Origin of the sequence: Streptomyces sp. NPDC088725 (genome assembly GCF_044751305.1) — a bacterium.
Lineage (GTDB): Bacteria > Actinomycetota > Actinomycetes > Streptomycetales > Streptomycetaceae > Streptomyces.
Genome location: NZ_JBIVLO010000008.1, coordinates 112,621 through 170,291, shown reverse-complemented (window position 1 = coordinate 170,291; position 57,671 = coordinate 112,621). Strand labels below are relative to the sequence as shown.

The 57,671-nt window shown below is 70.9% G+C and carries 45 protein-coding genes (2 of these 45 only partly in view); 18 read left to right on the top strand and 27 right to left on the bottom strand.

Translation table 11 applies throughout. The features are described 5' to 3' along the window. From ACIP6N_RS21435 to ACIP6N_RS21410, 6 genes are all read right to left on the bottom strand, one after another. Positions 1-967, bottom strand: partial view of an SCO6880 family protein gene (locus ACIP6N_RS21435; RefSeq protein ID WP_401817620.1) — the 5' portion only. It extends 527 nt beyond the left edge of the window; only the first 967 of its 1,494 coding nucleotides appear in the window; the start codon lies at positions 965-967; the stop codon falls past the left edge of the window. 236 nt (positions 968-1,203) lie between these two features. Further along, complete coding sequence (locus ACIP6N_RS21430; protein WP_401817618.1) at positions 1,204-2,478, bottom strand: hypothetical protein; 1,275 nt, start codon at positions 2,476-2,478, stop codon at positions 1,204-1,206. A gap of 1 nt (position 2,479) precedes the next feature. Then, positions 2,480-3,229, bottom strand: a complete 750-nt coding sequence (locus ACIP6N_RS21425) for a hypothetical protein (RefSeq protein WP_401817616.1) — start codon at positions 3,227-3,229, stop codon at positions 2,480-2,482. Between the two features lie 18 nt (positions 3,230-3,247). Then, entirely contained in the window at positions 3,248-3,535 is a 288-nt protein-coding gene (locus ACIP6N_RS21420; RefSeq protein ID WP_401817615.1) for a hypothetical protein, read from the bottom strand. Between the two features lie 127 nt (positions 3,536-3,662). Continuing rightward, positions 3,663-3,998 carry a hypothetical protein gene (locus ACIP6N_RS21415; RefSeq protein WP_401817613.1) on the bottom strand — a complete coding sequence of 112 codons (336 nt, stop codon included), beginning with the start codon at positions 3,996-3,998 and terminating at the stop codon, positions 3,663-3,665. Continuing rightward, the gene (locus ACIP6N_RS21410) at positions 3,995-4,411 is read right to left on the bottom strand and encodes a hypothetical protein (protein WP_401817612.1); all 417 of its coding nucleotides are present in this window, start codon (positions 4,409-4,411) and stop codon (positions 3,995-3,997) included. The genes ACIP6N_RS21415 and ACIP6N_RS21410 overlap by 4 nt, the downstream gene beginning before the upstream one ends. A 598-nt stretch (positions 4,412-5,009) precedes the next feature. Between ACIP6N_RS21410 and ACIP6N_RS21405 the strand changes: the two genes are divergently transcribed. The 3 genes from ACIP6N_RS21405 to ACIP6N_RS21395 all read left to right on the top strand — a co-directional run bounded on the left by ACIP6N_RS21405 (position 5,010) and on the right by ACIP6N_RS21395 (position 7,630). Continuing rightward, entirely contained in the window at positions 5,010-5,828 is an 819-nt protein-coding gene (locus tag ACIP6N_RS21405) for a lytic transglycosylase domain-containing protein (RefSeq protein ID WP_401817611.1), read from the top strand. Positions 5,829-5,889: 61 nt separating this feature from the next. Beyond that, positions 5,890-6,885 carry a hypothetical protein gene (locus ACIP6N_RS21400; protein WP_401817610.1) on the top strand — a complete coding sequence of 332 codons (996 nt, stop codon included), beginning with the start codon at positions 5,890-5,892 and terminating at the stop codon, positions 6,883-6,885. 178 nt (positions 6,886-7,063) lie between these two features. After that, a complete protein-coding gene (locus ACIP6N_RS21395) occupies positions 7,064-7,630 on the top strand; it encodes a sigma-70 family RNA polymerase sigma factor (protein WP_401817609.1) in 567 nt (188 codons plus the stop codon). A gap of 503 nt (positions 7,631-8,133) precedes the next feature. Here ACIP6N_RS21395 and ACIP6N_RS21390 read toward each other — a convergent pair. The 8 genes from ACIP6N_RS21390 to ACIP6N_RS21355 all read right to left on the bottom strand — a co-directional run bounded on the left by ACIP6N_RS21390 (position 8,134) and on the right by ACIP6N_RS21355 (position 21,178). Continuing rightward, complete coding sequence (locus tag ACIP6N_RS21390; protein WP_401817607.1) at positions 8,134-8,964, bottom strand: alpha/beta fold hydrolase; 831 nt, start codon at positions 8,962-8,964, stop codon at positions 8,134-8,136. 124 nt (positions 8,965-9,088) lie between these two features. Then, positions 9,089-10,522: an MFS transporter gene (locus ACIP6N_RS21385; protein ID WP_401817606.1), complete on the bottom strand. Its 1,434-nt coding sequence runs from the start codon at positions 10,520-10,522 to the stop codon at positions 9,089-9,091. 276 nt (positions 10,523-10,798) lie between these two features. Further along, a complete protein-coding gene (locus tag ACIP6N_RS21380; RefSeq protein WP_401817604.1) occupies positions 10,799-12,007 on the bottom strand; it encodes a cytochrome P450 in 1,209 nt (402 codons plus the stop codon). Between the two features lie 211 nt (positions 12,008-12,218). Then, the gene (locus ACIP6N_RS21375; protein ID WP_401817603.1) at positions 12,219-12,899 is read right to left on the bottom strand and encodes a TetR-like C-terminal domain-containing protein; all 681 of its coding nucleotides are present in this window, start codon (positions 12,897-12,899) and stop codon (positions 12,219-12,221) included. 70 nt (positions 12,900-12,969) lie between these two features. Then, complete coding sequence (locus tag ACIP6N_RS21370; protein ID WP_401817602.1) at positions 12,970-13,758, bottom strand: thioesterase II family protein; 789 nt, start codon at positions 13,756-13,758, stop codon at positions 12,970-12,972. Between the two features lie 71 nt (positions 13,759-13,829). After that, the gene (locus tag ACIP6N_RS21365; protein WP_401817601.1) at positions 13,830-19,598 is read right to left on the bottom strand and encodes an SDR family NAD(P)-dependent oxidoreductase; all 5,769 of its coding nucleotides are present in this window, start codon (positions 19,596-19,598) and stop codon (positions 13,830-13,832) included. 97 nt (positions 19,599-19,695) lie between these two features. Next, complete coding sequence (locus tag ACIP6N_RS21360) at positions 19,696-19,932, bottom strand: hypothetical protein (RefSeq protein WP_401817599.1); 237 nt, start codon at positions 19,930-19,932, stop codon at positions 19,696-19,698. 394 nt (positions 19,933-20,326) lie between these two features. Beyond that, entirely contained in the window at positions 20,327-21,178 is an 852-nt protein-coding gene (locus ACIP6N_RS21355) for a LysR family transcriptional regulator (protein ID WP_401817598.1), read from the bottom strand. A 94-nt stretch (positions 21,179-21,272) separates the two neighbouring features. On the opposite strand from ACIP6N_RS21355, the gene ACIP6N_RS21350 reads away from it, so the two are divergent. Both ACIP6N_RS21350 and ACIP6N_RS21345 read left to right on the top strand, forming a co-directional pair. Then, positions 21,273-22,004 (top strand): SDR family oxidoreductase, encoded by a 732-nt coding sequence (locus ACIP6N_RS21350; RefSeq protein ID WP_401817597.1) that lies wholly within the window; start codon positions 21,273-21,275, stop codon positions 22,002-22,004. Between the two features lie 228 nt (positions 22,005-22,232). Beyond that, positions 22,233-23,048, top strand: coding sequence for a helix-turn-helix domain-containing protein (locus ACIP6N_RS21345; RefSeq protein WP_401817883.1), 816 nt, complete (start codon positions 22,233-22,235; stop codon positions 23,046-23,048). A 10-nt stretch (positions 23,049-23,058) separates the two neighbouring features. Here the strand turns inward: ACIP6N_RS21345 and ACIP6N_RS21340 are convergent, their stop codons facing one another. Together ACIP6N_RS21340 and ACIP6N_RS21335 are read right to left on the bottom strand one after the other, a co-directional pair. Beyond that, positions 23,059-23,427 (bottom strand): nuclear transport factor 2 family protein, encoded by a 369-nt coding sequence (locus ACIP6N_RS21340; protein WP_401817596.1) that lies wholly within the window; start codon positions 23,425-23,427, stop codon positions 23,059-23,061. Between the two features lie 305 nt (positions 23,428-23,732). Further along, positions 23,733-24,590, bottom strand: a complete 858-nt coding sequence (locus ACIP6N_RS21335; protein WP_401817594.1) for a hypothetical protein — start codon at positions 24,588-24,590, stop codon at positions 23,733-23,735. A 200-nt stretch (positions 24,591-24,790) separates the two neighbouring features. On the opposite strand from ACIP6N_RS21335, the gene ACIP6N_RS21330 reads away from it, so the two are divergent. The 8 genes from ACIP6N_RS21330 (at position 24,791) to ACIP6N_RS21295 (ending at position 35,832) form a co-directional block, all read left to right on the top strand. Continuing rightward, a complete protein-coding gene (locus ACIP6N_RS21330) occupies positions 24,791-25,993 on the top strand; it encodes a CapA family protein (RefSeq protein WP_401817593.1) in 1,203 nt (400 codons plus the stop codon). Positions 25,994-26,169: 176 nt separating this feature from the next. Continuing rightward, positions 26,170-28,404: a HAMP domain-containing protein gene (locus ACIP6N_RS21325; protein WP_401817592.1), complete on the top strand. Its 2,235-nt coding sequence runs from the start codon at positions 26,170-26,172 to the stop codon at positions 28,402-28,404. A 6-nt stretch (positions 28,405-28,410) separates the two neighbouring features. Next, positions 28,411-29,928 (top strand): poly-gamma-glutamate synthase PgsB, encoded by a 1,518-nt coding sequence (gene pgsB / locus ACIP6N_RS21320; protein ID WP_401817590.1) that lies wholly within the window; start codon positions 28,411-28,413, stop codon positions 29,926-29,928. Beyond that, positions 29,925-30,407: a poly-gamma-glutamate biosynthesis protein PgsC/CapC gene (locus ACIP6N_RS21315; RefSeq protein ID WP_401817588.1), complete on the top strand. Its 483-nt coding sequence runs from the start codon at positions 29,925-29,927 to the stop codon at positions 30,405-30,407. Before pgsB ends, ACIP6N_RS21315 begins: the two co-directional genes overlap by 4 nt. 22 nt (positions 30,408-30,429) lie before the next feature. Beyond that, positions 30,430-31,503 carry a C40 family peptidase gene (locus ACIP6N_RS21310; RefSeq protein WP_401817586.1) on the top strand — a complete coding sequence of 358 codons (1,074 nt, stop codon included), beginning with the start codon at positions 30,430-30,432 and terminating at the stop codon, positions 31,501-31,503. 756 nt (positions 31,504-32,259) lie between these two features. Then, positions 32,260-34,701, top strand: coding sequence for a glycoside hydrolase domain-containing protein (locus tag ACIP6N_RS21305; RefSeq protein ID WP_401817584.1), 2,442 nt, complete (start codon positions 32,260-32,262; stop codon positions 34,699-34,701). A 16-nt stretch (positions 34,702-34,717) separates the two neighbouring features. Further along, a complete protein-coding gene (locus ACIP6N_RS21300) occupies positions 34,718-35,167 on the top strand; it encodes a hypothetical protein (protein ID WP_401817582.1) in 450 nt (149 codons plus the stop codon). Then, entirely contained in the window at positions 35,164-35,832 is a 669-nt protein-coding gene (locus tag ACIP6N_RS21295) for a twin-arginine translocation signal domain-containing protein (RefSeq protein ID WP_401817581.1), read from the top strand. The genes ACIP6N_RS21300 and ACIP6N_RS21295 overlap by 4 nt, the downstream gene beginning before the upstream one ends. 110 nt (positions 35,833-35,942) lie before the next feature. Here the strand turns inward: ACIP6N_RS21295 and ACIP6N_RS21290 are convergent, their stop codons facing one another. The 3 genes from ACIP6N_RS21290 to ACIP6N_RS21280 form a co-directional block, all read right to left on the bottom strand. Next, positions 35,943-39,077 carry a glycoside hydrolase family 2 TIM barrel-domain containing protein gene (locus ACIP6N_RS21290; RefSeq protein WP_401817579.1) on the bottom strand — a complete coding sequence of 1,045 codons (3,135 nt, stop codon included), beginning with the start codon at positions 39,075-39,077 and terminating at the stop codon, positions 35,943-35,945. Positions 39,078-39,343: 266 nt separating this feature from the next. Then, complete coding sequence (locus ACIP6N_RS21285) at positions 39,344-40,927, bottom strand: ABC transporter substrate-binding protein (protein ID WP_401817578.1); 1,584 nt, start codon at positions 40,925-40,927, stop codon at positions 39,344-39,346. Positions 40,928-41,481: 554 nt separating this feature from the next. Then, positions 41,482-42,420 carry a catalase family peroxidase gene (locus ACIP6N_RS21280; RefSeq protein ID WP_401817577.1) on the bottom strand — a complete coding sequence of 313 codons (939 nt, stop codon included), beginning with the start codon at positions 42,418-42,420 and terminating at the stop codon, positions 41,482-41,484. Between the two features lie 565 nt (positions 42,421-42,985). Between ACIP6N_RS21280 and ACIP6N_RS21275 the strand changes: the two genes are divergently transcribed. Together ACIP6N_RS21275 and ACIP6N_RS21270 are read left to right on the top strand one after the other, a co-directional pair. Further along, complete coding sequence (locus tag ACIP6N_RS21275; protein WP_401817575.1) at positions 42,986-43,681, top strand: thioesterase II family protein; 696 nt, start codon at positions 42,986-42,988, stop codon at positions 43,679-43,681. A 26-nt stretch (positions 43,682-43,707) separates the two neighbouring features. Next, positions 43,708-46,530: an AAA family ATPase gene (locus ACIP6N_RS21270; protein WP_401817574.1), complete on the top strand. Its 2,823-nt coding sequence runs from the start codon at positions 43,708-43,710 to the stop codon at positions 46,528-46,530. 69 nt (positions 46,531-46,599) lie between these two features. On the opposite strand, the gene ACIP6N_RS21265 is transcribed toward ACIP6N_RS21270, so the two are convergent. Together ACIP6N_RS21265 and ACIP6N_RS21260 are read right to left on the bottom strand one after the other, a co-directional pair. Beyond that, the gene (locus ACIP6N_RS21265) at positions 46,600-47,232 is read right to left on the bottom strand and encodes a response regulator (RefSeq protein WP_401817572.1); all 633 of its coding nucleotides are present in this window, start codon (positions 47,230-47,232) and stop codon (positions 46,600-46,602) included. Then, positions 47,225-48,445, bottom strand: a complete 1,221-nt coding sequence (locus tag ACIP6N_RS21260) for a sensor histidine kinase (RefSeq protein ID WP_401817570.1) — start codon at positions 48,443-48,445, stop codon at positions 47,225-47,227. The genes ACIP6N_RS21265 and ACIP6N_RS21260 overlap by 8 nt, the downstream gene beginning before the upstream one ends. 334 nt (positions 48,446-48,779) lie before the next feature. Between ACIP6N_RS21260 and ACIP6N_RS21255 the strand changes: the two genes are divergently transcribed. Genes ACIP6N_RS21255 through ACIP6N_RS21245 form a run of 3 tightly spaced genes read left to right on the top strand, consistent with a single transcriptional unit; the run spans position 48,780 to position 51,470 of the window. Further along, complete coding sequence (locus tag ACIP6N_RS21255) at positions 48,780-49,346, top strand: hypothetical protein (RefSeq protein WP_401817569.1); 567 nt, start codon at positions 48,780-48,782, stop codon at positions 49,344-49,346. 31 nt (positions 49,347-49,377) lie between these two features. Beyond that, positions 49,378-49,878: a PH domain-containing protein gene (locus tag ACIP6N_RS21250; RefSeq protein ID WP_401817567.1), complete on the top strand. Its 501-nt coding sequence runs from the start codon at positions 49,378-49,380 to the stop codon at positions 49,876-49,878. Continuing rightward, entirely contained in the window at positions 49,875-51,470 is a 1,596-nt protein-coding gene (locus ACIP6N_RS21245) for a PH domain-containing protein (protein ID WP_401817566.1), read from the top strand. Before ACIP6N_RS21250 ends, ACIP6N_RS21245 begins: the two co-directional genes overlap by 4 nt. A gap of 115 nt (positions 51,471-51,585) precedes the next feature. On the opposite strand, the gene ACIP6N_RS21240 is transcribed toward ACIP6N_RS21245, so the two are convergent. From ACIP6N_RS21240 to ACIP6N_RS21215, 6 genes are all read right to left on the bottom strand, one after another. After that, positions 51,586-52,359: a 4'-phosphopantetheinyl transferase gene (locus ACIP6N_RS21240; protein ID WP_401817564.1), complete on the bottom strand. Its 774-nt coding sequence runs from the start codon at positions 52,357-52,359 to the stop codon at positions 51,586-51,588. Beyond that, positions 52,356-53,306, bottom strand: a complete 951-nt coding sequence (locus ACIP6N_RS21235; RefSeq protein WP_401817562.1) for a metallophosphoesterase family protein — start codon at positions 53,304-53,306, stop codon at positions 52,356-52,358. The genes ACIP6N_RS21240 and ACIP6N_RS21235 overlap by 4 nt, the downstream gene beginning before the upstream one ends. Then, positions 53,287-56,163 (bottom strand): AAA family ATPase, encoded by a 2,877-nt coding sequence (locus tag ACIP6N_RS21230; protein WP_401817561.1) that lies wholly within the window; start codon positions 56,161-56,163, stop codon positions 53,287-53,289. The genes ACIP6N_RS21235 and ACIP6N_RS21230 overlap by 20 nt, the downstream gene beginning before the upstream one ends. A 494-nt stretch (positions 56,164-56,657) precedes the next feature. Beyond that, entirely contained in the window at positions 56,658-57,068 is a 411-nt protein-coding gene (locus tag ACIP6N_RS21225; protein WP_401817560.1) for a hypothetical protein, read from the bottom strand. 46 nt (positions 57,069-57,114) lie between these two features. Next, positions 57,115-57,639 carry a protease inhibitor I42 family protein gene (locus ACIP6N_RS21220; protein ID WP_401817558.1) on the bottom strand — a complete coding sequence of 175 codons (525 nt, stop codon included), beginning with the start codon at positions 57,637-57,639 and terminating at the stop codon, positions 57,115-57,117. After that, positions 57,599-57,671, bottom strand: the final stretch of a protein-coding gene (locus ACIP6N_RS21215; protein WP_401817557.1) for a peptidoglycan-binding protein. It continues 1,511 nt past the right edge of the window; the window shows 73 of its 1,584 coding nt (coding positions 1,512-1,584); the start codon falls outside the window, past its right edge — the gene reads right to left on this strand; its stop codon occupies positions 57,599-57,601. Before ACIP6N_RS21215 ends, ACIP6N_RS21220 begins: the two co-directional genes overlap by 41 nt.

The following is a 57,671-nucleotide window of genomic DNA, read 5'->3' as shown; positions in this document are numbered from 1 at the left end:
CGGCGGCGGCCGGTCCGGCGTCCTCCCACTCCAGTCCCGTACCACCGTGCATGGCCCGGGCGTTGAGTACGTCGGCGGCGACGGCCGGATCGTAGGCGACCCGGACCACCTCGGCGATGCGCTCGGCCGACAGCGGGTACGCGGCTCCGCCGCCCGCCGCGACGAGTCCGCTGAGCAGGCCGGGGATCCGGATCGCGAGATCCGTGATCACGTCGTCCTTCTTCCGGCTCTGGCCGCCCGGGACGCCGTAGGTGAGGGTGATGTAGGTGTGCATCTCGGAGGAGGCGCTCGGATAGCGTTCGACGACCTCCTCCATCACGGCGCGGGCGGCCGGCGGGGCGTCGTGGCGGATCCGGGGCAGTACCTCATGGGCGAGCCGGGTGCCCGGGTCGGGGGCGGTCTCCACGATCACGGAGGCACCGCGCAGACCGGGTTCGTGGGACAGCCGGGCCAGCCACTCGCCCCACAGCGCCACCCAGACGTCGACCTGGTCCGGGTCGATGAGCGAACCGCCGTCGGGGTCGCAGCCGAGGACGATCGTGTACAGGTTGCGGACCGGGTGGTGCAGGACCCCGAAGGGACGGTCGTAGGCGTCCCGGCCCTCGGTCGCCGTGACCTTGTTGAGCAGACCCGGCGGCCGGAACCGGCCGCCGGGCCGGGCGGACAGCGGCCCTGACACGTACAGGTGCGCGCCCTTCGCCTTCCGGCGCGACCAGCCGATGCGCAGCGTGATCAGCTGGTAGACGTTGCGTCCGTCCTGGGTGCGCAGGGTGAGCGGGATCAGGAACAGCAGGACGGGTACGAACACGACGAGCGCGGCGTACAGCGAGATCAGCGAGGCCAGCAAGGTGGCGATGAGCCCGCCGAACGCCCCGAAGGTGCCGACGAGACCCAGTGGTCCGAGCCCCGGCCGCCTCGGCCTGCGCCAGTTTCCGTAGGTCGGATGGGTGACAGCTTCCGTGGACATCAGGTTCCGGTTTCCCTTCGTGAAGTGGCCGGGCCGGCCGGCGCTGTGTATGGCGGTCCGTACGGCGGTTGCAGCGGCGGCCGGTGTACTCCCCGCCGGGATACGGCGGTGGCTGCGGCGCTGCGGGGAAGTCGCCGAGTGCCTGCCGGGAGAGGGGAGTCCGGCGGCCGTGCGTCAGGGGAGGCGACGGCCGGACGTACGCGTGGACCGGCCGGCCGTCGTCGCTCCCCCGGGGATCACTTGTTGTTGCCCAGCTCGCCGTCGGCGCCCTCGACGGCGCCCGACACGGTCGAACCGGCAGCCTGCGCCGCGGCCATCGCGGCGAGGACGGCGACACCCGCCGGTCCGGCCGCGGCCGCTCCCGCACCGGCGCCCGCTGCTCCCGCACCGGCGCCTCCCGCGCCCGCGCCCGCCGCACCGGCCCGGCCCGCACCCGCGGCCCCACCGGCGCCGTTCGCGCCGCCTGCTCCGGCCGCTCCGGCCGAACCGGACTCCCCGCCCGCACCGGACGAGCCGCCGGAGCCGGATGAACCACCCGATCCGGTCGCGCCCGACGCACCGCTCGGACCCGCCGCCGGCGACGTACCGCCGCCCGAACCGCCGCCCCGGCCACCGACCATGACAGCGCCGCTCGCCAGATTGCCGCCCGCCTGTCCCATGCTGGACATGGGGTTTCCCGTGCCCATGGCGGCCGTCGCGGGCACGATGAGCTTCAGCAGCGCGGGGAGGGCGATGGCGGACAGCAGCATCACGCCGATACCGGCGATACGTGTGTTGATGGTGCTGGTGTTGCCCGAGCCGCTGCCCTTGCCCGCATTGATCATCGCCATCCCCGCGTTGAGTACGAGTGCGACCGCCGGTTTGTAGAGCAGCCAGGCGATCATCCAGCCGATGTGCTTGCGCCACCAGCCCGCGCCCCAGTCCGTCATGGAGGCGGCGGCCGCCATCGGGAGGGTGCCGAGCAGCAGCATCATGACGCCGAGCCGGATGTACATCAGGACCGTGTGGATGATCCCGGAGATCAACAGCAGGAAGGCGAGGACCAGCAGCAGGAAGGACTGGATCCCGCCGCCGTCCGAGCAGGCGCCGACGTTCTGCAGCGACTCCTGCACGGCGTTGTTGAAAAGGTAGTTGGAGTAGTCGTCGGCGACGGCCGCGCCGGCCACGACGACCGTGGTGGCGGCCCCCGAGACGAGCACCACCCGCATGATGCCCTTCAGCGCGGTCTTGCCCGCGTCGCCCCTGCGCTCGATGGCCATACGGGCGGCGGCGAAGAGCAGTGAGCCGACCGCGAGGTAGACCACGATCCACTGGGTGTCGCCGCTGATGTCCTTCGACGTCTGCGTCTGCTCCAGGGTCGGCACACTGGTGGTCAGCGCCCCGAACACCGCGACAGCGCCGGCGAGGATGGTCTTCGCGACCAGGTCGATGATGGTTCCGATGGGGTCGCCGAGGAAGCTGAAGAACCCCTTCACCAGGTCGATGACCGGATTGCCGGACGTACAGTTCACGTCAAACCCCCCAGAGCGTATAGCCGTTGGTGCTCTGAACGACCGAAACCGGCGAGTGCAGGGCACCGTTGTCGTCGGGCACGACCTTCCAGTCACCGCCGCTCCAGCGCAGGACGATGGTGGTCGCCGCATAGCCCTGGTCGCTCTTGAGGAGCAGCTTCACCGTCGCGCCCGTGCTCCGGTACGAGGTCACGGAGAAACCGGCGTACGACGCGACGGGCGTGCCGCTCTCGCTGTCGGTGTCCTGGACCGTGGCACGCTGGAACTCGAACATGTCGCGTCCGGTGCCGTCCACGACCTGCTGTCTGGTGACCGTGCGCCAGCCGGAGCCGCTCATCTGGGAGGGGATGATGTGGGCGGCCAGCGCGGCCCCCGTGGGCGTGTGCGCGAAGCACCACCACAGGGTGCCCTCGATCCGGGTGGGCCCCGCCGAGGCGGAGACGGGCACGCGCGAGACTCCGAGCGTGTGCCAACTGACGTCCTTCGGAGCCGCCTTGGGGAGCGCGCCGCCCGCGCTGTCGTCGGTACGGCAGCCCTGCGGCCGGCTGCCCTCCGGGACGGAGGTGCCGGACAGCGGGCCGACGGATGCCGCCGCGTTCGCACGGTCGGTGGTGCCGCGGTGGTTCGACGTCAGTGTGACGATCACGCCCACCACGACCACGATGCCGATGAACCCCGCCGACAGCTGCCAGCTGCGCTGCTTGTAGTACGGCCCGGATTCCTCGACCCGCCGCTCCCTGCGTCTGAACATCTCGTCCGCCCGCCCGGCCTACGCGAAGACGAAGCTGATCAGCGGGCCCGCGGTGGCCACGAGGACACAGCCGCCGAGCACCATGCCGAGCCGGCTCATGTGCTCCGAGCTCTCACCGCGCTTGACGGAGACGGCCATCATCGCGCCGGTGATCAGCACACCGGCGACACCGGCGGCCGTGCCGGCCCACGCGGCTATGCCGAGAACGGTGTTGACCTTGCTGGTGAGTTCGTCAGGGGCGTTGCTCACCGGCTTGGGCACGGTGCCGTCGGCCAGGATGTTGGAGACCGCGAGGAGCAGTGACATGGGGATTCTCCGAGGAGTCGGCGCCCGGCGTGAGCGGTGGGCGGGGGAGTGACTGGCAGTACAGAGAGGTCGGTCGGGGCGGCGCGTGGAGCTGCGGGCGGGGCCAGAGGCGGAACTGCGGGCGGGGCTAGGGGCCGAGGAGCGACAGGGCGCCGAGCGCCTCGACGAGCGGCCCCGCCGTGGTGGCGATCAGACAGCTGAGGGTGACGAAGAAGACCCCGCGGAAGTGCTCGCCGCCCTCGCCCGGCTCACCGCGGCGCAACTGGAGCGCCATCTGCATGCCGACGATGATCAGTCCGCCGACACCGGCCGCCGAGGCGCACCAGGCGAGGATGCCGAGGATCGTGTCGGCGTCCGCGGGTGGCGTGTAGGCGGCGAGGAATCGCGGACCGGTGAGAGAGCGCGGACCGCTGAGCAGATGGGGCAGCGGATTCGTCAGTGGATTCGCCGGCGGATGGGTCACGAGACGGCTCCCTCGCCGTAGAGCTCGCTTCCCACCAGCTTGGCGAGGGCGACGAGTTGCCTGGGTTCGTGCTTCGGCCGGCCGCCCGTGCGCCATGCCGGTATCCACGGCACCCGGTGCACACGGGCGACGGAGCGCAGCACCCGGATGCGGCGCAGCAGAACGAGCGGCAGCCGGCCGGGGGCGTCGGCGACGAGGACAACGCCCAGCAGTTCGAGGCCCTGTGGGGCCTTTCCGTCCTTGAGCGCGCCCAACGCCTGTGACACCGAACGCAGTCCGCCCGCGCTGGTCCGGCCGACCAGTACGATCCGTCGCGGCTCGCCTCGCGCGGGCTCCGGCCAGCGGGCTCCGACGTCCACGCCGCCGAGGGCCTCGACCAGCGACGTGGCACCGGCCCCGCCGTGCGCCTTCACCCACCCGACCTCGTCGCGGGACCTCCCGCGCGCCGGCTTCGGCCGCCGCGGCTGCCCCCAGCCCGCTTCGGCGGCGGGGGCGGGGGCGGCACGGCGCGCGGGCGCGGGCTGCGGTGCGGGGCGCGTGGCGGGAGCGCCGCGGCGCGGGGCGACGGGGGCGGCCTGCTGCGGGGCGGGGCGCGGGGCGACGGGGGCCGCCGGTCGTGGCGCGGTCCGCGCCGGTGCTGGAACAGGCCGGGCCGTCTGGGCCGGCGGCGGGGCGGGAGCCGCGGGCGCCGACCGTACGGGCGCGGCCGGCGGGGGCGGTACGGGCGCGGTCGGCGGCGGTACCGGCGGCGGCGTGCCCCTGCCGGGGGGCGCCGGCTGTGGGGTTTTCGGTCCCCGTACCCACGACTGCGGGCCCGGCGGCGGTGCCGAAGAAGCGCCCATATGTCTCCCGCCCCCCTCTTCGCTTGTGATTCCGCTGCTCTGGCTCATCTGGTTTCCACTGATTTGAACTTATGTGCCCCCAGGCCCGTTTGGATCTGACGGGCCCGTCGGACAGCACAACGGGCCGTGTGGCCCAAGCGGTTCAAGGCGGAGAGAAGAAGACGCGCGCATGAGTGCAGGAATGGGAGAGGGCGATGAGGGCGGCAGCTCGAACGCCGTCAGGAACGGCATCATCGCCGGCACCGGCTGCGGCTGCCTGCTGTCGCCGATCGCTCTGGTCGGCACACTCGTCGTCGTATTGATCATCGGCGGTTTCGGGGTGTTGCTGGCCCCGCTCATCGCGCTGATCCTGCTCTTCGGGGGAGGCGGCGGGAGCGCCGGTTCCAACCAGGAGACGGCGAACCAGATGATCGACGTCCTTCAGGGCGCCGGCAAGGGCCGGCTCGACGAGACCACGGTCCCCGCCGACCTGGTGGACCCCATCAAGCGGGCGGGCCAGCAGTGCCCGGCCATCGGCCCGATCGTCATCGCCTCCCAGATCGAGAAGGAGTCCGGCTTCGACGCGGCTCTGACCGGGCCGGACGGCGAGCTGGGCCTCTCACAGCTCCCGCCCGACCTCTTCAGGCGGTACGGCAAGGACGACGACGAGAACGGCAAGACCTCCGCCCTGGACGCGGAGGACTCGATCATGGCCCAGGGCCGCTACCTGTGCGATCTGGCCAAGCAGGGCCAGCAGATGATCGACAACGGGGAACTCCGGGACACCGGCGACGGCGAAGGGTCCCTCAACACCTCACTGGACCTCGCGCTGGCCGGTTACGACATCGGGATGGACGCCGTACGCGCGGCGAAAGGGGTGCCGCAGACCAACGAGGCACAGGGCTATGTCCTCGCCGTCCGCGCCCAGTTCGCCAAGTACCAGGGCATCGCGGCCCCACCGCCCGGCGCCACTCCCGGCGTCACCCCCGACACCGGCGACGCACCCTGACCCCCGACCGGCTCCCCACCGCATCCCCCGCCACCACTCCCACCGCATGAGGACGGCAGCCATGGCCCCCTTCAACGTGTACATCTCGGACAACGGGCTCGCCGAGATCGACGGAGACCCCGTCGTGCCGGTGCCGGACCAGTCCGTGCACGAGGCCGTGCTGGACCAGCTGCACCGGTACGCGGAGGAGCGCGGCGGCGCCGTGGAGGCGACGGTGCACGACAGCCCCGGCGGCGCCGACTTCGTCCTTCGGGTCCTGCCGGACGGTTCCAGTCACGTACCCGGGCCCGAGAACGCACCGGCCCCGGAACCCGAACCGGAGCCGGTACCAGAGCCCGAACCGGCCTCGGAGCCCGAACCGGAGCCAGAACCGGAGCGGTCCCGTGCCAGGGCGGACGCTGCTGCCGGGGCGGGAATCGGCCTCGGGGCGGGGGCCGTTGGCAGAGCCGGGGCGGGGGCCGGGGCCGGCGCCCTCGCCACCGCCGTGGCCCGCGCCCGTGCCACAGCGGTCGCCCGCGCCGCCACAGCGCCCGCCGCCGTCACCCCCGTCCCCGTACCCGCCGTCGCTCCCGTACCCGTCGTCGCGGTCGCTCTCGCCCCCGTACCCGTCGATCTTCCCGCCGAGCACGCCGAACAGATCGGCCACATCAACGCGTTGGCGGTCACCGGCCGACTCGACGAGGCGCTCGCCGAAGCGACCGCACTGCGCGAGCGCCTGACCGCCTCGGTCGGCGCCGAGCATCCGCACGCCTTGGAAGCGCGGTCCGTCGAGGCGTACCTCGCGCACCTGTGCGGCGACCACCGCGAGGCCATCGTGCTGGCCCTGGCCGTGGCCCGCATCCGGTGCGGCGCGCGGGACCTGCGGGCGCCGGTGGAGGTGGCGCGGGCGGCGGCTGCTTGGCAGCAGCTTGACGACGACCGGACCGCCATCGCCCACGGACACGAACTCCTGCACATGTGGGGCGCGTTGGAGGCCCGCGGCCTGCTGTCGCCCGGCGACCTGGAACTCGCCGAACAGGTCCGCAGACACGTCGACGCGCTCGTGGCGTACGCCTGACCCACCGGCGCAGCCCGCCGCCGCCCGGACCGGTCTCGTGCCGACCGGTCCATCACCTCGTACAACCAACGTCAAACGAACGTGGAACGCACCTCGGAACACTCCGTTCCCCCAGGAGGCGAAGGCTCCCAGTCTCCCCAGGACTGGGACCGGTCGTCCCAAGGAGCAGGAGCACACCATGAACGTGACGGTCATCGGATCGGCCAGCGCGGTCTCCCCCGAGGAACGGGCCCTGCGCGACCTCTACTTGGAACACGGCCCGGCGCTCTACGCGTACGTACTGCGGATGCTGGGCGGGGACACGCACCGTACGGAGGACGTCATCCAGGAGACGCTGATGCGCTGCTGGAACAAGCGAAACCTGGTCGACACCGAGGGCATGGCGGTACGCCCCTGGATGTTCCGGGTCGCCCGCAATCTCGTCATCGACGCGCACCGCACGCGGATGGCAAGGCCGTTGGAGGTCAGCGGCGCCACCTGGCTGAGCGAGCTGGGCACGAAGGCGGACGACAACGAACAGATCCTGTCGTCGATAGTGGTGCACGACGCCTTGCGGGCACTGACACCCGCACACCGAGAAGTACTCAGGGAGACCTTCTTCGCCGACCGCAGCACCCAGGAGGCGGCCGACACACTGGGCGTCCCGCAGGGCACGGTCAAGTCCCGTGTCTACTACGCCCTGCGGTGTCTGAGATCGGCACTGGAGGAGCGCGGTGTACGGCCGGAGGAGCGCGGACCCGCATAGGAGCGATCGCGCCTGCGCTGACGGATGCGACCGGACACACGGGAGGCAGACAGACGGGCAGGAAACACCACTTGATCTGCGACGACTGACTTGGCGGCCCGCTCAAGGTGATCACTACAGCGGCGCACGCCAACGACGCCACTCGGCCCTTCGCCCGAGGTGATCTTCTCCGGGGCACCACAGCGCTTCTGCGGTCGGCAGGCAGCCCCGTTCCGGTTGTCTCACCCATGGGAAGCCACCTCGCGGAATTGACCGACTCCGGAATTCACAACTGGGCTTACGAGTCGGAGAACCGCGATGTTCCGGCCGGCCGGTGGCTCCGAGGGATCCCGGCTCTGTTTTCCGACTGGCGAGTTCACCGCTTTGGGGCTTCGGGCGGGCGCGCGTGCGGCGGAGCGCCGGGGCGCGTCGGGCGGCGCGGGCGGGGCCGCTTCCGGGCGGGTCTCCTCGTGGGGAGACCCGCCCGGCCGGAGCGGCCGTGGACACGATGGCTCCCGCTGCCGTCAGCTCTTCGCGAAGGCCAGCAGGTCCTGGTTCAGCCGGTCCGCGTGGGTGGCGAACAGACCGTGTGCGGCGCCCTCGTAGGTGACCAGTTCGCTGCCCTTGATCAGGTCGTGGGTCCTGGGGGCGCACAGGGCGTAGGGCGCGCCCAGGTCGGCGGTGCCGTGGATGATCAGCGTCGGAACGGTGACCTTCGCGGTCTCGGCGCGCTGGTCGGTGGTGAAGAGGGTGCGGTAGATCTCGACTCCGGCTCTGGGAGACGAGTCGAGCGAGGTCCGTACCAGCCAGTCGGCGAGTTCGGGTGAGATCGGCGGATCGGACGGGCCGGCCTCGGGCCCGCCGAAGAACGGGCCGCTGAGTTGGCTGAGCCACTGCGGCCGGTCGGTCCTGATGGCCTGCGCCATCTCCTCGAACAGGGCCATGTCGAGACCGTCCGGATTGTCCTCGGCGCGCAGCAGGAAGGGGGTGGTCGAAGCGACCAGCGCGAGCTTGCCCACCCGGCCGTCGCCGTGGCGGGTCAGATAGCGCACCGCTTCGCCGCCGCCGACGGCGTAGCCGACGAGGACCGCGTCCCGCAGGTCGAGGTGGTCGAGGAGGTCCGCCAGGTCGTCGGCGAGGGAGTCGTAGTCGTAGCCGTTCCAGGGGGCGTCAGAGCTTCCGCAGCCGCGCCGGTCGTAGCTGACGCAGCGCAGACCGTGCTCGGCGAGGAAGGGGGCCTGGAACTCCCACATCCGGGTGTCCATCATGGCCGTGCCGAGCAGGACGACGGGGCGGCCGTCGCCCCAGTCGTTGTAGTGGAGCCGCGTGCCGTCCCTGGTCGTGGTGTAGGGCATGGTGCTGGACCTCCTGTAACTCCTGGAGCGACGGGTGTGGGAGACGGGGGATGGACCTTTCCCGGCGCGAGCGTTCGCGGAGTCCCGCCCCGGCCTGTGGCGTACGGCGGGACTCCGCGGACACTCACTGGCGTGCTGCGGCGCGGGAGGACGTCAGCAGGACGAAGGTGGTGGCGACGGCGCAGAAGGCCACGAGCAGGGTCAGGGTGATGTCGAACGCGTGGGTGTAGTCGCCGTGCTGTCCGAGCGCGGGGAAGAACAGGACGCCACTCAGTGCCACGCCGATCGCGGCGCCGCCCTCCTGCGCGGTGTTGAGCAGACCGGACGCGGAGGCGGCGTGTTCGGGCATCGCCGAGGCGAGCACCAGGTTGGTGAGCGGGCCGGTGGTCAGGCCCATGCCCACGCCCGCCACGAGGAGCGGGGGCACCAGCCACAGCACGGATCCGTGCACCCCGGCGTGGGAAATCGCCAGACCGAGCAGGGCGAAACCGACGGCGAGCGTCGCCGGACCCAGGGCGACCCGTCGGGCGACCGCCTCGGTGAACCGGGACGAGTAGAGCGAGGCCGCGAAGTAGCCGCCGCCCACGGCGAGGAAGACGGTGCCGGAGCCGAGGGCGGACATGCCGCGGCCGAACTGGAGGTAGAGGGCGAGGATGAAGAAGAAGGACCCCATGGCGAGGAAGTAGCTGCCGGTGCCGGCCAGGCCGAGGGAGAAGACACGGGACCGGAACAGAGCGGGCTCGATCAGCGGGCCCCGCTCTGCCGCGGCGAGCCGGCGCAGGTGCCACACGGCCACCGCGATGAGGACCACCGACGCGGCCAGGCACTCCCAGCTCCACACCGGCCAGTCCCGTTCGCCGCCTTCGACGAGCCCGAACACCAGGAGGGCCAGGGCCGCGGTGATGAGCAGCGCGCCGACCAGGTCCAGCCGGCTGCCAGCCGGGGCCTTGGACTCGGGGATGGCGCGCCGGACGAAGGCCAGGGTCACCGCGCACACGGGGATGTTGATGAGGAAGATGGTGCGCCAGCTCAGCCCCGCGATGTCCAGCGTGATCAGCGCGCCGCCGAGCAGCTGCCCGAAGACACCGGCCATGCCGACGACCAGGCCGTACATGGTGAACGCCTTGGCCCGGTGGGCGCCTTGGTAGACGACCCCGATGATGCCCAGCACCTGCGGGACCATCAGTGCGGCGGCGAAGCCCTGGACGACCCGAGCGACGATCAGCAGCCCGGCGTCGGGCGCGAAGCCGCAGGCGGCGGAGCTGAGCGCGAAGAACGCCATGCCGAGTACGAACATCCGGCGGCGGCCGTAGAGGTCGCCGATGCGTCCACCGGTGATGAGACCGGAGGTGAAGGCGACACCGTAGCCGACGACCACCATCTGGGCCTGCGCCGTGCTGGCCGCCAGGTCGGCCTGGATGGACGGGACGGCGACGTTGCCGATGAAGTAGTCGAGAACGGTGATGAACGTGCCGACGAGTACCACGATCAGGGCGGTGGCCGCAGGCTTCCGGGCGTCGTCCTCGACGACCAGCTGCGGACTTGCTTCGGAGGTCATACGGTGTGCGCTCCTGTCATAGTTTCCCGGCCACCCGGCGCGGGAGGTCATGCCGTCAAGCGTGGCGACGCCCTTGACCGGTGGCAATTACGTGTGAGGTAACGCGGCACGTTCAACGAGCCTTTGTGGTAAGGAAGTTCATGAGGGCGCCGCTCCGTGGCGTTCCCGGTGGTCGTCCGGCGGATGTCCGGGCGCCCGGGTCGCCGGGGCTCCCGGGCGGACCCGCCGGAGCAACCGGCCCGCCCGGGTGCCGCAGAAGCGATCAGGGGCGGTCGGTCACCAGGTCACCGGCAGCCGCGTCACCCCGTGGAAGACCGTCCCCTGACGGAAGACCTTCCGCGAGTCCTCCGCGAGCGCCAGCCCGGGAAAACGGTTCAGCAGCGACCGCAGCGAGATCTCCATCTCCAGCCGGGCGAGCGGAGCCCCCTGGCAGTAGTGCGGGCCGTAGCCCCACTGCAGGTGGGCTCCCGTGTCGCGGTCGACATCGATCCGGTGCGGGCAGCCGAAGACCTTCTCGTCGTGGTTGGCGGCGGGGATCGAGATCACGACCGCGTCTCCCGCGGCGATCCGCACCCCGCCCAGCTCCATGTCCTCGGTCGCCTGCCGCAGGATGGCGTCCTGCGATATCGACCAGTACCGCATCGATTCCTCGACGAACTGCGGGATGCGGGCGCCGTCGCCGGCGACGACCCTGGCTCGCAGATCGTCGTCGAGCAGCAGGCTGAGGATGTTCAGCGCGATCTGGTTGGTGGTGGTCTCGTGGCCCGCGACGAGTACCAGACGGGCGACACCCACCAGTTCGTCGAGGGTGATGGTGCCGGGAGCGAGGTACTGCTTCGCGAGCCTGCTGATGAGGTCGTCGCCGGGGTCTCCGAGCTTGTACTCCGCCAGCCGGGCGAGGTAGTCGCTCATCTCCGTGAAGGCCTCGTACGACTTCACGGGATCTTCCTGGCTGATCGTGGTGCTGGTCTTCTCCACGAAGAAGCCGGAGTCCTCGGTCGGGACACCCAGCAGCCGGGCGATGACCAGCGTGGGTAACTTACGGGAGAACGCATCGTGCAGGTCGGCCGGTTGCGGCAGATCGGCCAGCTCGTCGAGCAGTTCGTCGGTGAGCCGCTGGATCGGGTCCGTCAGTTTCCGTATGCGGTGCCGGGTGAACTCGTTCTGGATCATGCCCCGGAGCCGGGCGTGTTCGGGATCGTCGAGGCGGAGGAAGGAGCTGGGGTTGCTCCCCGGCGGCAACTGGATGCGGACCGGGGCACCCGGGCGCCGTTCGTCGGCGCTCAGCCGGGGATCGGAGAGCGCCTGCTTGACGTCGGGGTGACGGGTCACCAGCCAGGCGAGCCGGGACTGCGCGGCGCCCTCGGGAATCCGGACGACACAGGGGGGTTGCCGGCGCAGCGTTTCGAGAATCTGCGGGGGAGCTCCGTCCTCGGTGCGAGGGAACGGCCAGTCAAGGACTTCCGTGGTCATTTCGAGGGGCATGGGGGAACCTCTCCTTTGATCGCGGCGACAGGGGGCGGAGCGGGGTGAGGATCGTGTGCGGCGTGCGATGCCGGTCCGGACAGGATGACGAGCCGGACAGGACGAGGAGCCGGCGGGGGATCCGCCGAGTGGCGGACGTCCGCCACTCGGCACGGGTGAATCAACTGCCTACACAGGAAGGGAATTCACCGGGTGGTCCCGGCCGGGCGGGTCAGCGCGGCAGGCCCACGTACGCCCCCATTCCGGCCGCCGCGTACGTGAAGAACGCGGCGGGATCGGCGGCGACGCCCGCGATGTGGCCGTACACGTCGAAGGCCACCATGCCGTGCAGCTGGGTCCAGGCGACCAGCATCCGGGCGATGACCGGTTCCGGCAGCCCGCTGAGCAGGCCCTCGGCCAGTGCCGAGACGTTGGCGCGCATACCGTCGGACAGCGCGGGGCCGTCGTCCTGACCCCTCAGCTCTCCGCTTTCGCGCGCTCCGTGCAGCACGTCGAGCAGGGCCAGCACGGTACGGGCGCCCGCCGCCATCGTCTCGGGCGGCGCGCTGTAACCGGGCACGGGCTGCCCCCAGATCAGGGCGTACTCGTCCGGGTGGTCAAGCGCCCAGCCGCGGACGCCCAGACAGATGGCCGTCCAGCGTTCGATCGGGGTGGCGCCCTCGGCGAGGGCCGAGGCGGCCGCCTTCTCGGCGCTGTCGCTCATCGCGTTGTACGCGTCGAGAACCAGCGTGGTCAGCAGGTCCCACTCGCCCGGGAAGCTTTTCGCGGCCAGCTCGGGATCGGTGCCGGCCGCCGCGGCGAGGGCGGTGAGGTCGAGGTCGACCGCACGCCGTCCCACCAGACGGCGAACGGCCTGCTCGGTGACGCGGGTACGGATTTCTTCGGTACGCATGTCTGTCATTCCAGTAGCATCCCCACCGCCGGGTCCGGCGTCGATTACCGCTGAGGTAAGCATCCGCGTCTCAGTGCGCGGCCGACGCCTCACGCTCCAGGTGGCGGCTGAAGTCCGAGGTCACCGCCTGGGCGTGCTGGTCGATGAAGAAGTGACCGCCGGAGAATTCGCTGTGGCCCAGGTGACGGGGGCTGAGCGGGACCCAGGACGAGAAGGCCCCCTCCGATTCCATCAGGGCGTCGTCCCGGCCGCCGTAGGTGACCAGCGGGCAGTCGACGCCGACCGCCCGGTCGACGCGCCGGGAACAGACCGCCAGATCGGAACGGAGCGCCGGGATGACCATCTCCAGTACCTCGGGGTTGTCGTAGATCTCCGAGGGGAACGAGCCGAGCCGCTTCATCCAGTCGATCAGCTCGCCCTCCGGCATGTCCACATCCTTCTCCGTGGGGTTGAAGAACCCCTCGGGCGCCCAGCCGGAGACGCCGAGCAGGACCGGCCCGGTCGCTCCGTCCTGCTTCAGCCGGACGGTCAGGTGATACGCGAGCTGTGCGCCGAGGCAGTGGCCGAAGAAGGCGAAGGGCCGGTCGTCCAGTTCGGCCGTCACCGCTTCGTACAGCGCGTCGAGCAGTGGCTCCCACTCGGTGAAGGCCTCCTCGGCCGAGCGTTCCTGCCGGCCGGGAAGGGTGAGGGCCTGCATGCCGATCCCGCTGGGCAGCAGATCTGCCCAGTCGCGGTAGATGATGGCCCCGCTCCCGGCATGCGGGAACAGGAACAGCCGTACCTGCGCGTCCGGTTCCACATCGGCGGGCTGGAACCACTGGCCCGCCGTGGCCATTCGGCCGGTGACGGTGTCGCTCATGGGGTGTACCTCCATCGGGTTCAGGACAGTTGGCGCGGCGCGAAAGCGATCGCCCCGGGGTGCGGTGGGGCTCAGGCGCTCTGCGCCGCGACGAGCCGCGCGTCGAGGAATTCCGCCACGTGCTGCGGCGAGGGGTGGTCGAAGGTGAGAGTGGCGGGCAACGGCACCCGGAGCGCCGCCTCCAGGCCGGACCTCAGCTCCATGGCCATCAGCGAATCGAGGCCGAGGCCGAGGAAGGGCGTGGTGAGGTCCAGCTGCTCGGGGTCCTCGGCGTGCAGCACCGACGCGACGCCGGCCAGCACCAGTGCGCTGATCTCGGCGAGCCGCTCCGGGCCCGGTTTCGCCAGCAGCGCCGCCAGGTCGTACCGGGACGCGGTGTCCTCCTCGTCGTGCCGCACGACGCGCGAGTACAGGGCGTTGTCGAGCAGCCCCGGCGCCAGCGCGGACCAGTCCAGCTCGCCGCCGATCCACTGCTCGGCGGTCGGTGTGCTGAGCAGGGCGGTGAGTTCGCGCAGCGCCCGCGCCGGCGAGAAGAGACGGATGCCGCTGCGCCGCAGCTCCCGGCCGAGGTTCTCGTCCAGCCGGGCTGACATGCCGACCTTCCCCCAGGCACCCCAGTTGACCGACAGGCCCGGCAGCCCCAGGCCGCGGCGCCGGGCCATCAGGGTGTCGAGGAAGGCGAACGCGGCCGCGTAGTGCGCCTGCGTGGCACCGCCGATGACGGCGGACAGGGAGGAGTGGACCACGAAGAAGTCGAGATCCGGAAGGTCCAGGCTCGCCTCGTGGAGCAGCCAGCCGCCGTACGCCTGGGCGCTGAGCTGGGCGTCGATGTCCTCCCAGGTCAGGTCGGAGATCAACGATGTACCGTCGGTTCCCGCCGCGTGCACGATGCCGCCGACCGGCACCGGCGCCTCGCGGAGCCGTCGCATGACCTCCGCCATGTCGTCGGCCGACGAGACGTCCGCCCGGAGCACGGTCACCTCGGCCTGTCCCGAAAGAGCGGCCAGGGCGTCCTCGGCCGCTCCGGCGGCGGGGCGGCCGCTGCGGCTGAGCAGGAACAGATGCCGGGCGCCGAGGTCGGCCAGCTTCTGCGCGGTGACGAGCCCCAGTCCGCCGAGCCCGCCGCTGATCAGGTAGGCGCGGTCGGGGCGCACGGGGTTGGCCGGCTCGGGCGAGGGCCCGGGGCCGGTGGCCGGGAGCCGCACCGCCACCGCGCGCTGCCCGTCGATGTGCCGCAGCGCCTCGTCCAGCTCGTCCAGTCCGTACGTGTCGCCCGCCGGCGCCAGGGTCTCGCCGGGCGCCGCGGGGGTCACCTCCGACGAGGGCACGGTGACGGTGGAGCGCAGGGTGCCGGGACCGGGCACCCGTACGGTCCGGCCGGCCTGCCAGGCGGCGCCGGGGCCGACGGCCTCGACCGTGCCGACGGCGTCCGCGCCGCGCACCGGCCCCGGCTCACTGCTGGTGAGCCGCACGGTCTCGATCCGTACCCGTACTTCGCCGGCCCCGGGCGGTACGTCGTCGGCCGGGACGGCCTCGCCCGAACCCGCCGGCACCAGGAACCCGCCGGACGGCGGGGTGGCGGAGCCGTCCAGAATCCGGCGGACGTGACGCCGGCCGGCCCGGAAGGCGATCTGGTACTCCCCGGTGTCGGGCGCCCGCAGTTCGGCGGCGAGTACGGCCACGTCGGTGTCCGCGTCCAGGTCCACCAGCGTGGCCCGGTGCTGGGGCTGCTCGTTGAGAAGGGCGTGGACGAAGCCGGACAGGGACGCCGCGGCGATCCGCCCGCCGGTGCCCGGCTTGTCGCCGGGCAGCCACTGGGACGCTTCGGAGACCACCCACAACCGGCGTGGGCCGGCGCTCTCCCCGGTGGCCAACGCCTTGATGACGGAGAGCAGTTCACGGTAGTTGCGCTCGGACTCGGCGCGGAGCAGGGCCGCGGTCATCGGCTCGTCCGACGATGTCCAGAACCAGCACACGTCGGTGGCCTCGGGTTCGGCGAGCGCGGCGGCCAGCTCGTCAGCCCCGGCCACCGGCACGACCCGGACGCCTCCGGCCGCCAGCCGTTCGGCGGCCGGTCCGGTGAGGCGACCGCCGTCGGACACCGCCAGCAGGACGCGCTCCGGGCCGTCCTGCTCCGCCGGCAGGCTCTGACGCAGCCAGCTGTGGCGGTGCAGGAACGCGGAGCCCCGCCCGGCGGCCGGCGGCATCAGTTCGACGCCGGTCAGCTCGATCACCGGGGCCCCGGCGTCGAGCAGCAGCAGGTCGGCGTGTCTGCCACCGCCGTCCGCGGGCCGGACGCGGGCCACGACCCGCAGCGCGGAGCCGCGCGGCTTCTTGAACAGGCGCACCCGTCCGATGCGCGTGGCGGTCAGCGACGGGCCACCGGGCTCCAGCGCCGCGACAGCGTGCAGCGCACTCTCCAGCACCTCGGGCGGCACCTGCTCGACGGCGGTGGCGGGACGGCAGGTCAGCTCGGCCGTCACGACGTCGCCGGCGTGCCGCGCCGTCCACGACACGTTGCGCATCCGCGCGCCCATGTCCCGGTCCACCGAGGCGAGGTCGGTGTAGACGTCGAAGGCGTCGGCCCGGTCCCCGGCCGCCGGTTCGCCGGCGGCGAGCGCGGTCAGGTCCGCGGCGGCGTCCCCGAACTCCCGCTCCCGGCCCGGGGCCTGACGGTCCAGTACGGCGGTGCAGAGCAGCCGCTCCTCCTCGCGCTCCCCGCCGTCCCGGCCGGTGATCTCCACCGACACGGCCCCGTCGGCGCCTTCGACGGCCCGGGTGCGCAGGACGGTTCCGGTGTCCGCGGAGACGGCCGAGGGCGTCGACAGGACGATGTCCCGGAGTTCGCCCCGGGTGTGACCGTCGAGCGCGTCCGCCAGGGCGAGGAGCAGTTCCACGTAGGAGGCGGCGGGCAGCGCCGGCGCCCCGTCCGGGCCGGGGTGGCCGGCCGGCCAGGCGGGCGACCCGGGGGTCAGCTCGGTGACGAACTCGCTCACCGCTGGTACGCGTTCGCGACTGTCCGGGCCGTCCGTGCTTTCCTGGGACGCGGCCGCGCGCCCGAGCAGCGGGTGGACGGCGGGACCGGAGCCGCCGGTGTCGGAGGGCCCGGCCGACGGGAGCCAGTAGCGGCGGCGCTGGAACGCGTAGCCGGGCAGCACCAGTTTGGGAAGCTCGCGCCGCAGGTGCACTCCGGGCCAGTGCACCGCGAGGCCGGTGGTGTACAGCTCCGCGAGGCCGTGCAGCAGGGTGTTCACACCCTTGCCCGCGTCGCGGCGGCGGAGGCTGGTGATCCAGACGTGGTCGTCCACGTCCAGGCACTGGCGGGCCAGGGCCGTCAGCGCGCCGGACGGTCCGACCTCGACCATGACGTGCCGGCCGCGCTTGCCGACCGCCCGGATACCGTCGAGGAACCGCACCGGTTCGCCGATGTGCCGCACCCAGTAGTCGGGGGTGGCGATCTCCTCGTAACGGGCCACCCGGCCACTGGTGTTGGACACCAGCGCGATGGTCGGCCGGCGGAAGGTGATGCCCGCGACGGCGTCGCGGAACTCGTCGAACACCTCGGTCATCAGCGGCGAGTGGAACGCGTGGGACACCGCCAGTACGTCCGCCCGCCGGCCGTCCTCGCGGAGCCGGGCGGCGAGCTTCTCCAGCGGTTCACTGGCGCCCGAGATCACGCACTGGGCAGGGGCGTTGACGGCTGCCAGGGCGAGACCGGGGTAGTCCGCCAGCAGCGGGACCACGTTCTCCGCGGGCGAGTTCACCGCGATCATGCCGCCGGGTTGCGTCACCGACTGCATGAGCCGGCCGCGTACGGCCACCAGCGTGACGGCGTCCTCGACGCTGAACAGCCCGGCGACCGCGGCGGCCGTCACCTCTCCGATGCTGTGGCCGATGAGCACGTTGGGACGTACGCCCCAGGACATCCACAGCTGTGCGAGAGCGTATTCCAGCGTGAAGAGGGCCGGCTGTGTGTACTGGGTCCGGTCGATGAGCGCGCCGCCGGGCGTGTCGGCGGTCTGCTGCTCCGTGCCGAGCAGCAGGCTCTTCACCGAGACCGGCAGATGGGCGGCGAACAGCCGGTCGCACACGTCCACGTGCTCACGGAACACCGGGAACGCCCGGTAGAGGTCCGCGCCCATCCCCGCGTACTGGCTGCCCTGACCGCTGAACAGGAAGCTCACCTTGCGGACGCGGGAGCCGGCCGGCTTGTCCCGTACGGGCCCGGCGTCGAGCAGGCGCAGCAGCGCCTTGCGGTCGGCCACCGGGCCGGCCAGCCGGTGCGCGAAGTGGGACCGGCCGACGTTGGTGGTGTAGCAGAGCCGGCTGATGTCGGCGTCCGGATGCTCCTCCAGATACCGCTGGAACGACTCGGTCTGGGCCCGGAGTGCCTGCTCGCTCTTGCCGGAGAGCGTGAACACATTGAGTTCCGGCAGCTGTTCGTCCGTCTCCGGGACAACCGCCTCCCGCTCCGGGGCCTGTTCCAGCACGGCGGCCGAGATCGTGCCGGCGAAACCGAAGCTGTTCACCACGGCGCGGCGCGTCCCCTCCGGCCAACTCGTGTTGTGGGTAGGCACAGTGATCGGGAAGGTATCCCAAGGAATGCGGGTGGAAGGCACGTTGAAGTTGAGATGGGGAAAGATGGTCCCGGAGCGCAGCTGGAGGACCGACTTGATCACTCCGACGATCCCGGAGGCCGGCTCCATGTGTCCGAGGTTGGTCTTGGCGGAGCCGACCAGAAGGGGACGCTCCTTGGTGTGCGAGTCGGCGAATACGTCGTTGATGGCGCCGAGTTCGATCGGATCGCCGAGCGGCGTGCCGGTCCCGTGCGCCTCGACGTACTGGATGTCGGAGGGTTCGAGCCGGCTCGCCGCCAGCGCGTTGCGGATGGTCAGTTCCTGAGCGGGGCCGTGCGGCACGGTCAGGCCGGCGCTGTCGCCGTCCTGGCCGATCGCCGTGCCGCGGACCAGGGCCAGCACGGTGTCGCCGTCGCGTTCGGCGTCGGACAGCCGCTTGAGGACCACCACACCACAGCCCTCGGCCCGCACGTAGCCGTCGGCCGAGTCGTCGAAGGTCTTGCACTGGCCGTCCGGGGCGAGCATCTGGCCGTGCGAGAACATCACCATGATGCGCGGGCTGTGCAACGCGTTGACCCCGCCGGCGAGCGCGATGTCGCACTCTCCGCGTCGCAGCCCCTGCACCGCCATGTGCAGGGCGCACAGGGAGGAGGAGCAGGCGGTGTCGACGCTGACGCTCGGGCCGCGCCACCCCAGGAAGTACGAGAGCCGTCCGGCGAGCGGGAAGAGCGTGATGCCGGAGGCGAGATGACCGTCCAGCTCCTCGTACGGCAGGGTGTCGAGTTCGAGCGCGTAGTCGATGGAGCTCGCGCCGATGTAGACGCCGCCGTTGCCGCGGCGCAGCGCCGTCGGGTCGATGTTGGCGTCTTCCAGGGCGTGCCACGAGGTCTCCAGCAGCATCCGCTGCTGGGGATCGATGTACTGCGCCTCCTTGGGCGAGATGTTGAAGAACGGCGCGTCGAACAGGTCGATCCGGTCGAGGAATCCACCGCCGGTGGTCTGGATCTTCCCCTTCTCGCCGGGCTCCCCGGGGACGAACCGCGACGCGTCCCAGCGGTCCTCGGGCAGCGGCCGGATACCGGAACGCCCCTCGCGCAGGAACTCCTCGAATTCACCGGGGGTGTCGCAGTCCCCGGGGAAGCGCAGGCCCATGCCGACGACGGCGATCGGTTCGTACTTCTCCAACAGCAACTGCTCGACGGTCTCCTGGCCCGTACCCGCTTCCTCGGCGGGGCCCGGCGGGTTTGCGGTCGTACGCGGCATGCTGCGTTTCCTGTCTGCTCGGGGCCGGTCGGGACGGGGGCCGACGATCACGGTGTTCGATGTCGTACGGGGACGGTCGTGGGAGGCGGGGTCCCGGTCAGCCGGCGGCGGACGCGGCGGCGGGGGCATCCGCCGTCAGGACGGTCTCTGCCGGCACGGTGTCTGTCAGGACGCTCCCTGGCAGGACGGTCCCCGTCAGGTGACCGGGACGCCGCTCGACTCCGGGCCGGCTGAACAGCGCCGTCGCGTCGATGGGGACGCCGAGCTGCCGGAAGAGGGCCACGACCGGTTCCTCCAGCTCTCCGCGCAGCTCAAGGGGCGGCGATCCGCGCATCTCAGCTCCGGCATCCACAAGGGGCCGCCTCTCTGTCGTGCGTCCGTCGGTGGCACGAGGGGGTCTGACGGGAGCCGATGGAACCAGCAGTGCCTGACACGGCACTGATCTCGCGCCGTGCGGTGCTGTGCGGGCCCCGGTCGGCAGCGCTGCGCAAAGGCGCTCCAGCGCACTGCCGGGACACCCCGCCTGCGTGGGCCCGGCCACCGCCGGACGGCGAAATGCGGGCCGACTGGCCCCGCGTGAGCCTCGGTGGACGTCGTCGGACCGCGTTCTCCTGCCGCTGAGCGTTCTGGACGGCCCCTGAGCGTCGCGGTTGGCCCGGGCGCGCCCCGTGGACGGCCGGCTGGGGGAGCGGTGCTGTGTCAGGCGCGATCCGGCGGGCGCGGCGGGACTACGAGAGGTGTGTCGCGGTCCGGACGAGGTCGGCGACGGCCCTGGACCGGCTCTGCGGTGGCCAGGCGATCATGGTGGTGACCGCCGGCGCGTCCAGCACGGGCACGGCGGCGAGGTCACCGTGCAGTTGGGCTCGGCAGGACTCGGGTGAGACCGCGCAGGCACGGCCGAGCGCGACGAGCTGCAACAACTGGGCTTGGTCGCGGACCTTCGGGCCGGTGCCTGGTGGGTAGGTGCCGTCCGGTCCGGGCCAGCGCGGCAGGGGCAGGCCCGGCAGCCCGGTGACGTCCGCCATGCGCAGATGGGACCGGGCGGTGAGCGGATGCCCGGCCGGCAGGACCGCGACCTGGCTCTCCGTGTGCAGCTCCTCGGTGTGGAATCCGGCCGTCGAGTCGAACGGCGAGTGCAGCAGCGCCACGTCGGCCCGGCCCTCGCGCAGCAGCCGCCCCTGCTCGGCCGGGCCGCACAGGATGACCTCCACAGGGACCGCGCCGGGCTGGGCGGCGTACGCGTCGAGCAGTTCCGCCAGCAGTTCGCCGGACGCGCCGGCTTTCGTGACCAGGACCAGGCCGGGGCCGCCGGCCGGGGAAAGCGCGGCGCGGCGGGTCCGGCGCTCGGCGGCGTCGACCGCCTCCAGGGCCGCCCGGCCCTCCACCAGCAGCACCGAGCCGGCCTCGGTCAGCGTGACGGTGCGGCTGGTCCGGTGCAGCAGTGCTGCCCCGAGCCGCCGTTCGAGCTGACGGATCGCCCGTGACAGCGGCGGCTGCGCGATCCCGAGGCGCCGCGCCGCGCGCCCGAAATGCAGCTCTTCGGCGACAGCGACGAAATACCGCAGTTCCCGGGTCTCCACGCGGCCACGCTACGCTGATCAATACCGGAACGGTATCGGTGTCCACCTGATCGGTCTTGGACCTCCGCCGGGGGCCGGGGGCAGCATGGTGCCCATGAGCGAACGAACGATTGCGCTGGTCACCGGCGCGAACAAGGGAATCGGCTACGAGATCGCCGCGGGCCTGGGCGCCCTCGGCTGGAGTGTCGGCGTCGGCGCCCGCGACGATCAGCGCCGTACGGACGCGGTGGAGAGACTGCGCGCGGCCGGCGCCGACGCGTTCGGCGTTCCGCTGGACGTGACCGACGACGCGAGCGTGACCGCCGCCGCACGGCTGATCGAGGACCGGGCCGGGCGCCTCGACGCGCTCGTCAACAACGCCGGTATCACCGGTGACATGCCGCAGGAGCCCTCCCGGGTCGATCCCGCCACCATCCGAACGGTCGTGGAGACCAACGTGATCGGCGTCATCCGCGTCACCAACGCGATGTTGCCGCTGCTGCGGCGCTCGGCTTCGCCGCGAATCGTGAACATGTCCAGCAGCGTCGGCTCCCTCACCCGGCAGTCAGGAAGCAACGCCGAGCAGACGGCGGGTCCGGTGTCCGTCGCGTACGCGCCGTCGAAGACGTTCCTGAACGCCGTGACCCTCCAGTACGTCCGGGAGCTGAGTGGCACGAACATCCTGATCAACGCCGCCTGCCCCGGCTACGTCGCGACCGATCTCAACGGCTTCCGGGGCGGGCGCACCCCCGAACAGGGCGCGGCGATCGCCATCGAACTCGCGACCCTGCCCGACGACGGCCCGACCGGCCAGTTCTTCGAGGACGCCGGCCCAGTGCCCTGGTGACGCGCACGGGGTCATCACCCGCCGAAAGGCCGTGAACCGGCTGTCCGCGCAGGTCGGGCGATGCGGCGGACCACGCTGCCCGGACCTGCCGAGTGGGACGCCCCGTCGGATCTCCCACGGCGCGCGCCGTCGGCGCCCGGAGGATTCCGGGCATGTGATGGCCGAAGATGGCTCGCGGCGGATATCCGGGCGGCCGGATCGGATACCGTCCTGGTCATGACGACTGCCATGACCAGGACGGTCGATGACGTGAAGGTCGGGAGCCTGCTGCGGGGTTGGCGCAAGCTGCGGCACATCACCCAGCTCGAACTGGCTCTGAAGGCCGAGAGCTCCGCACGACACATCAGCTTCATCGAGACCGGCCGGTCCACACCCAGCCAGTCCATGGTGCTGCACCTGGCCGAGCAGCTCGACGTACCCGTACGGGAGCGCAACTCGCTGCTGGTGGCGGCGGGTTACGCCCCCTCGTATCCGGAGACGCCGCTGACCGCCCCGGCGATGACACCGCTGCGGGCGGCCCTGGAACAGGTGCTGACCGCCTACGAACCCAATCCCGCCCTGGTGATGGACGGGATGTACGACGTGGTGGCCGCGAACGGCGGCGTGGGAATGCTGCTCGACGGGGTGGCCGGTCACCTGCTCGAACCGCCCATGAACGCCATGCGCCTGACACTGCATCCGCAGGGCCTTGCCCCGCGGATCCGCAACCTGGGCGAATGGCGCGCCCACCTGCTGGAACGGATGGAACGGCAGGCCGCGCTGCGCTCGTCGCAGGCGCTGTACAGCCTGTACGAGGAGGTCGCCGCCTATCCCGCGCCGGCCGGCGGCGCCCCCGCCGCCGACATGCGCGACGACGGGCACGGCCTGGCGCCGCACCCGTACGCGCTGCCGCTCAGGATCGAGGCGGGCGGCCGGGAGCTGTCGTTCATCTCGACCGCCACCACCTTCAACACGCCGATGGACGTGACCGTTTCCGAGCTGGCGGTCGAGACGTTCCTGCCCGCCGACGCGGAGACGGCCGCGGTCCTTCAGGCGGCACGCTGAGGGGCGTGGGTCACGCGCCCGGCAGGCGGTCCAGGAAGCCGGCGACGCTGGTGATGCGGCCGTCGTCGGCGAGCGTGATCACGTCGAAGCCGGCCGCGGGGGCGGATCCGTCGGCGGTGGAGACCAGGTCCCACGTGAAACGCACCAGGTTGTGGTGCGCGTCCGGCGTGCCGGTCAGCTTGAACTCGAAGCCGGGGAACTGCTCGTGGGCACCGGTGATCGCCGCCGCGATTCCGTCGTGGCCCTTGGCGTCGGCCAGCGGGTCGGTGTAGGTGCCGTCCTCGGTGAACGCCGAGGCGACCGCCTTGGCCAACTCCTCGGGGGTGGCGGCGTTCCAGGCGGTGAAGTAGCGCTCGACGGCGTCCTCGTGCGTGGTCACAACGGTGTCCTCTCCTCTGTACGGGTGCGCCCGGAGGGCGCGGTTGCGGCATGCGCCGCCCGCCTCACCGGCGGGAAGCGCGGCCGGACGACGGCGTACCGGTGCCTTGACCGGCGATGTCTGCGCTGCCTCGTCCTGCCTGCTTCCACAGCGTGCCGCAGCCGTCCCGCGCGGTCGATTACCGCTGAGGTAATGACCGGGCCGCCCGTGCCGGACCGCCGAACCCGACGCGCTGGCCGGCGCGTCCGGCGGACGCGTCCTCAACGCGTGCACGGAACGCTGTCCCCTCCTCCCCGGCTACCCGGCTACCCGGCCGGACGGGCGGCCGGTGAGGAGGCCGGGGCGGCGGGCGCCGGGGTGATGCCCCAGGCGGATGTCGCCGCCTTCGACGCCGCCGCGACCCGGCCGATGAGCTTCTCGTCCGTCCGTACGTCGCGGTTGAACTCGACGTGCAGGAAGGGGACGCCGGCCGCCTTCGCCGCCACCCCCTGGACGTTCTCGCGGCCGGCCAGCGGGCAGTCCCTGGCCCAGGCGCGGCATACGGTGAACCCCTTCTCGCGCAGGCCGTCCGCCAGCGCGCGGCCGGCCGTGCGGCCCTTGCCGCCGGCGCCCGTGGACGCGATCACGTCGTATCCGGGAGCGGAGGCGTTCGCGAATCCGTGGACCTGGATGCCCGGCAGCCTCCGCTTCAGCAGCTCCGCGCAGACGGCGTGGAAGACCGAGTCGCGGCGGTGCGCCATGTCGCTCTCGTTGCCCTCTCCCGCCTCGCGGTGGGCGCCCGCCAGGATCAGTACCCCGCCGGGAGTGGCCCGGAGCACGCCGACTCCGACCATGTCGCTGGCCCGGTCCGAGAACGGGTGCGGGACCTGCACCGACCACTGCGGGGCGGTGTCGAGGTCGACGTAGATCCGGCCCCAGCCGCGGGCCGCCCGGCTGGTCTCCGCGTTGTCGGCGATCTCCGCGTACCGGCGACCGCCGACCCGGTCGGTCAGGGTGCGGAGCCGGAAGTCGATGTCGGCCAGACGCTTGGCCGCCTCGGCCCGGTGGCCGTCAAGGAGCAGACCGACGCCCTCCGCGACGGTCTTCCGCTCCTGTGAGGTCGGGTCCCGGTAGCCCCCGTCCGGGCCGAGCGAGGACGTGAATCCGGCGACACGCTCCCGCAAATCGACACCTTTCGACGCCCTCGCGGTGGACTGCGCGGGAGGCGTGGATGGTTGCGCGGCACAAGACGTGACGCTTGCCACAAGAATTGCGATCATGGCGCTGACCTGCGAAAGTTTCAAAATATTCACTCTTGTGGGGGAAGTGTCGGCAATAGGTGTATGAAAATACCTGAGTGCTCGTACCCTCTCGCCTCAGACCCATGGCTCGCGCCGTCGCTTTCCTGCTGCTCGTCGTGCCCGCCGCAGGTTGCGCCACGGTCGGCAAGGGCGACGACCCCAAGCCGACCGGTCGTTCTTTCACCGTGGCCGCGGCCGGTGACATCCTGATCCACCCGCAGCTCACGGATCAGGCGAAGAAGGACGCGGAGGCGACGGGCCACGGCTCCGAAGGACTCGACTTCGACCCGATGATGGCCGGGGTCAAGCCCGTGATCAGCAAGGCCGACCTGGCGATCTGCCATTTCGAGGCGGTCGCGGGGGAGCCGAAGGGGCCCTTCCAGAACTTCCCGGACTTCGTGGTTCCGCCGCAGATCGCCACGTCGATCAAGAACGTCGGGTACGACACGTGCTCGACCGCGTCGAACCACACGCTCGATCACGGCGAGGCCGGTGTGCGGCGCACCCTGAACACGCTGGACAAGGCGGGGCTGAAGCACACCGGTTCGGCGCGGAGTGCGGAAGAGGCCGCCAAGCCGCTCATCATGGACGTCAAGGGCGTGAAGGTGGCGCACATCGCCTTCGCGACGGGCTTCAACGGCCGGGAAGTCCCCAAGGACAAGCTCTGGCTGGCCAACGAGATCAAGCTCAAGGACATCGCCGCCGCCGAGAAGGCCGCGCGGGCCGCCGGAGCCGAGGTCGTGATCCTCAGCATCCACTGGGGCCGCGAGCACTGGCCCAACCCCAGCACCTCCCAGCTCAAGCTGGCCCGGGACATCGCCCGCGAGACCGGGATCAACCTGGTGATCGGCCATCACGCGCACGTCGTGCAGCCGATGGAGAAGGTCGGCGGTACCTGGTTCGCGTACAGCCTGGGAAATGAACTCGCCCGCCACGACGTGCCCACCGGCTTGTCGGAGGAAGGCATCATCGGCTGGTTCGAGTTCGCCGAGCGCGGCGGTGCGTGGGACGTCCAGGCGCGCTACGTGCCGACACTCGTCGACATTCCGCCGACCGCCGAAAGCGTCGCGGAGGTCGAGGCCGACGATGACGACGGCGGCGTCGATGACGGCGACACCTCCGACTACCGCCTGGTCGATGTCGTCGCGGCGTTGCGCGACGACAAGAACCTCACCGACAAGCAGCGCGCCCGCTACCGCGTCGCTTTCGAGCGGACCCGCGGGACCATGCTCAACCGGGGTGCCGCGAAGGACGGTCTCAGGCCGTTGCGCGATCTGACCGACTGAACCGCCCCGCCCGGACACCCCGTCCGCCGCGTGACGTACCGCCGCGGTGGAACCCGTACGACTTCCGGTAACGCGCCGATGCCGCGTCACCACCGCAATGACGATCCAAGAGAGAGGCGCCCTCGGTGGCCGCAGCACGGATGGGCAGACGACATAGGGCCCGGCGAAGAGCCGACATGTCGCTGCTCGGTGGAATCCGCCCGCCCATCGCCGTCCTGTCCGTCCTGCTGCTGGCGCTGGCGGCGCTGACCGCGTTCAGCCTGGGCCGGGTCCCGCACGACGAGGTCCCCGAGGCGGTGCTCACCTCCCAGCAGCAGTTCGCCGAGGACGGCGCCATCGCGATGCGCGCCTCGCTCGACGAGGGCGTCACCGACCTCAACCGGGCCGCCGCGCTCTTCAACGCGGGCGAACCGGTCTCGGCCGACGCGGTCCTCGACAAGATCAGCAGCGTCTACCAGAAGTGGCGCGGCACGGCGGTCGTCGAGATCACGTCGGGCAAGCTGCTCGCCGCGCGCGGCGAGAACGTCCCGCTGACGGCGATCGACCGGGCGTCGCTGTCCGAGGAAGGGGGACTGCACCCGCGCATGATGCGCCTGGCGAACGGCGAGACCCGGCTGCTGTCCTTCGCCCTGCTGTCCTGGGAAGGCCGGCCGCAGCAGCTCCTGGTCGCCTCGAACAGCCTCCGCTTCCCCGGCATCAGCCTCGGGCAGTTCCGGTCCATCGCCGTCCTCGACACCTCGGGCGCGATCCTCAGCAGCGACGGCATCCCCGAGCCCGAGCAGGTACTGACCGACGATCAGCGCGAGGACGTCAAGCGGGACAACAAGCAGCTCGAAGCCTTCGCCAAGACCGCCGCCAAGAAGGCGCAGCAGCATCCGCTCAAGTCCAAGGCCCCTGGCGCCGGCGGTTTCCTCGGCGTCAGCGGCAGCCTGGTCGGCGGGGTGTACAACGGGGACCGGGCGACCGCCGGATACGCCACACTCGCCGCCCCCCAGCCCGGTGAGGGCACCTCCGCGACCGCGCTGGGCCTCACGGTCGTGGCGATGATCAGAGTCGCCGAGGACCCGACCCGCGCCACCGATACGGTCTTCGGCATCCTCGCCGCCGGAGCGCTCCTCGTCATCGGCATCGTTGTGGTGGCCCTGCTGCTGAGCCTCGTACAGCGTCCGCTGATCCGGCTCTTCCTCGAAGGCCGGCGGCTCGCCAGAGGCGACCTCCAGCGGCCGGTGTCCGTACCGAGGTACGGCGAGGGCGCGCGGATCGGCGCCGCGCTGGAGCGACTGCGGTCGCAGCTGCTCCACGGAACGCGGGACACGAGCGGGCCCACCGCTCCCCGGCGCAAGCGCCGGCTGGGCGCCCGCGCTCTCATGGCCGGCTGCGCGGTTCTCATCCTCGCCTGGTCCGGCCCGCTGGCGCTCCTGCTCAACCGCGCCGACTCCGGGGCCGTGATCCCCCAGCAGCTCGTCAACGACCAGCGCGAGCGCACCGACACCCTGACCGACCGGGTCCGGCGCGCGCTCAACGAGGGCCACGCCGACCTCGCGTCGGTGGCCTCCCAGATCAGCCGGGAGACCACCGCGGACCAGATGACCGACGTCCTGGAGCGCACCGCGCAGCAGCACCTGAGGTACCAGTCCCTCTACGTGCGCGGCGACGGCGGCGAGATCCTGGCCAGGACGGGCGGACAGCCGCACGACGGAACCGCCTCCGGCGACAGCGCCGAACCGATCGCCGTGACCAATCACAGCGGCAAGGAACCGGTCATCGTCGCCCGTGCCGTGGTGTCCGGCAGCCCGGGGGCCACCGTGGTGGGCGAGTTCCGCATCGACTTCGTCAACTCGCTGCTGAAGCGGCCGGGCCTCGGCGACGTCCGGGTGGTCGACGCCGAGGGCAGGGTGCTGGCCGGCAACACCGGCTACCGGGCGTTCCAGAAACTGCCCTCCGACCGTCTCGACGCGCTCGTGACGGGAGCCAACGTGAAGGCGGGCAAGAACGCGCGGGCCGGCGCCGTCCTCTACCGGGACGGCCAGAGCGTCCAGATCGCCGCCGCGGCCCCGTTCGTGGGCGGTGGCGCCGCGAAGCCGCTCTCCTGGACCGTGGTCAGCTGGCGGCCGGCGGCCGGTCTCGTGATACCCGAGTACACGCTGCAGAACCGCACCGTGCTGGCCGGTCTCCTCGGTCTCACCGCGGCCGCGGCCTGCCTCGGCTGGCTCCACATCGTGGTGGCCCGCCCGATGCGCGCGCTGGCCGGACAGGCCGAGGCGCTCGCGGACGGAGACCGCCGCACCGTCCTCTACCCGCGCCACCACGACGAGGTCGGCGCCGTCGTCCGCAGTCTGGAAGTGATCCGGCAGCAGCTCCAGGAGCAGCGCAAACGGGACGGCGCCCAGGCGCCGGCCGGAAGGAACTGATACGCCGTGCTGTTTCTCTACACCGTCCTGGTGGTTTGCTGCGCGATCCTGCTGCTGGCCGGCATCATCGAGCAGCGACGCCACTTCGCCAACCTGGAGCTGATCCCCACCCGGGTGCTCGTCAACGGCATCCGGGGCAAGAGTTCCATCACCCGGCTGTGCGCCGGCGCGCTGCGCGGCGGGGACCTCGTCACCGTCGCCAAGACGACCGGCACCGCGGCCCGGTTCATCCACCCGGACGCCACCGAGGAGCCGGTCTACCGCAAGTTCGGCATCGCCAACGTCGTGGAGCAGATCGGCATCGTCCGCCGTGCCGCCTCGTACCGCCCGGACGCGCTGGTGATCGAGTGCATGGCCGTCATGCCGGCGCTCCAGGAGATCAACCAGTCGAAGCTCATCCGGTCCACGATCGGTGTGCTGTGCAACGTCCGTGAGGACCATCTCGCCGAGATGGGCCCGACGCTGGACGACGTGGCGCGCTCGCTGTCCCGCTCCATGCCGGAGGACGGCATCTGCATCACGGCCGAGAAGGAACGGTTCTCCATCCTTCAGGAGGAGGCCGACGCCCGGAACTGCCAACTCATCTACGCGGACCCGGACACGGTCTCCGACGAGGAGCTGCGCGGCTTCAGCTGGTTCACGTTCAAGGAGAACGTGGCCATCGCCCTGAAGGTCGCCGAACTGCTCGGAGTGGAGCGCGAGACCGCGCTCCAGGGCATGTACGACGCCCCGCCGGACCCGGGTGTCCTCTCCGTCGAGCGGTACCGCACCCCGGACGGCAAGCGGCTGCGGTTCGCGAACGTGTTCGCGGCGAACGACCCCGAATCGACCCTGATGAACATCAACCAGCTGCTCGATGTGAACGCCATCCACCGGCCGCTGAACGTCGTCATCAACTGCCGCCCCGACCGCGTCGAGCGGAACGGTCAGATGGGCCAGATCATCCCCGATCTGATGCCGGACAAGGTGTTCGTGATCGGGCACCCGGCCAAGAGCGCGATCGACGCGATTCCCGCCGAGTGGCGCTCGCGCGCGGTCGACCTCGGCGGCGACCGGCGCGATCCCGAGGAGTTCATGGACAAGCTCCTCGGCCACCTCGGCGCGGATTCCTCGCTGGTGGCGATCGGCAACATCCACGGCCAGGGCGAGCACCTGCTGGAGCACCTGGCGGAACTCCCCGCCGACGAGGAGCCGGACGAAGCGCCGTACGACGACGCGCCCCACAACGGAGCGCCGTACGACGGAGCGCCGTACGACCAGCCGGGGCACGGGCCTGACGACGCGCCCGGCGACGAGTCGCGAGGTCCGCGCGACGGATCGGCCACCGCGCAGGACGAGGCACCACGGGATCAACGGGACCAGGACGAGGGCCCCGTGCACACGGTGGAGCTGTACGTGCCCCGGCTCGACCCGTTCCTGGACTACTCGCCGGCCTACGAATCCCGCCACCAGCAGCATTCCCCCGTACGGCGGCAGCACAGACCGCAGCCCGACCCGTCGCAGAACTCTGGAGAGAACCGTTGATCCCCGCCGTCCTCACCCCGGAGATCGCCGCCATCGGCATCGCCCTCGGGCTGCTCTTCTCCCTGGTCTGCTACCTGACCACCAACCTCTCCCCGGGCGGCATGATCACGCCCGGCTGGCTCGCGCTGACCCTCGCCGAGGACCTTCAGCGCGCCGCCATGGTGGTGGGCGTCACGGTGCTCACGTACGTCGTGACCCTGCTCGTGCAGCGCTTCGTGATCCTCTACGGCAAGCGGCTCTTCGCGACGGTCGTGATGATCGGCGTGGTGCTGAACGGCACGCTGATGATCGTGCTCCAGCTGGAATTCCCGCTGATGTACACGAACCAGACCCTCGGCTTCATCGTGCCCGGCCTGATCGCCTATCAGCTGGTCCGTCAGCCGAAGGGCCCCACCATCCTGGCCACCGGCTCCGTGACGCTGATGGCGTACGTCGTCCTCACCGCCGGGATCCTGCTCGGCTTCATGCCGTCCGCCTGACCGACCGATCGGAGTTGAACTCATGAGTGCCAAGGCCAAGCGGGGCTCCCGCCCCGTCCTGCACGCCGCGACCGTTCTCGCCCTGCTCGCCGGCAGCGCGTACTTCACCGTGGAGCTCCGCAAGGAGGAGCAGGCCAAGCTGCCCGCCATCCAGGCCGTCACCGACAGGCCGGGAAAGTCCACCGCACTCGCCGGCGAGCAGACCTGGGAACGGCTTCAGCACCCCGACCGGTCCGTCCTGCGCGCCGACAACGGTGACGTGCTCGCCACCTTCACCGACCTGGCGCGCACGGCCACGCTCACCGGCCCCAGCCGCACCTTCACCGAGGCCGCCAACACCAAGAGCCGCGTGGTGACGGAGAACTGGGTCCGGCTGATGCCCGAGCCGTGGAAGAAGGGCGCCGAGAAGGAGAAGTGGTTCAAGGACTGGTTCAAGGACGCCTTCGGCAACGAGGAGGACGACCTCTTCGCGATGGCCTTCCAGTACACCGACCAGGCCCCGGTGAAGCAGGACGACGTCGGCGTCAAGTACGCGGGCGACGCCAACTTCGGCCCGATCAACCCCGAGGGCTCCGAGGGCAACGACTACCGCCTCGAAGAGTCCGACTTCTACGACTACCTCGGCATCCCGTACACCTTCCGCGACGGTACGACGATGCAGCCCCAGCCGCTCCGCGCCCGCTCGATGGACTGCTCCGGCTTCATCCGCACGCTGTTCGGGTACCGCGCCCGCTACCCCCTGATGGTCACCGACAAGCAGGGCGACGGCCTGCCGCGCACGGCGAACGGAATGGCCCGCTCCGACCTGGGCGCGGACATCATCTCGCTCACCGGCTCAGCGCCGAAGTACTCGCGGCCCACCTCGATCGATGTGCTCCAGCCGGGCGACCTGGTCTTCTTCAAGCTCGACAACCGGACGAAGGAACGGCTCGACCACGTCGGCATGTACATGGGCAACGACACCGACGGCCACAAGATCTTCATCTCCAGCCGCGAAGAGGTCAACGGCCCCACGATCGGCGACAAGGGCGGCACCTCCCGGCTCGACGGCAACGGCTACTACGCGAGCACCCTGCGCAGCGCGAAGCGGCTGTAGGGCCTGTCTGACACGCAGCGCCGTCCGCCCGAAGGGCGGGGCTTGCGGCGTCTGGTGCGTGCAATCGCAAGGCGGAGGGCCGGCGTCGTCGATGGCCCGGACGTACCCGGGCTACTCCGACAACGCGGCGAGTGTGCGTGCCGGGCGTCGCGAGCCAGGCGGGATGTGCCGGACAGGCCATAGAGGACCTGGACAGCAGGGCCAGCGCGGGCGGGACCTGCTGTCCCCGGCCCGGCCGCGAGGGCGACGGGGCGGTCGGTGGCGCGATCACGCCGAGTCACCGAGGTGCTCGTGCCTCGCCGGCGCCGCCGCAGCCCCCGAGTGGGCCGCCCCCGAGCCACGACCTACTGCCCGGTGGAAGACCGGGCGTGGCGGGTCTGTGCGCCGGTCATCCAAGTGGGGGCGCTTTTCAGCCAGTTACATCTCCTCGTAACCTTCAGCGCTTCTCAACAGCACCTGCACATCCTATGGTTGCCGGGGCGTCGACGCGTTCCGGGCGGCTGCGCTCTCGGCGTCCGCTCCCCCGGGGCAGCGTGCCGTTGTCGGCGGCTGATCCCTCAACCAACGGGGTGGGGCCTGCCTCGGTCGCGGTCCACCTCCATGGGTGAGCCGCGCCCACCACTCATTCGTTCGCGGTTATGCCGGGCCCGAGCCGCCGGTCGAGGCCGGCGCGCGCGGTGACAGCGCCGCGTACCGCCGCACGACCCGGCCGGGTCGCGGGCATACCCGTGAGTATCCGCAGGAGAGGGTCCAGCTGTGGCAGACGACCAGGTTCTCAGAGCTCAGAAGTGGGTGAACTCCACCTACGCCGGGGTGGCCGGCTACGTACGGTGTGCCGAGGACGGTCATACCGGCTGGGGGACCATGGACTCCCTCGTCATGGGCCTTCAGCACGAACTCGGCATCAGCCCGGTCGTGGCCTCGTTCGGGCCCACCACGTACGCGAAGTTCGCGGCCCTCGGAGACATCGGCTTCGACTGGGACACGAACCGCAACATCGTCTCCATCCTTGAGTTCGGCCTGTGGTGCAAGGGCTACTGGGCGGTCGAGCCCGGAAGCGAGGGATGGTTCACCGGTGTCACGCGTGAGGCGGTGGCCGAGCTTCGCGACAACATGGGCGTCGGCGGCGAGGGCGTCATCAACGTCCAGGTCGCCAAGGCCATTCTCAACATGGACGCCTACGTCGTCGTGGCCGGCGGGACAGACGGGGTGCGCGGCATCCAGCGGTGGCTCAACGGTGCTTACTGGAAACGGGACGCCTACAGCATCGGTCCCTGCGACGGCATCTACTCACGCGATGTCCAGAAGTCGCTGATGATCGCCCTGCAATACGAGTTGGGCATCGCCGAGCCGACCGGCAACTTCGGCACGGCCACTCAGGCGGGGCTACAGGCCCACTCGCTCACCGAGGGCAACTCCGGCGTCTTCGTCCAACTCTTCTCGGCTGCCTGTGTCTTCAACTCGCCGACCGACGACGGCGCCGGCAACGCCGTGGAGACGACCTGGCGTTCGACCTTCGACACGAAGCTCACCCAGTGGGTGTCGGCCTTCCAGCGGTTCAACAAGCTGACGGAGAACGGGCAGGGCGACTACCGGACCTGGGCCCAGCTCCTGGTATCCATGGGCGACCCCGACCGGCCCGCGACCGGATCGGACACGCGGTTCGAGATCACCAGCTCCCGCGCGAAATGGCTGTACGAGCACAACTACCGGTTCGTCGGCCGCTACATCTACGACCCTCCCGGCTCCACACTCGACAAGGAGATCAAGCCCGGGGAGCTGGACATCATCTTCGGCAGTGGCCTGAAGGTGTTCCCGATCTACCAGGACAACGCCCGCGAGGTCGCGGACTTCACCTACACCACCGGCTACCAGCACGGTCTGAACGCCCACAAGTGCGCTTCCGGTTACGGCTTCAACCGCGGCACCACCATCTACTTCGCCGTCGACTACGACGCGACGGGGGAGGAGATCCAGAGCGCTGTCGTGCCGTACTTCCAGGGCGTGCAGGCCGCCCTCGCGAGCCAGGGCAAGATGTACACCCACGGTGTGTACGGCTCCCGGAACGTCTGCAGCTCCGTCAGCAACGCGACGTTCGCCCGTTACTCGTTCGTCTCGGGCATGTCCTGGGGCTTCTCCGGCAACCTCGGTTTCCCCATCCCGCGCAACTGGTCCTTCAACCAGATCAAGGAGTTCCAGGTCGCCAACGGGTCCGACACCTTCGACCTGGACAACGACGTCGTCTCGGGACTCGACCGCGGCGTCTCCTCGGTGAACGACACCGGCGGTCCCGCGGACGACTTCATCGCCTACATCCAGCGCCTGTACGACCTCGCGGGCTCATACGGCGCCGGCGGCCAGAAGCGCAGCCAGCTCGTCATGGAGTACATCCGTCATCAGGCGTACGGAGACAAGGGCACGGCGAACAAGCTCGGTTGGTGGTATCTCATCGGCGGCTACGACGCCGGGTTCGTCGAGTACTGCGAGTCCAACGGGATGAGCATCAAGACGTCCTTCACCGATCCCTTCACCGGCTACCAGCTCGGCGCCGAGCACATGATGGCCACGGCCAACGCCCATCTGCTCACCGACCAGCCGGACAACATGAAGGCCGCCAACGGAGGAGACGTCGGTGGCTGGGCCGGCGACCTGATGACGTTCTGGGCCGACTGGCGCAACTCCGAGGCGCAGTACGCCAGTCCTCTGCAGTTCGCCCACGACAGGCTGGCCGTCCCCGGGGTCTCCTCGTCGTTCGGCTTCAGCGACCTCATCGAGGACGCCGACGGGTACCTTCTCGCCCGTGCCGTGCGGGGCAGTGCCTCGTCGCCCGCCAAGACCATCGTCGATGCCGTGAAGGACCACTACAACGGCAGCGGCGGGCTGAAACGCTTCAACGACTACTTCACCCGGCGGTGGGGCAATGCCACGGACTGCAAGCAGTCCGCCCACAACGCTCTGACCGCCGTGGACGGAACCCTCTCCGTCGCTCAGGTCTACCTGATCACCGGATCCGGTGCGGTGCTCCCGGCGGCCTACCAGAATCTCCCCGGAGGCGGAGACAAGCTCGGCGATTTCGAGCAGGGCTTCGTGGACGCCCTGCTCGCCCGCATGGGGATGGAGAAGCGCAACGCCTCCGTGTACCGGGGCAACCACGAGAGCTACCTCGAAGCGGCGCGGGCGCGCTCCGTTCGGAAGTGACAGGTAGAACGGCGGTATGAAGCAATTCGGAGCGATGGCCGTCGTGGTGCTCGTCGTCGCGTGGGCGGTGTGGAACCTGTGGAACGTGTACCGCGTCGCGATCGGCCTGCGAAGCGGTTCATGGCGACGCCCGATGTGGTGGACACGGCTGTGCTCCGTCTCGCTGTTCGCCGCCCTCATCGCCTGGATCCGGGGTCTGTTCAGTCAAGGACTCGATGCCGCCGAGACATGCAGGTTCGTTCATCACGTGCCGTACGACGACGGCTACCGGGGGGCACACGCCGAGGAATTCGGGCAGATCTTCCCGCTGCACAGCAACTGCAACGCGCAGTACGACATGGTCCCCGCGTGGGTCAATCCGGCCATCGTGAGCGGCCTCATCATCTCGCTGCTCGCCGTTGGCGTCCTCCTGGGGTACGGCGTCGGCCACCTCAACAGCTTGTTCAGAAGGGAGAACCAGGCATGAAGCTGACTGGTCTGTCACGGCGGCGGTTCATCGGTGCCAGTTCCGGTGTCGCGGCCGCCGCGGCGCTCGTCAACCTCGGCGGGGCGGACTACGCCTCCGCCGACACCGGCACCGGCACATGGAACGGGGCGACGTCGGAGAACGGCTGGCCCGTCCTGGACGCGCCGACCGCCTTCACGATCGAAGGCAGCGGCCAGAAGGTTCCGCTCGCCGGCGGGGACGCCGCCACGGTCCTCCTGCACGTGGCGCGAAGATTCCACTACGAGATGGACTCACTCCGTGCCGGCGACGTCCTCGGCTGGACCGGCGACCGGAAGGTGACCGCCCCCTACGAGTCCAACTACCTGTCCGGCACCGCGATAGCGATCCGCCCCGCGTGGTACCCGGTCGGCTCGAAGGGCAACCTGTACCCCGGCGAACTGGTCGTCGTCCGGGACATCCTCACCGAACTCGACGGTGTCGTCGCGTGGGGCGGTGACTTCGCGACGCCGAAGGAATCCCACTTCGAGATCGCGCTCAAGGACGGCCACCCCCGGCTGAAGGGTGTGGCTCGCAAGATCCGCGGGTGGGACGCGGGCCCGGGGGACGACGGCGCCGGTTCGATCGACGCCTTCGACCCGCGGCGCCGGAGTGCGGCGCAGGCGTTTGAACGGCGTCTCGCCTGACACCTGCCCGCGCCGCGTGCCGTTCCCGTCGAGCCCATCGCCTGTGGCGGTGGGCTCGACGCGTCTCGGTTCCTTCGCTTCGCACGGCACGGTAAGAGCCGCAGGAGCGGTCAGACTTCCGGGACGTTCAGCGTAGTGATGCGGTGGGCGCCCGCCGGGGTGCCGGGGTGGGAGGTGGTCAGGGTGAGTCTGAGGCGGGTGGTGGTCGTGGGGGTGAAGGTCAGGGTGGTGGGGGTGTCCGAGGCGGTGGCCCAGGTGGTCCGCTGGTGGCGGACCGGGGTGTAGGCCGTGCCGTTCCAGTACGACGCCGTCACGGACGCGGGCAGGGTGTGGGTGGCGTCCACGGTGAAGGAGATCTCGACGGTGTCGAGGGTGCGTGGGGCGTCCCAGGTCACGGATACCCAGTCCGTCGGGCGAGCGCCGTTGAAGGCGGGCAGCAGGGCGGTCGCGCTCTTGGAGAAGGCGTTGGACCAGCCGGTGGCCGGATCGCCGTCGAGCATCGCGGACGGCGGAGTGGTCGGTGAGCCCGAGTAACTGGCGTCCGCCAGAGGGTAGTCCGGGGCTGCTGGGCCCGGGTCCGGGGACAGGCGTGGCGGTGGGGTGCGGGTGAGCGCGGCCGCGGGGGCGGCGTGGAGGGTGGTGGTGGCCGGGCGGAGGCCCGCCGATTCCGCGGTGAGGGAGACCTTCCCGGTCGTCGTGCCCGAGCGGACGATGGCGAGGGCCTTGCCGTGGAACGCGGCCCGGGTGGAGGCCTGGTAGCGTTCCGCGCTCTCCTGGCGGCCGTTGTCGACGCCGGCCAGCGAGCCGCCGGTGACGTGGAAGGCGATGAGGTGGTCGGCGTCCGGCACCACGACGCCCTTCTCGTCGACCACCTCGGCCGTGACGAAACACAGCGAGCGGCCGTCGGCAGTGAAGGACGCACGGTCCGGGGTGAGCCGCAGCGCGTGCGGCCTGCCCGCCGTGCGCAGGGTGTCCGTGGCGACCACGCGTCCCCGGCGCCGGGCCACCGCCTTCAGCTCGCCGGGCGCGAAGGGCACCTGCCAGGCGAGGTGCAGTTTGCCGGCACTGCCGTTGGGGCTGGTGTAACTCCCCGGGTAGGGACCGGTGGTGACCGTCTTGTCGTCGCCGGTCGGCTCCGTGGTCTCCAGGTACGTCCGGCCGTCGGTGGTCCTCTTGGTGTCGAACGTCCTCGTGCCGAGCGACCTGCCGTTCAGGAACAGTTCGACGGTGTCGGCGTTCGAGTACGCCCAGACCTCGACGGTCCCGCCGGGCTCGTGGCCGGTCCAGTCCATGGGCAGCAGGTGGACCATCGGTTCGCTGGTCCACTGGCTGCGGAAGAGGTGGTACGCGTCCTTCGGGAAGCCCGCCGTGTCCACCGCGCCGAAGAAGGACGCCTTCACGGGAAAGACGTCGTACGGGGTCGGTTCACCGATGTAGTCCATGCCGGACCACAGGAACTGCCCGATGAAGAACCGGCGGTCACGGTCCTTCTTCAGCCCGTACTCGCCGCTCATCGTCCAGGACGCGAGGTTGTTGTCGTAGGACGAGGCCGCCCGCCGGCCCGGGGTGTGGTTCTCGCCGGTGTTGAGGTGGCCGGGTTCCTGGTACGCGCCGCGGGTCGACGTCGCCGACGAGGACTCGGACTCGAAGAGGAACAGGTGCGGATACCGCGCGTGCAGGGCGTCCACCGAGGCCGCGGTGTTGTAGTTGAGACCGAGGCCGTCGAGCTTGCTGAGCATCCGGTCGGCCGGAGAGCCCACGGCCGGCAGTGTGCGGTACTTGTCCGAGCCGATCACGACCGGCCGGGTGGTGTCGAGGGCGCGGATGCCGTCGATGAGCCGCTGGGCGATACCGAGCCCCGCCTCGCTGGTGGAGTCCGGGATCTCGTTGCCGATCGACCACATCACCACGGCGGGCGAGTTACGGGCCGCCTTGACCATCTCCGCGAGGTCGGCGTCGCTCCAGGCGTCGAAGAAACGGCCGTAGTCGTGCGGGTTCTTGCCGGTCCTCCAGCAGTCGAACGCCTCGACGATCATGAGGATGCCCAGTCGCTCGCAGACCGCGAGCATCTGCGGAGGCGGCGGATTGTGCGAGGTGCGCAGCGCGTTGACGCCCATGGACTTCATCAGGGTCATCTGGCGCAGCAGCGCGTCGGCGCTGACGGCGGAGCCCAGCGCGCCCTGGTCGTGGTGGAGGTCGACGCCCTGGATCTTGGCGTACTCGCCGTTCAGCGTGAGGCCGTTCTCCGGGTCGACCGTGACATGCCGGAAGCCGAAGGTCGTGCGGTAGCGGTCCACCGTCCGTGCGCCGACGCGCAGTTCGGTGTCCAGGCTGTACAGGTACGGGGTGTCGAACGACCAGAGCCTCGGCCGCAGGACGGTGATGTCCTGGACGGCGGCCGCCGCGTCCCCGCCCGCCGTGATCCGTGAACTGGTCCGCCCCACCTCACGGTTGTCCGCGTCGCGGACCGTGGAGAACACGGTGACGTCCGCACCTGCGCCGGACTCGTCGACGACGCGGGTGGTGGCGTGGACGGTCGCGTGGCCCGCCGCGACGGTCCTGGCGAGGCCGGGTGTGGTGACGGTGGTGCCCCAGCGCTCCACGTGCACCGGGTCCGTGACCACCAGCCTGGCCTCCCGGTGGATGCCGCTGCCGGAGTACCAGCGGCTGCTGGGGAGTTGGTTGCGTACCTCGACGGCGATGACGTTGGGCGTTCTGCCGTCGGTGTGCAGGAGCGCGGTGAGGTCGAAGGCGAAGCCGGTGTAGCCGTACGGGTGGTTGCCGACGAGCGTGCCGTTGCAGTAGACGTACGAATCCATGTAGACGCCGTCGAACTCGACGGAGATCCGCCGCCCGGCCAACTCGCGGGGCAGCGTGAAGGAGTTGCGGTACCACCCGAGGCCGCCCGGCAGGAAGCCGGTGCCCGCCGACGTACCCGATTCCGTGGTGGGGGTGAGTTCGATGCTCCAGTCGTGCGGCACCGCGACGGCCCGCCAGGCCGAGTCGTCGTGGCCGGGCTCCGCCGCGCCGGTGAAGGCGCCGGTCGGATCGGTGATGCCGGCCGGATTGGCCAGGGCGAACCGCCAGCCGTCGGCGAGCGGGATCGTACGGCCCGAGGAGGCGCCGGGAGCGGTGGAGGAGGCCGCGGAGTCGTGCGGACCGGCCTGCGCGGGAGCGGGGTTGAGCCAGCCCGCGAGGGGGCCGGCGGCTCCGGCTGCCAGAAATGATCTGCGATTCACTGCCACGCGATGCTCCGCTTCTTCGCCAGCACAGAAACGATCAATAGCAAACAGAATCTCTCACCGTGAGCGGATTCTCCCAGGTGATCTCTGCCGATCGTCAAGTGGCGTGCCGGCGTTTTCTCCGTGAGCCGGTGGGTCCCGGTGGGAAGGACCGGGCCCGGAAAGCCGTCAGGCCCAGGATCCACGTGTCGTGGCCTGGGCCCTGCTGTGGCTGGTACCGGTGGGTGCCGACCGGCTGCCTACCGGTACCAGCCGGCTGTCAACCGGCCTCAGAGCTTGCTGAGTTCCCAGAAACGGAAGACCGTCGACGAGTCCAGCGTCTGTTCCAGACCGTTCACGCTGTCGTACGCGACCGCGTACTGCTTGCCCTGCCAGAGCGGCAGGATCGGGATGTCGCGGGCCACTTGGTTCTGGAGTTCACCGAAGTCCTTCTCGGTGGAGGCCCGGTCGGCCAGCGAGGAGGTGTCCGGGATGATCCGGTCCGTGATGTCCTTGTTCTCGTAGCCGTTCATCAGGACGTTGTCCTTGCCGAAGAACGGCTGGGTGAAGTTGTCCGGATCCGGGTAGTCGGGGACCCAGCCCTTCACGTACACGCCGTACTCGCCGGCCTCGACGGCCTTCTCGTACGGGCCGAACGGGACCGACTTCACGTCCGCGTCGAACAGCCCGCTGTCGTTGAGCTGCTTGGCTATCGCCTGGAGCTCCTGGTCGGTGGCCGGGCCGTAGCGGATCGGTGTGGACCAGAGCGTCAGCCTCACCTTGCCGGTGATGCCTTCGTCACGCAGTGCCTGCTTGGCCTTGTCGGGCTGCGGGTTGCCGCCGTAGGAGGCGAAGAACGCGGTGTTGTGGGCCGTGATGCCCGTGGGGACGATGGAGTACAGCGGCGTCGCCGTCGACTTGTAGACCTCGCTGACCAGGGCCTCGCGGTTGATGAGGTAGGCGATGGCCTGTCGTACACCGAGCTTGCCGGCGACCGGGTCCTTCATGTTGAAGACCAGGTGCTGGACTTCGGCGCTGCTGCCCTCGACGACGTCGATGCCCTTGGACGCGGCGGAGGTGGAGGTCTGCAGCTTGTCGATGTCCTGGACGGTGAGCCCTCGGTAGGCGATGTCGACCTTGCCCTTCTCCAGGGCGGACGCCAGGGCCTTCTGGTCGCCGCGGAAGAAGCTGAGGGTGACGCCGGAGTTCTTGACCCGCGCGGTGCCGTGGTAACCGGAGTTGACCGAGAAGGCGGCGCGTCCCTTGTCGATGACGTCCAGCTTGTACGGGCCCGAGCCGATGGCCTTGCTGTCGTCGCGCAGGCGGTCGGCGGGATACTCACGGTGGTCCACGATGGAGCCGGCCCCCGAGGCGATCTTGCTGGGGAAAGTGGCGTCGCGGACCTTGAGGTGGAAGACGACGGTCTTGTCGTCGGGGGTGGCGATGTCGGCGATGGAGGCGAGCAGCGGCGCCGGGCCCGCCGGGTCGTCGATCCTGATCGCCCGCTCGAAGGAGAACTTGACGTCCTCGGAGGTGAGGCCGTTGCCGTTGCTGAACTTCAGCCCGTCCCGCAGGGTGCACTTGTAGCTGGACCCGCCGTCCTGGAAGCCGCACGACTCCGCGGCCTCCGGCCGGGGTTCCGAGCTTCCGGCGCGGAAGCTGATGAGCGACTGGAAGACGTTGTTGAAGACCAGCCAGGAGCCCGGGTCGTACCCCGAGGCCGGGTCTGTCGCCAGGACTTCGTCGGACATGCCCACGACCAGTGTTTTGCCGGTGCCACCGCTGCCGAACCCGCTGTCCGTACCGCAGCCGCTCAGCAGGGCCATCGTGAGCCCCGCCGCGAGCGGAACGGTGGTGTGCCTCACACGTGCCATCACAGATTTTCGCCTTCGCGCTTTCGTCCGGCCGCACGGGGGCCCGCGCCTCCGGAGAGGGTCAAGAAGTCTGGTCTCGCGTCCCTGCCCCCTGAATACGGCGTTACGCCCGGACTGGGCGTCGCGTTCGACACGTTGGCGCTCGCAGCGACGGAAGCGTCGGTACGGTGCGCGCGAGCGAACGTGATGGGGCCGTATCGCGGAGAGGGGCGGATCGGTCGGAGGGAATCCGGTACCTGTCGCGGCCTGTCAGCGTCTGGAGAACTCCTCGCGTGACAGGGCCTGTTGACGTGCACAGCCGCATAAGTGGCGCAGATCGCTTCGTTGGGAGTTGTCGGCGGTGGTGCTGACGCCCCGGTGTCCGGACACCGGCCGGGTGGCCGCCGGGAATGACGGAGTGTCAACTGCGGTGTTGTGTACGGGAGGTCGCGCGGAAGGCTCCGGCACTCTGCGCGACCCCCTGTCGGCGTCAGTTCCGCCGGTGTCTGTTCTCGGCGTTGTGTCTCGGTGTGGTGCGTCAGTGTCTGTCTCGGCACCCGCTGAGCACCCGCGGCTCAGCGCTTGTGGATCCGGCGGTCGTAGGAGACCGCGTAGATGGTGCTGCGGGCGGCGAGGATCGGGTCGTCCGACGCCTCGATGCCGGGGGTGAGCAGATTGGGGTCGAACGACTGGTCGGCCCAGTGCTCCTGGTCGGCGGCCTCCGCGGTGATCTCCAGGCGGCCCGCGGTGATCTCGGTGCGGTCGGAGGGCCACACCTGAGTGGAGTCGTCGGTGTTGTCGCCCTCCTCACCGAGCTGCACCTTCAGTGTGAAACCGGCGGGGCCGCCCTTGAGGCGTTCGGCCAGTTCAGCGGTGAGGTGTTCCGCGGTCCAGGTGGCCGCCTCTTCGGCGGTGACGTTCTCGACGTCCGAATCGGGCACCCAACGGTACTTGACCGGGCGGACGTTGCCGTCGGCGTCTCGCCAGAGGAAGGCGTGGATGGCCCAGTACGTGTTGGTCACATAGCTGACCGGTGTCGGTATGACCCGGGCGGCCGCGAGACCGGGACCGGCCTCGGGGTGGCTGCCGAGGTAGGTCTTCACCGTGTCGAGATCCGGTGCGCCTGTCGTGGGGTCCGGCTCTCCGGCCCGCAGAAGCCCAAGGAAATTCGCGGGAGTCGACGCGACGAAGCGGTCCAGGTTCACCGCGATGAGGTCCGTGTTGGTGCCGTCCGCCAAATGGAACTTGGTGGCGAATCCGCGTACGGCACGGTCCCCGTCGGAAAGGTGCGGGTTCGTATCCGTGTGCGAGAAACGGACGGTCGCGGAGACCGGATCCGACTGCAAGTGGGCCGCGGTGGTCAGTACGCCCGCCTCTCCGGAAGGCGTGAAGACGGCGTCATAACAAACACCCCTGGCATGCGCGCGACGGTAGCCGGCGTGGGTGCCTTTGAGGTGTTCGATCGTGTCGACAATGTCAACTGAGAGGTGAGGGTTGCTCAGTTCCGAGGGCATGGCCCGCAAATTAGCATGCCTATGTGAGGTCGTTGAGGCTGCCGTGTGGCGATGTGTTCCGCCCGACCGGTGTGTTCCGCACGGCGGTATGGCCGGTGGTCGCTCGGAATGGCGGAAAGCCGGAGGCCCGGTGCCTGGCCGCGGAGCCGGGGAGGGCCGCGGCCGCCTTCGGTGTGCGACGGGCCGGCGCATGAAGATCTGGTGATGATTACGGGCATGCGTGATGTATGAACGTCCGGTTCGCGGGCATGTGCCGCGCTGGACGCGGATTGATTGAAGGCGAAATATCCAGAACGGGTATTGTGACCGTCAACTTCCCTGTGCGTCCGTCACGTTGTGACTTAGGTCTAGGGGTATCCCCTGGATGAACCCCTGTGCCTGGCACGGCGGCTGTTCGGGTGCCTAAATGGAACCGCTGCCAGTAGGGGGCGTGAACGGAAGCGTCCGGCGTTGGAGATTTGGGCATAATTTGAGGTGAAGGGATTTAAGTACGGTGGGCGGACACAGAGAAGCCAGTACTTGGATACGTCGTTACCACCCGTCCGAGGAGAGTCGCGTCCGCCTGGTGTGCCTGCCGCACGCGGGTGGGGCCGCGTCCTTCTTCTTCCCGATGTCCCGGTCGCTCGCTCCCGCGGTGGACGTCATCTCGCTGCAGTACCCCGGACGGCAGGACCGGATGGACGATCCGATGATCGAGAGCGTCGGTGAGTACGCGGACGTGATCGCCGCCGAACTGAGGCCGTGGCTCGACGTCCCGACCGCCTTCTTCGGTCACAGCATGGGCGCGCTCCTCGCGTTCGAGGTGACGCGCAGGCTGGAGAGGGACACCGGGTTCTCCCCGGTCGCCATCTACGCCTCGGGACGCCGGGCGCCTTCCCGGCAGCGCGACGAGCGGGTGCACCTCCGTGACGACGACGGCATGGTGCGCGAGATGAAGCAGCTCAACGGCACGGACACACAGCTCTTCGGTGACAGGGAAGTGCTGCGCATGGTGATGCCGTCGATCCGCAACGACTACAAGGCGGTCGAGACCTATCGCGCGGAGCCCGGGGCCGCGGTGCGCGCTCCGATCACCGTGCTGACGGGTGACAGCGACCCCAGGACCACTCCGGACGAGGCGGAGGCGTGGCGTGCGCACACCACCGGCGCCTTCGACCTCCATGTCTTCGCCGGCGGGCACTTCTTTCTGGCGAACCACCAGGAGCAGATCAACAGGATCGTGTCCGGGGGTCTGACGACCGCGGGCGCGTCCGGCTCCTGATTCATCCGTGAAGCGAACAAGGCGCAGTGCTGGGACGGATTCCTTTGTTGGTCAATCTGGTGGAGCGCGGCAGCGGCATGGCCGCGCTGAATGAATTCTTCGGCAGCGCGGAACAGGGCAGGGGCCATGTGGCTCTGGTCAGTGGCGCGGTGGCCGGTGGCAAGACAGAATTTCTCAGTCATTTCACCGAGCGGGCCATTGAATCGGGCGCGCTGCTGCTCGATGCGACGGGCTCACGCGCCGAGCGCGACCTGCCTTTCAGTGTGGTCCGGAACATATTCGACAACCCGGCTTTCTCTCCCGATGTCCGTTCCGAGGTGATGGGGGTCCTGGACGAGTGGTCCGAGGAGCCGCCCGCCCCGGGGCGCATGCGGGCGATGCCGCGGGTCTCTTCGGCCCTGCTGCGGCTGGCCGAGAAGCGGACCGTCGTCATCGCCGTGGACGACGTCCACTGGAGCGACGAGCACTCGCTTCACTTCCTGCTCTACCTGGCCCGCAGAATCAGGCAGGCCAGGGTCCTCATCGTGCTGACCGAGTCGACGCGGCCGCACCAGGACAACCTCACGTTCCACTCGGAACTCCTGAGCCAGCCCCACTGCGGCCGTATCGCCCTGCGGATGCTCTCGGAACGGGGCACCACACGGGTGATCGCCCACCACCTCTCGCCGAACGCGGCGGCGCGGTCGGCAGCGGAGTGCCACGCCATCACGGGCGGAAACCCGCTGCTGCTGCGGGCGTTGCTGGAGGACTGGCGCGGAGGTGAGTGCGGCGAGCACGAAGGGCCCGTGCCCGGGGAGATGTTCTCGCAGGCCGTCCTCAGCTGCCTGCACCGGGGCGAGTCCGACGCGCTGGCCGCCGCGCGCGGGGTGGCCGTTCTCGGGGGCGCGGAGTCCAGCGGGCTGCTCAGCCGGTTGCTGGGCCTCAGCCTCAGCCGGGTGGAGCGCGCCGTGCACGAACTGCGGCAGTGTGCGCTGCTGGAGGGCCGCACATTCCGGCACGGCGCTGTCCGGGCCGCCGTACTGGACGCGACTCCCGCGCGGGAACTCTCCGACCTGCACAGCCGCGCGGCGCTGCTGCTCCAGGGCGACGGCGCGGCCGCGCTCGAAGTGAGCCGGCACCTGGTCGCCGCGCGCCGTGAACCCGACAGCTGGGGCGTGCCCGTGCTGCGGGAGGCGGCCGAGTACGCGCTGGTCGACGACGACATCGAGTTCGCTCTCCGCTGCCTGGAACTCGCGCGTGACGCGTGCGGGGACGCGGTGCTGAGGGCCGCGATCAAGGCGAGGCTCGTCAGTCTCGTCTGGCGGATCAGTCCGGCCGCCGCCGAGGGGCACATACCCCAGCTGACCTCGGAGCTGGAGACGGGACAGCTCACACCGCGGGACTTCGTCATGTCCGTGTCCTATCTGGCCTGGGCGGGCCGGCTGGACACGGCGGCCGTCGCCGTCGAGGAACTGGGCCGCTGCGCCGAACTGGCCGACGTGGCCGAGGCCGACGAGGCGGCGATCGCGGCCGCCGGCCAGTGGCTGACGATGCTGAGTCCGCCCCTGCGCGCCCGTGTCAAGGCGTCGGCCGGCGGCGGTACGGCACTGCCGAGCACGCCGCGCGGCCGTGCGTCCGACGCGTACGCCCAGGCCGCCGCCACGGTCTGCGCCGCGCTCTCCGACCGGCCCGCGGTCCCGGCGGTCGCGGAGGCCGAACGAGTCCTCCAGCGCTACCACTTGAGCGACAGCACCGTTCAGCCGCTGGTCTTCGCGCTGCTGGCACTCGTCTACTCCGACCGGCTCGACCTCGCCCTGTCGTGGTGTGAGCGGCTGCTCGGTGAGTGTTCCGCGCGCCGGGCCCCGGCCTGGCAGGCCCTGCTGTCCGGGGTGCGGGCCGAGATCGCCCTGCGGCAGGGCGACTTGCCGGTCGCCGCGCACCACGCGCGCAGCGCGATGGCGCAGACCTCCGTGCAGAGCTGGGGCGTCGGGATCGCCCTGCCGCTCGCCACCCTGATCCAGGCTGAGACGGGCATGGGCGCGCACAGCGAGGCGATGGCCCTGCTCGAACGGCCGCTCCCCGACACGCTGTTCCAGACCCTTCCCGGGCTGCACTACCTGCGTGCCCGTGGTCGCTGCCACCTGGCCACCGGACGCTTCCACGCGGCCCTGCGGGACTTCCTGGCCTGCGGAGAACTCATGGAGGGGTGGGCCATCGACACCCCCGATCTGGTGCCGTGGCGGCTCGACGCCGCGGACGCCTGGCTCGCCCTCGGTGAGCCGGAACGGGCCAGGAGCCTCGCCGAGAGCCAGGCGCGCCGGGGCCGCGCGGCCGGTGAAAAGGCGCCGCGCGGTGCGCTGTTGCTGCTCCTGGCGCGTACCAGCAGTGACTCCAGGCGGCGGCTCGCGATGCTCAAGGAAGCCGTCGAGATCCTGGAGAACGGCGGCGACCGTCTGCAACTTGCTCTCGGCCTTGGCGAGTTGGCGCGGGCATATCGGGCCCTGGGGGAGTCGAACCGGGCCCGGATGCTGGTACGCAAGGCCTGGCACGTGGCCAAGTCCTGCGGTGCCGAGCCGCTGTGCCGTCAGTTGATCCCCAACCATACGGAAGGCGCGTCCGACCCCGCGGCGTACGTATCCACGGGCGAGAGCGACGCGCCGAGGGACGCGGAGACGCTGTCCGAGGCGGAGGCACGCGTCGCCCTGCTGGCCGCGCACGGGAACACGAACCGGGAGATCGCCACCAAGCTGTTCGTGACGGTGAGCACGGTGGAGCAGCATCTCACCCGTGTGTACCGGAAGTTGAACGTGAAGCGGCGCCGGGACCTGCCGACGAAGCTGTCCGACAGCGCTCTCGTCGGCATCGCCTGAAGCAAGGGCGTCACCGCGCCTGCCGGTACGGAGTCCCCCGACTCCCTACCGACAGGCGCGACGGCGCCGTCAGGCCAGCAGCCCCCGCTCCATGGCCGTGATCACGGCAGCCGTACGGTCCGACACGTCGAGCTTCTTGAAGGTGCGCAGCAGATGCGTCTTCACCGTCGCCTCGCTGATGAACAGTTCCCTGCCGATGTCCGCGTTGGTCAGCCCCCGGCTCACCAGCCGCAGTACGTCGCACTCGCGCCCGGACAGCGGTGACGGCGTCGTTCCCCGCGCCCGGAACAGCTTGCCCGCCAGCGACGGTGTCAGTACCGTCTCGCCGCGAACGGCCGCGTGCACCGCCTCGATCAGCTCCACCCGTGACGTGCCCTTCAGCAGGTACCCGGCGGCGCCGGCCTCGACCGCGCGCAGGATGTCGGCGTCGTCCTCGTACGTGGTGACGATCACGACCCTGGTCCGCGGCGACTCGCGCAGGATGTGCCCGGTCGCCGTGACCCCGTCCATCTCGCCCATCCGCAGATCGAGCAGGACGAGGTCCGGCCTGAGCGCGGCGGCCCGGGTCACCGCCTCCTCGCCGGAGCCCGCCTGTCCGACGACACGGATGCCGGGGGCCGACTCCAGGATGGCGCAGAGCCCTTCCCGTACCACCGGATGATCATCGGCGAGCAGGACCTCGATCGTCTTCGCGTCACTCATCGGCTGGCTCCCCACTGTCTGTGTCCAGGGGCACCGACACCTCGACGGTGGTGCCGTTCCCGGGGCTGCTGCTCACCACGGCGGCGCCGCCGGTCTCCGCCGCGCGCGCCCGCATTCCGCGCAGCCCGAACCCGTCCTGCTCACCGTCCGGGACGAATCCCTCACCGTCGTCCCGGATCACGAGGCGGACGGTGGTGTCGTCGTACGCCACGGTCACGTCCACCGCGCGGGCGTGCGCGGCGTGTTTGCGTACGTTGGCGATCGCCTCCTGCGCGGACCGCAGCAGTACGACACCGGCCGCGACCGGCAGCGGCCTCTCCTCGCCCTCGACGGAGCACCGCACCGCGAGGCCCGTCTCCTCGGCCAGGCCGTCCGCCAGCCGGCGAACGGCCTGCACCAGGGAACTCCCGCGCAGTCCCGGAGGCGTGAGCGCCGAGACGAAGTCCCGTGCCTCCGCCAGGCTTTCCCTCGCCACCCGGCCGGCCAGCCCCAGGTGCTTGCGCGCGAGGTCAGGGGTGTCGTCCACCTCGGCCTCGGCAGCCTGCACCAGGCTGATGATGCTGGTCAGCCCCTGCGCCAGGGTGTCGTGGATCTCCCGGGCCAGCCGCTCGCGCTCGGCGGCGACGCCCGCCTCGCGCGACAGCCTGGCCACGCTCTCGCGGCTGCGCCGCAGTTCGGCGATGAGCGCGCCGCGTTCCTTGCTCTGTCCCACCACGCGCGTGATCCACAGCCCGAGGAGGACCGACAGCGTCATGCCGAGCAGTGACGTGGGCAGCACGGCCAGGATGTCGGGGTCGAACGCGCCGCCGCGTATCCGGACGACTGCCACCGGAAGGAGGTTGGCCCCCATGGCGAGCACGATGGACGCCGGTGCCGACAGGCTCATCATCAGCATCGGGACCACCGCGAACAGTGCGAACGAGGCGGTCAGGTCGAACGCGGCGGCCGTGGCGAACAGCGCCAGCAGCCCGGCCGAGAAGACGGTGTTCCGGCGCCCGCGTCCGTCGTGGAGCATCACGTCACGGCCGAGGACCCCGTACCAGACGACGATCAGGGTCAGCGCGCCGATGGAGACCGCGCGGTGGACCTGCTCCCCGGGGGAGGTGAACAGCAGGACCGTCGTGACGGCGTAGGAGATCGCGAAGTAGCCGTCCCACAGGCCGAACCAGCGGCTTCCCGTCGCAGGACCGTAGCTCGCGCCGGTCGGTGCCACCTCTTCAGCTCCCTGCGTGTGCGTCCCGGTGTGCGTGCCGGTGTGAGTGCGGTGTGTACGTGTACGGGGCCGCCGTTCCCCCGAGGACGGCGGCCCCGTACGGGACCCGCGGAGAGTCACCGTGGATCCCCCCATGGGTGACTCCCCGCGGGTGAGTCCCCCCGTGGGTGAGCTCCATCAGTCAAGTCGTACCACGGGCCCACCGGTGTCCACCGATCGGTTGACAGCCGTCCCGACGTCCGGTCGTCCCGCCGGCGCCGGCGCCGCCCTAGCGTGATGACAGCGGCAGCGAACGTCGCGAGAACCAGTGCCGCCGAAGGTCGGGAGCCGTCCCATGAGCCAGTTTTTGACCGCGCTTGTCGCCGGCGCGACGATTCTGACCCTCGTCCTGGCGACCGATCTCGGTCACCGGCGCATCACCAGGTGGCGCGCGCCGCGCTCCGTGCTCGCGGTCGTCATCGTCGTCGCGATCCTCGTCCGCTCCGTCCCGACTGCGGGCAACGATCTGTCGCTTCAACTGGCCGGGATCGGGGCAGGCGTGATCTGCGGGCTGATCGCCGGCGCTCTGCTTCCCGTCTGCCGCGACGAGGCCGGTGAGCTGCGTACGATCGGCGGTGCCGGTTACGCGGCCGTCTGGATCGTCCTGTCCGGCGCCCGGGTCGTCTTCGCCTACGGCTCCGAGCACTGGTTCGGCGAGGGGCTCATCCGCTTCAGCGTCGACTACGGGTTGAGCGGGCAGGACGTCTACGCGAACTCGTTCGTCTTCATGTCGCTGGCCATGGTGCTGGCGCGTACGGGCGCCCTGCTGGTCAAGGTGCGCCGCCTGCGCGCCGCGGAGGCCGCCGTCGCAGGCGCTCCGCGAACCGGGTCCGAGCAGGCGTCCGGCACCGGCGCGCTGTGAACCGACCGCCGAACAAGAACGGGACGGGACAGTGGAACACACAGAAGAACTGAGGCTCCGACCGCCTCGTCACCGTGTCGAGAGCCGCGCGATCGGCTGGTGGACCGTGCAGTCCTCGCTTTTCGCCCTGCCGCTTCCGATCACGTTCGCGGTGCTCTGCCTGTTCATTCCGCCGGCCAGGGAAGTGTTCGGATGGCTCCTGCTCGCGACGCTCGTTCCCGGAGCCCTCTACATGGCCGTCATGCCGGTATGGCGCTACCGGGTGCATCGTTGGGAAACCACCGACACGGCCGTGTACGCGTCGTCCGGCTGGCTCTGGCAGCAGTGGCGTGTGGTGCCGCTGTCCCGGATCCAGACGGTGGACACACTGCGCGGACCGGTGCAGCGGCTGTTCCGGCTCTCCGGGATCACCGTGACCACGGCCTCCTCGTCGGGCGCCGTGCACATCAGCGGACTTGACCACAAGGTCGCGGCCGAAGTGGTGGAGCACCTGACCAGGAACACCGAGGCCACACCCGGAGACGCGACATGATGCCCTCCGGCACCGCCTCCGCCTCCCCTCCCCCTTCCCCCTCCGGCACCGAGGCGCGGCAGCGGCCCGCGCCCGCGGACGAGACCACCGCGGGCAGGCTCAACTCCCGGCTGATCCTGGTCAATCTGAGCATGCTGGCCGCGCCCGTGGCCACGTTCGCCGTCACCACCGTGGTCACCGGCGGGGACATCGGCCTCCAGGGGCTGATCACACTCGCCTCGTTCTCCCTCACCTTCCTGGTGATCGCGGGCATCAGTGTGATGCGGCTGATCACCACCCGGTACTGGGTCACGGCCGACCGGGTGGAGCTGCGCTCGGGGCTGCTCTTCCGCAGCCACCGCTCGATTCCGGTGGACCGCGTACGCGGTGTCGACCTGACGGCGAACCCGCTGCACCGCCTGTTCGGCCTCACCTCCGTACGGATCGGCACCGGCGAGCAGTCCTCCTCGTCCGACAGGAAGCTCTCGCTGGACGGCATCAGCGAAGACGACGCCGTACGGCTGCGCCGAGAGATCATCGAACGGCGCGAGGCCGCACGCGGGTCGGCGCACCGGACGCGGGACGGCGTCGCACCGATCCTGACCATGGACTGGGCCTGGCTGCGCTACGCGCCGCTGACCGTCTGGGGGATCGGCGGTGTCTTCCTCGCCGCCGGCAGTGTCTACCGCACGCTGGACGAGATGCGGGTCGACCCGCTCGAACTCGCCATCGTCAAGGACTTTCAGCACCGCCTCGGCTCCGTACCGCTCTGGTTCGGAGTCCTGCTCGCGGTGGTCGTCATCGTGGCCATCGGTGTCATCGGCTCGACCGCCACCTTCGTCGAGGGCTGGTCCCGATACGGCCTGGAGCGCGAGGAAGGCGGCAACTTCCGTATCCGGCGCGGACTGTTGATCACCCGCTCCACCACGATCGAGGAGCGCAGGCTGCGCGGCGTCGAGGTGTCGGAGCCGATGCTGCTGCGCTGGGCGGGCGGCGCGCGGCTCAGTGCCGTCGCCGGCGGCCTGGGGTCCAGGGACGAGAACCGCAGCCGGAGCCGGCTGACACCGCCGGTGCCGAGGCGGACCGCGCTGGCGGTGGCCGCCGACATCCTGAAGGAGGACGAGTCTCCGACCGCCCCGGACACACTCGTCGCCCATCCCCGGGTGGCGCTGCGCCGGCGGATCAACAGGGGCGTGAGCGTGGTCGTGGCGACCGCCGCCCTGTTCACCGGGTTCGGCCTGTGGCTCACACCGGTCCTCGTGCACACCGGCTGGGTCCTGGCGCTCGTCCTGCTGCCCGCCGTGGTGGCGCTGGCGTACGACGCGTACCGCACCCTCGGCCACGGGCTGCGCGGGAACTACCTGGTCGCCAGGGCCGGAGCGTTCGCACACCGTACGGTCGCGCTCCGGCGGGACGGGATCATCGGCTGGTCCGTCTCACGCTCGCTCTTCCAGCGCCGGGCCGGGCTGTTGACCCTGGGCGCCACCACGGGTGCGGGCAACGGCGTCTACAAGGTGCGGGACGTGGCCGTCTCCGAGGGCCTGGCCTTCGCGGAAGAGGCGGTTCCCGAGCTGCTCGCCCCGTTCATCGAACGCGGACCCGGTCGCGGCTGACCCCGCGTGCGGACCCGGGCGCGGCCGACCCCGCGTGCGGACCAAGGCGCGGCTGACCCCGCCGCGCCCGGTCCGATCCCGTCCCGCCGGGCTCCGTCCCGCCGTGCTTCGGTGATTACGGGGTTGCCGGGGACGCCAGGGACTCACCGGAAGTTCCGGTGCCCGCCGGGGCCGGCGCGGAGAAGGCGATGGCGGTGACGAGGAGGCCGCGCTCGGCCAGCCAGCCGCCGGAGAACCGGTCGACCACACGGCCGTGCGGCCCCCGGGCCGGGCGCAGTATGCGCGCCTCGAAGGTTCCGCGCCCCGGGGTGTCCGTCGCGAACGTGATCTCGGCGTCGTCGAAGTCCAGCTCGGTGCGCATCATCGGGTACCACGTCTTGTAGACGGCCTCCTTGGCGCTGAACAGCAGCCGGTCCCAGCAGATGGCACGGCCGCCCGGACGGCCGGCGCCCGCTGCCGCGCCCCGCACACCGCCGCCCGGAGCGCCCGCTGACTCCCGCCGCAGCCACGCCTGTTCGGCCGGCAGCGCGATGCTCTCCGCCAGCCCCGCGGGCAGCGGCAGATCGGGCTCGGCGTCGATCCCGACCGCCAGTACGCCGGAGGACCTGGCCAGCGCGGCGGCGCGGTAGCCGTCGCAGTGCGTCATGCTGCCGACGATCCCCGCCGGCCACGCGGGCGCGTTGCGTACGCCGGGCAGCACCGGTGACGGAGGCAGGCCGAGCGCCGACAGCGCCTGGCGCGCGCACGCCCGGACCGTGGCGAACTCCCGCCGCCGCTTGTCCACCGATTGCCCCAGCAGGGCCCGTTCCTCCGCGAACAGGGTGTCCTCGCCGAAGTCCTCGAACGAGTCCGCGCAGGCGAAGGGCGCGGGCAGCAGTTCCTCGATCACGTGCTCTCCTGTTTCCTGACGGGCGGCCAGTCGGTCGCCCGGGGGTCGGGCGCGTACGGCAGGATCTGCCGCAGCAGGCCACGCGGATGGCCGCGTTTGCGCCACTCGCGCGGGTAGCCGATCGAGACCTCCTCGAACCGGACCCCGGCGTAATGAGTGGTGCGCGGGATGTGCAGGTGCCCGTACACGACCGCCGCGGTGTTGAACCGCACATGCCAGTCGGCGGTCAGCTCCGTGCCGCACCACTGCGCGAACTCCGGGCGCCACAGGATGTCCGTGGGCTGCCTGACCAGCGGATAGTGATTGACGAGCACCAGCGGTACGGACGGGTCGTGCGCGGCGAGCCGCCGCTCGGTCAGCGCGACCCTGGCCCGGCACCAGGCGTCCATGCCCGGATACGGGTCGGCGTGCAGCAGGAACTCGTCGCTGCACACGACACCGGCCTCGTGCGCGCGGGCCAGCGACTGCTCCTTCGTCGACGTGCCGGGCGCGCGGAACGTGTAGTCGTAGCCGACGAACAGCGGCGCGACGGCGACCGGGCCGCCCTCGCCCTCCCACACCGGATAAGGATCCTCCGGCGTGCTGATCCCCAACGACCGGCACAGCTCCACCAGATGGAGGTAACGCCGCTCGCCGCGCAGCTCGTTGGTGTCCTCGCGGGGCGTCCACAGCTCGTGGTTGCCCGGCGCCCACACCACTTTCGCGAACCGTTCCGCGAGCAGCCGCAGCGCCCACTCGATGTCCTCGGTCATCTCGGCGACATCGCCCGCCACGATGAGCCAGTCGTCCTCGTGCTCCGGGTGCAGCGAGTCGGTGACCGGCCGGTTGTCGGGCATGCCGACATGGAGATCGCTCGCCGCGAGCAGCCTCCCGCCGCCCGGTGCGGGCCGTGGCCGCTCGGAGGCGCTTCGGTCGGGTACGGAACGGTCAGGCGGTATAAGCGACATCGGTGTCCAAACTGATGGGCAGATCTTGGCGCTGGCTGATGTTGATCTTGCGATAGACGCGGGTCAGATGCTGCTCGACCGTGCTGACGGTGATGAAGAGCTTGGCGGCTATCTCGCGGTTGGTGTAGCCGTACGCGGCCAGCGAGGCCACCCGGCGTTCCGCGTCGGTGAGCGAGGAGACCGCCGTGCTGTCGGCACGCGCCGAGGCTCCCGCGCTCTCGGCCGGAGCGCCGCGCACCGGTGGCGGCAGCAGCGAGCGCGACAGTTCCTCCGCGTTGCACCCGTCCGCGATCCGCCACGCCCTGCGTACCAGCAGCCGGCCGCGGGAGGGGTCGCCGAGCGCTTCGTGGGTCCGTCCCAGATCGGCCAGGGCGCGCGCCGACTCGTACCAGTCACCGCCCTGTTGGAGGAGGTCCACGGCCCGGTCGAGGATCGCGGGCCGCTCGGCGAGCGGCCGGGAGGCCGCGAGGACGCGCAGCGCCATGCCCCGGGTGCGGGTGCGTGCCGCGCCCGACCTGGACAGCTGCTCCTCGGCGAGCCGGCCCGCCTGCTCCGGGTTCTCCAGCAGCAGCCAGGTCTCGGCCGCGCCGACGCGCCACGGGGCCAGGGTCGGTGAGTCCAGACCCCAGGAGCCCATCTGCTCCTCGCACAGCCGGAAGTCGGTGAGGGCCGCGTAGTGGCGTCCGGTGGCCAGCTGGTGGCGGCCGCGGGCATAGAGGTAGTGCAGTCCGTACCGGCTCCGGAACATCGGCTCCGGCACGGGCCTGCTGAGCAGTTCCGCGGCCGTCTCGTGGTGCCCCATGGCGGTCCTGGCCTCGACGAGAACGGACAGGGGCAGGCCCACCGCGACACCCCAGCCGCGCGCCGGAAGGTACTCCAGGGACTTCTCGGCGTACTCCACCGCGTCGGACAGCTGGCCCCGGCGCAGCGCGACGAGTCCCCGGATGGCGCTGAAGTTGGCCCGCCAGCCCGGCGCCTGGCGCGTCACGGACTCGGCGAGGAGCCGGTCGCACCAGGTCGACGCCGCGTTGAGGGCGTCCGCGTAGACGAGCGTCATCAGCGCGGCCCGCAGCGGGTTGACGGTCTTGTCCGACAACGGCACGGTCTCCAGGACCTGTTCGGCCGCCGCGATGGCGCCGGCGTCCGCGCCACGGACGAGCACGGCCTGGAGCGCCCGGAGGGCGGTGTGCCGGGGGGACGGGTCGGCCGTCGGCTCTTCGCGGTTCCGGTGTTGTTCCGCAGGCGTCTCCAGGAGTTCCGCGGCGCCGGGGAAGGTGCACGCCATGGTGAGCCGGGCGAGCAGCAGTTCGCCGCGGAGCCCGGGGTCGGAGGTCTCGGCGACCGTGCCGGCCACCCGCGACATGATCGCCGCGGCGTCCTCGGCGCACCCGCTCCACAGCAGCCCGGCCGCCACGCCGAGCGCGTGGGCCGGCGGCAGCAGCCCCTCGCGGGCGGCCCCGGCCAGTGACATGACCTGCTGGGCCCAGGCCAGCGGTTTGACGCGCCAGATGATCTGGGCCAGCGTCGAACGGATGACGAGGCGCTCCGGCCCGTCCGCGCAGTGGCGTTCGGCGAGTTGGAGGCAGCTCATCGCGAAGGTGATGCGGTCCCCGGCGATCGCCTCGCGGGCCGCGTCGCGGAGCACCCGGGCCACCCACTCCTCGGTGACGGGCGCCTCGTCCGTGTCGGGCGGGCAGTTGAGCAGTTGCCGTGCGACCGCCGTCGGGGCGGCTCCGTTCTCGTGGAGCAGACGCGCGGCCAGCCGGCGCAGCCCGCTGATCTCGGCACACGGCAGATCCTCGACCAGAGCGGTCCGGACCGCCTCGTGCCGGAAACCGCCGTCGTGCAGGATCCCCGCTTCCGTCAGATCCGTGACCGCCCGCCGGACGGCACTCTCGTCGAGGCCGACGAGTCTGCCCAGCAGCGGTACGGAACGGACGCGGCCGAGCAGCGCGACGCCATGGGCGACGCGCAGGGCGTCGGCGCCGCTGCGGTGGACGCAGACCAAGGCGGCCTGCTGGAACATCTCGCAGGTGCGCGGGGCGCCGTGATCGGGGGCGGAGGTGTCGTCGCGGGCGGAACCGCCCTCGTGAGCTGTGCCGTCGTCGGTGGCGGAGACGTGGTCGTCGGCGGAAGCGTGGTCGTCCAGAAGTCCGTGGACCAGCAGGGGATTTCCGCCGGTCGACGCGTGGAAGGCCGGGGCCGGTCCGGCGGCCCGCGCGGCGCCGAGGCGGTCGGCGACCAGCCGGCGGACGCCCTCCTCGGTAAGCGGGCCGATCCGTATGTGGCAGACCTGCGGCCCGTGCAGCAGCTCGTCGAGCGCCGCGGTGGCCGCGCCGCCCGCCGTGCCGGGCCGCAGGCCGCGCGTCACGATCACCCGGAGCGCGTCCGGGGGAATGCGGCGCAGGACGTGGGCGAGGCAGCGCACGGACTGCGGGTCGGCGAACTGGATGTCGTCGACGGCGATCAGCAGGGGAGCGTCATCGGTCAGCGTGGTGAGGACGCGGTGGACGTCCCGCAGGACAGCGGCAGGGACCTCGGCGGCGTCGGCGTCCGCCTCGGTCCCGTCCTCGGCGCCGGCTGCCGGGAACGACGGGGCGACGTTCGTGTGGTGCTCGGGTACGCCCTGGAGCAGCTGCTCCAATACGGCGTAGGGAAAGCCCTGTTCGGCAGGGGAAGCGGCCGCGCTCAGCAACCGGAGGCCGTCGGCCGCCGCCTTCCGGCAGACGTGCGCCAGCAGCTCCGTCTTGCCCGAGGACGCCGCGCCGCTGATGACGCCGAGGCGCTCCGGCCCGCCGGAGACGTCGGTGACGAGCCGGAGGAGGCGGACGGTCTCCTCTTCCCTGTCGACCAACATGTGGCAAGTCCCTTCCCCGTGAGCTTCGGAATGGGGTGGTGCACACACCTCACCTGCCGCGCGTACCCCGGAAATGCGACCGGATGTCGTGCCCCGGCCCCGCATGACGCCGGCCTGTCAGTGACAGTGCGCGACACAGTCCGCTACGCGAACGCATCGCGCCTCTCTCCTCACGCTCTCCGACAGGGGCCGATACGCTGAGCAGGCGAACCGCTCGTGGCCAACGCCTGCCCCAGGAAGCCGTCTTGACGTCCGAAACCCAAGGTCGGGGCGTCACTGTAGCAATGCTGAAAGACCTGAAGGGAAACCCTGTACGGCTCCTCGGCTGCTCCGCGCTCCGCACGCTTCCGCTCTTCGGCCCGCGTCCCCGGTGCTGCCGGGATCCGGCGGACAGGGCCCGGCGGCCGGGCAGCCGGTAGCACCCCGCGTGGGGTCCGCGCAGCCCACGGCGGGCGACCGGCCAGGCGTCCGCGCGCTCGGATCAGCTGCTCAGGTCACGTACTCCGGTCCCGCGCCCGTGTCAGCTGCTTCAGTTCGATGATGGTCGCGACGGCGCGCAGCCAGGTCGCCGCGGTGTCGTCGGCGGCGATCCCGCCCACGAGTTCGGCGCCGGCGCGCAGCCACTCCCGTACGAGGACGGCCGCCTCCCGGCCGGGCACGGGCTCGGGCAGCTCCGTGGCGCGGGCGAGTCCGCCGGTGCGCACGGTGTCGGCGAGGAAGGCGACCGAGCGCGGCTCGGTGCCGAGGCGGTCGAGGATGACGGCCGCGGCCGCGGCACCGTCGCCGATCAGTGCGGTGCGCCGGGTACCGGGCCCGGCGGTGAGGCCGTAACGCAGCAGGACGGTGATGTCGAGCCGGGCCAGCTCGTCGTCCGTGCGGTCCTGCGGGTACGGGGCGTCGTTCATGGCGGGGCCTCGGCTATCTCGTCTCGGCTGACTGGTCCGCCGCGGTTCAGGTGACGGTGACGGTGTAGGTGGTGCGCTCGGGAGCCGGGGAGGCCGCCCCCGCGGTCGGGGCGGCGGAGGGCCCGGTCGTCCCGGGCGGCAGGGTGGAGGTGTTGCCCTGGCACGTGCTGGAGGTGCAGTGCAGCAGCGTGAACCGGGTGGTCCCCTTGCCCTTGGCCTCGAAGGTGAAGGTGAGCCGGCCGCCGGCACCGGGCACCGGTTCGTCTCCGGAGTCCGACGCGTAGTCCTGGCCGCGGCTGACCAGCACCGAGCTGTCGGGCTCGGGGCCGACCAGGTACCAGTACTCGCCGGTGGAGGCGTTCTGGTCGACGGTGAGCGTGAAACGCTCGCCCGGTTCGGCAGTGATGCTGGTGTCCTTCACCGAGTGGCTCGTGGTGCTCGCGGAGCCGCCGGCCGGTTCGCCGGTGCCCGAGCCGCACCCCGTGGCGAGAGCGAGCAGCGCGGCCGCCGCGATCGCGGCACCGCTTCTGTCACCGCGGAAGATAGACGCTGTACGCGTGGGAGAGATCACTCTTGGAAGCCTTGCCCATGTGGTTGTTGATG

Excerpts from the sequence above, each read along its gene's own strand:
- ACIP6N_RS21425 (WP_401817616.1), bottom strand. The coding sequence starts at position 3,229 with ATGTTCAGACGCAGGGAGCGGCGGGTCGAGGAATCCGGGCCGTACTAC.
- ACIP6N_RS21420 (WP_401817615.1), bottom strand. The coding sequence starts at position 3,535 with ATGTCACTGCTCCTCGCGGTCTCCAACATCCTGGCCGACGGCACCGTG.
- ACIP6N_RS21405 (WP_401817611.1), top strand. The coding sequence starts at position 5,010 with ATGAGTGCAGGAATGGGAGAGGGCGATGAGGGCGGCAGCTCGAACGCC.
- ACIP6N_RS21400 (WP_401817610.1), top strand. The coding sequence starts at position 5,890 with ATGGCCCCCTTCAACGTGTACATCTCGGACAACGGGCTCGCCGAGATC.
- ACIP6N_RS21395 (WP_401817609.1), top strand. The coding sequence starts at position 7,064 with ATGAACGTGACGGTCATCGGATCGGCCAGCGCGGTCTCCCCCGAGGAA.
- ACIP6N_RS21390 (WP_401817607.1), bottom strand. The coding sequence starts at position 8,964 with ATGCCCTACACCACGACCAGGGACGGCACGCGGCTCCACTACAACGAC.
- ACIP6N_RS21385 (WP_401817606.1), bottom strand. The coding sequence starts at position 10,522 with ATGACCTCCGAAGCAAGTCCGCAGCTGGTCGTCGAGGACGACGCCCGG.
- ACIP6N_RS21380 (WP_401817604.1), bottom strand. The coding sequence starts at position 12,007 with ATGCCCCTCGAAATGACCACGGAAGTCCTTGACTGGCCGTTCCCTCGC.
- ACIP6N_RS21375 (WP_401817603.1), bottom strand. The coding sequence starts at position 12,899 with ATGCGTACCGAAGAAATCCGTACCCGCGTCACCGAGCAGGCCGTTCGC.
- ACIP6N_RS21370 (WP_401817602.1), bottom strand. The coding sequence starts at position 13,758 with ATGAGCGACACCGTCACCGGCCGAATGGCCACGGCGGGCCAGTGGTTC.
- ACIP6N_RS21365 (WP_401817601.1), bottom strand. The coding sequence starts at position 19,598 with ATGCCGCGTACGACCGCAAACCCGCCGGGCCCCGCCGAGGAAGCGGGT.
- ACIP6N_RS21360 (WP_401817599.1), bottom strand. The coding sequence starts at position 19,932 with ATGCGCGGATCGCCGCCCCTTGAGCTGCGCGGAGAGCTGGAGGAACCG.
- ACIP6N_RS21350 (WP_401817597.1), top strand. The coding sequence starts at position 21,273 with ATGAGCGAACGAACGATTGCGCTGGTCACCGGCGCGAACAAGGGAATC.
- ACIP6N_RS21345 (WP_401817883.1), top strand. The coding sequence starts at position 22,233 with ATGACCAGGACGGTCGATGACGTGAAGGTCGGGAGCCTGCTGCGGGGT.
- ACIP6N_RS21330 (WP_401817593.1), top strand. The coding sequence starts at position 24,791 with ATGGCTCGCGCCGTCGCTTTCCTGCTGCTCGTCGTGCCCGCCGCAGGT.
- ACIP6N_RS21325 (WP_401817592.1), top strand. The coding sequence starts at position 26,170 with ATGTCGCTGCTCGGTGGAATCCGCCCGCCCATCGCCGTCCTGTCCGTC.
- ACIP6N_RS21310 (WP_401817586.1), top strand. The coding sequence starts at position 30,430 with ATGAGTGCCAAGGCCAAGCGGGGCTCCCGCCCCGTCCTGCACGCCGCG.
- ACIP6N_RS21300 (WP_401817582.1), top strand. The coding sequence starts at position 34,718 with ATGAAGCAATTCGGAGCGATGGCCGTCGTGGTGCTCGTCGTCGCGTGG.
- ACIP6N_RS21295 (WP_401817581.1), top strand. The coding sequence starts at position 35,164 with ATGAAGCTGACTGGTCTGTCACGGCGGCGGTTCATCGGTGCCAGTTCC.
- ACIP6N_RS21285 (WP_401817578.1), bottom strand. The coding sequence starts at position 40,927 with ATGGCACGTGTGAGGCACACCACCGTTCCGCTCGCGGCGGGGCTCACG.
- ACIP6N_RS21280 (WP_401817577.1), bottom strand. The coding sequence starts at position 42,420 with ATGCCCTCGGAACTGAGCAACCCTCACCTCTCAGTTGACATTGTCGAC.
- ACIP6N_RS21265 (WP_401817572.1), bottom strand. The coding sequence starts at position 47,232 with ATGAGTGACGCGAAGACGATCGAGGTCCTGCTCGCCGATGATCATCCG.
- ACIP6N_RS21255 (WP_401817569.1), top strand. The coding sequence starts at position 48,780 with ATGAGCCAGTTTTTGACCGCGCTTGTCGCCGGCGCGACGATTCTGACC.
- ACIP6N_RS21245 (WP_401817566.1), top strand. The coding sequence starts at position 49,875 with ATGATGCCCTCCGGCACCGCCTCCGCCTCCCCTCCCCCTTCCCCCTCC.
- ACIP6N_RS21235 (WP_401817562.1), bottom strand. The coding sequence starts at position 53,306 with ATGTCGCTTATACCGCCTGACCGTTCCGTACCCGACCGAAGCGCCTCC.
- ACIP6N_RS21230 (WP_401817561.1), bottom strand. The coding sequence starts at position 56,163 with ATGTTGGTCGACAGGGAAGAGGAGACCGTCCGCCTCCTCCGGCTCGTC.
- ACIP6N_RS21225 (WP_401817560.1), bottom strand. The coding sequence starts at position 57,068 with ATGAACGACGCCCCGTACCCGCAGGACCGCACGGACGACGAGCTGGCC.